This window comes from Mesorhizobium comanense (genome assembly GCF_005503535.1).
Taxonomy (GTDB): domain Bacteria; phylum Pseudomonadota; class Alphaproteobacteria; order Rhizobiales; family Rhizobiaceae; genus Mesorhizobium; species Mesorhizobium comanense.
The window spans coordinates 1-45082 of sequence record NZ_SCNN01000037.1; the positions used below are offsets into that span (position 1 = coordinate 1).

Genomic DNA, 45082 nt, shown 5'->3' on the forward strand with positions numbered 1-45082 from the left:
AGAAATCCATCGCTTCTGCAGAAGCCTGGATATACGTCGCCCACATTCGCCTGCTCACACGCAGGCTCGCAAGAGCTTGATATCAAACCATTCTTTTTGATTCAGGCTCTTAGTCGATGACCCCAGCGAAAGCAGTCCGTTTGACTTTGTTTGCCAATCCGTAGCTCAAGCTTGTTAATTGTCTGCTTCGATCATTCCTCTCCGCGATCACTTCGGCGCCTTTCCGGCGATTGCCTCGGCGTTTCTGTCCGGGATGTTGCACAGTTAGCGATGTTCGATCAGCCTCCATTGCGGATGGTCGCCACGACGGAAGGTACGATATCCGCCAATGCTCCACTATGAATGCTGTTGGCAGCGCTTGAGTCTTGACCCGTCACGCATTCGCCGTAGCGGTTGTCTTGCTTGTTGACCCACTGCACCTAGCCAACAATTTCCCTGAAATCTGGCGCACCATTTTGGCAGGATGTCGCCACGGTGTTACCGCATTTCAACTCCAGTAAGTGATGATTAACCATTAGGATGGATACCGGATGTGACAACAACACATCCGTTTGGGCAAATCCGGGGACAAACGGCAGCCTGCAAGGCCATTTGATTTGAACAGGGTCGAACGACATAAAAACGGGCGGCACTATCACATGAGCGTCTGGCCGAGATGCCTGGCAGCGGTGATTCTTGCCTTTGGTTTCCTCGCTGCGGCTGCGACTGGCGCCAGCGCCGAGACACGTTCGCTGAAACTCTATCATCTACACACGCAGGAAAAGGCGGAGATCGTCTTCAAACGCAATGGCCGTTACGATCCAGAAGGACTCAGGAAGATCAACATCATCCTGCGCGATTGGCGCCGCAACGAGCCGACCAAGATGGATCCGCGTTTGCTGGATCTGGTCTGGGAGACTTATCGCGCCAGCGGCGCCACCGACTACATCCAGGTCGTCTGCGGCTATCGCTCGCCGGCGACGAACTCGATGCTACGCAGCCGCAGTAGAGGTGTGGCCAAAGAAAGCCAGCACATGCTCGGCAAGGCTTTGGATTTCTACATTCCCGGCGTGCCGCTGAAGAAGCTGCGCAACATCGGCCTCAAGATGCAGGGCGGCGGGGTCGGCTACTATCCGTCGTCCGGCTCGCCCTTCGTCCATATGGACGTCGGCAATGTGCGCCATTGGCCCGGCATCAGCCGTCAGGAACTGGTCAGCCTGTTCCCCAACGGCAAGACGCTGCATGTGCCGAGCGACGGCAGGCCGCTGCCTGGCTATGAGTTGGCGCTTGCGGCCTACAAGGCGCGCAAGGGTTCTGGCGCTCCGGCCATAGAAATGGCCAGCGCCGGCGGTAACACCAGAAAATCTGGTGGCCTGCTGGCCGCCTTCTTCGGTGGCGGTTCCGACGAGGCGGACGACAGCGCAGACGTCGCATCCGCTCCCAAACCAAGGAACTTGAAGCTCGCGTCCGCCGCTAAGAGCGGCAACCTGCCGGACATTGCCATCGTGACGCCGCCGGATGCCAAGCGCGCCAAGATTCCCCAGGCTCCCGACGATATGCCTCAGGCAGTCGATGACGTGGCACCGCAGAAGGACACGCCAGAGACGATCATCGCGGCGTTGCCGGCGCGCAGCATTCCGTTGCCCGATTTCGCGCCGCGTCCGAAGGCTGATGTCGGTCCGCAGCCGCCTGAGAATGTGGCTTTCGGCGTGGGGAATGCTACCGCCACAACCGAGCAGACTGTGGCGACGGTGCAAGCACCGGCGAGCGTTCCTTTCGGCATGATGAATCCGTCCGCCGTCTCCGAGCCGGCACAGCAGGTCGCGGATACTAACATGCCGTTGCCGACGTGGCGCCCCGATCGGTCGCCAACGGCCGAACCGGCGCAGCAGAACAGGGATGTGCTGCTGGCACTGGCGGACACGGCACCTCATAGCCATGCCGCTACCGATGCCTCTTGGGTGCTGCCGACAGTGCCGTCTGAGAACGCCAGGACGGACGCGGTTAAGGCTGTTTTCGTCCAGGCCAACGCGAAGCAAGATGAATATCAGGTCGCCTCGCTGTCGGAGCCACAGCCGGTGGTGAACGATCTGTCTGGCGTTGATTCCGCATCGCCGCGCAGAGCTATTGCTACCCGCCCGGCCGGCTCCGATCCGGCTGCAGCGATCGGCGCCGGCGTGAAGACCACGCGCAAGGAAGCCAGGGCTACCGCAGGAGACCCGAAGCATGCTCCCAGATCCCTGGTGGTTGCCGTCGTGCCACAGGCTGCCCGCTGGGCGTTGAACAGCGGCGAAAACATCGCCACCGTTTCCAGCGCAACGACGGCGCCGCGCTATGCCTACAATATCGTGCATAGCCCGCCAAGCGAGGTCTACACTGCAGGCTTCCAAACCGGCAATCAGATAACCGATGCCGATCGGTTCACCGGCAACGCGGTCAAGTTCCTATCGGTCGCCCGCTTCCAGACTAGATAACGCTCCGAACAACGCAAAAAATGGCGTTAGCGACGAGAGTACCGTCGCTCGACTAAGCAGGTCCCTCTACGCCCCCTGCTGCCGCTGGAACCGCTATACTGACGCGCCGGTCGTGGTTGGCTGTTGTTCGACTACCAGTGGCCTATCCTACCGGGAGATGGCGAGAGCATCCTGCCCGAAGGCCGCCACAGCCGAATCTCAACTGCGGCGGCCTTGGTTGTTCAGACAAGATTGTCTGACTTGGATTAGGCCTTCTTGGGGGCCGCCTTCTTCGTGACGTGCTTCTTTGCAACCGGGCATTTATGCGTCTTGGTCACCTTGCAAGCTTTTTTGGCAGCGACCTTCTTCGGGGCCGCCTTCATCGGAGCGGCCGGAGCAGTCGTAGTGGCGGCGGGAGCCGCTGTCGTGGTGGCGGCGGCGTTGCCGAGAGCCGGCATCGAGAAGGCGAGAGCAAAGGCGAGACCAAGGGCGGAGAGAAGGGACTTTTTCATAGCTTCGTTTCCTTTTTGCAGATCGGGTTAAGATTCACGGGTATAGGTCAGTCGGGGTTACTCCAAGCAGTTTCAAAGCATTTGCGAGCATCCGGATGCCCTGGGCCTGTTTGTTGTTGGCGCAGTACCGGTTTCCCCTCCTTTGAAGTGTCTTTGCCGCAGTAACCTGCGTTGCCGTGGCGTGGGTTTTTAGTGCGTCATCAAATTGGTGGCTGAGATTGGTGCAATGCTCGATCCGGGTGATCGCCACTTTTGCGTTCGCTTCTCCACTCGCAACCGTGACGAGCGCTATGCCAAGCAATGCACCCACCAAGTTGATCGAAACCCTTTGCATGGTTTGCCCCATATCCAGGAGACTTGGGTCGCAACCGATAACCTGACCTTGACGACACCACTTTGCCTTGGAATTTTTTCGGAAGTTTTTCTGGTTTGTAGAGTTTTGTTTCTGAATTGTTTCTGAGAACTCCGCCCCTTGGCGCGTGACCATTCGGTCAAAGGAGTTCCCCCGGGGCAAAGGCCGCGTCAACTTTGATCGGGAAGGGAGCGTTGAAGGGCCCGGAACGGTCATAGGGGTGAACCGGTTGCCGCGCCCTGACCCAAGGCAACAAGCCGGATCAAATTTTTCGTTAACCCTACTGACGCACAGTGCTGCTGCTGCTATCAACTCACCTGCGACATCGAGCACATCTTGGGTCGACATCGGAAGCCGGATGGTAAGGAAACGAAATACGTTGCTTCAGAAGCTGTTCCGATTTTCGACTGTCTCCGCGCTTGCCATTTTCATGTCAGGGTGCGTGTCTACCGTCCTGGACGTGCCTGTGGCTGACAACAAAGCAAACCAGCCAATCAAGGCAAGCCTGATCAGCGATATGAGTCGCCGGAAAATGGCGCCGGCCGATCCAATTCTGATCCGGATATTCAAAGATGAGAGTGAATTAGAGATCTGGAAACGTGATCGATCCGGGCGCTACGCGCTCCTGAAGACGTTTCCGATGTGCCGTTGGTCAGGCAAACTTGGACCTAAGACCAGGAATGGCGACCGGCAAGCTCCAGAAGGATTTTACACGGTCTCCGCAGGCATGTTGAATCCAAATTCGCAGTATTACCTCTCCTTCAATCTTGGTTACCCGAACAAGCTGGAAAGCGCCCTTGGTTACAGCGGTGAAGCCTTGATGGTCCACGGCGCCTGCTCATCGTCTGGTTGCTTCGCACTGACGGATGCCGGTGTTGCGGAAATCTATTCGGTTATTCGAGAGGCCATAAAGGGTGGCCAATCGTCGTTTCAAGTACAGGCTTTTCCCTTCAGGATGACCCCTGAAAACATGGCAAAGAACCGAAGTGATCCCAATTATGACTTTTGGACAAACCTAAAGCAGGGCTACGACAATTTCGAGGTAACCAGCCGTCCGTCGAAGGTCTCCTACTGCGGTAGACGGTATGTTTTCGACGCGGAATTCGAAGGCGGTGATCCACGCGATCCGCTTGCGGCATGTCCGCCGCTGCTAAATTCGGGAAATGCTGCTGTGGCCGCTCGAGACGATGCCGATGCACGCAAGACACAGGCGCTCCTGGCCGCCGGCACGCCGATCGAAGCTCATGCCTATTCAGATGGGGGCATGCACCCAAGCTTCCGGAAACTTCTCCAGAGCCGCGGTGCAGCGGCGCTTGCCAAGAAAACGTCATTGGACGACGTACCGATCAGCCGGCCGGAGGCCGCGTTGGCGGATCCGCATAGCCCGGGCGAATGAAACTTGTGGCGGCGTCCCGTTCGCCCCACTACCGAACCTGCGGAGTCACAAGCAGGCTGATGGCGTCAATGCCAGGCAGTCCTCTGGATTGGCGCTCACGCGATTTTGATCGAGACGCAAGGTATCGATCAGACTTCTCTCGCAGAATATCTGGGTCATGAGATATTTGCTGATCCGAACCGGCCTCCTAGCCGTTCTCTCGCTGATCCTGGTTTTGCATTTTAGTGCAATGTCAGACTTGGCTCGCGCGTGTACGCTCGGTGTTGCGCATGTGCCGTCCAGTGCAGCCAGCTTTCCGGTAAGCGCCTTTTCTGGTCGTGATGCTCAAGACAGCAACCAGGTTCGGCCATCCACGGATCTACACTGTCAGTTCGACACCGATGCTGTGGCTCAAGCAAGCTTGAACGGTACGGTTCCCTTCAAGCGAACCGCATATGTCCCAGCCGAAATATGCCTTGTCGGCTCGACGGTCGATGTCTCCGATAAGCCGCCCCGGCGTCGAAGAGCGTAGCTGAGAACTGCCACCAATTCAGTTGTGCCTCCGATGAGGGAAAAATGTTCGATCGTCGTTCCGTGATAGTCGGTTTGACCGCCGTCATCCTAGCTCCGCAGGCGGCCCTTGCCGCGAAGGTCAAGAACAAATTTGTGCTCGACGTCAAATTCATGCCGCAACTCGTAGACTTTCCAGGCGTCTACGCGATCGGATCCGTGGTCGTGGATCCCAAAAATCGCTTCCTGTACCTTGTTGAAGCTACTGGAGTGGCGAGGCGCTACGGTGTCGGCGTCGGCCGGGCAGGTCTGGCTTGGTCAGGGACAGCGCAGGTCGCCCGAAAGGCAAAATGGCCAAGCTGGACCCCAACGAAGAATATGATCAAGCGTGCCCCACAGAAATACGGAAAGTACGCCGGGGGCGTCCCAGGGGGTCCGAACAACCCGCTTGGTGCGCGAGCCCTTTACCTCTATCGGAACGGTCGCGACACCTACTATCGGATTCATGGCACGACGGAGCCGTGGACGATTGGGCGTGCAGTGTCCAACGGTTGCATTCGAATGCTCAACGAGCACGTTGCCGATCTCTACGAACGCGTCCCGGTCGGAACGACAGTTGTTGTTCTGTGACAGAGGGAAATGTCGATCATCCGTGATGATGCGGCTGAGCAGACCGTGACGCCTCAGGGGCGGAGTGCAAAGAGAAATCCTTGCGCGCATGCGCTAGATTGGTGTGCGCGCCCCGAGGTTCCGCACCGGGCCTACGGAACCGTCAGGAATATGGAGACAGCGAAATGGAACCGGAAAAAAGTGTAATCAGTCGACGGACCGTCATTGTGATCGCGATAGCGGCAGCGCTCACGATGGCCAGCGGCCCGACCGAGGCGGAGGAGGCAAAGTTCACGACCCTGACGAGTTTTCAGTTGGCCGAGATGCTGAAGAAAAAGGACTTCTTCTTTGTGAACGTGCACACACCATATGAGGGCGAGATCAGCAATACGGACGCCTTTATTGTCTTCGACAAAATTGCAGATAATTTAGACAAGCTTCCAAAGGATCGATCGGCAAAGATCGTGCTGTATTGTCGAAGCGGGCGAATGAGCGAAATAGCGGCGCGGGAGTTAACGCAACTCGGTTTCAGCCAAGTGTCACATTTGTCGGGCGGAATGATCGATTGGAAGAAGAGCGGCTACGATATTCTCGAAAAGTAGCTTGCATTCGGGCCCCACATTCCACGCCCGCCCGCAGCATGAAAAAATGTCCGCCTCAAGCGAGACGCGCGTTCCTATTGGACCGAGCCAACCAGCACGGGTTGGCCTTCGCGGATCGAGACCCACCGTCCGGTGTTGTCGATCGCCTGACGCTTTAAGAAACGATAGTCTGTCTCGTCCCACTGGCGAACCTTGTCGGTCAGGTTGTCCAGTAGATAGTCGCCCTTGTCGGTGCGCACCGTCAGCACCGCATGGCCTTCGCCGTCCGGCTTGCGCAGGACAGTGATCAGGAGATCGGCAAGCGACATTCCCATGCGGTTCAACTCACGGCGCTTCTCAAGCACATAATCCTCGCAGTCGCCGACGCCTTTGTCCGGGTAGGCCCAGAGCTCATCCTTGCCATAGATGTCTGAGTCGCTCATCGGCGTGACCGCAGCGTTGACCTTTGCGGTGACGCTGGTCAGTTCCCGCCACAGCGCTTCGGTCATGGTGGCAGGTGCAAGGTTGCGTGGGCGGATTGAGCACTCGCCCGGATTCGTCTTGCAGAAATCGTAGTGTCCGATCGGCTGTGAGGTGAGGCCGCCCGTTGCCATCGGATGGGCTGCAACCGCTGGCGCCGAAACCCATACCGAAACCGCCAGTGCGGCCACAATTCCGGCACCCCTGCGCACGATCCGCGCTATCGAAAAGGAAATCATTGTCCCCGCTCGTCCCTAGTTGTTAACGAAATGTTAACGACCATTTACAGTGCGTGTCAATGATGCAGGCTGCTCGATAAGCGGTATGGTTACTGGCCTGTGGCGATTGCGACAAATGGGCACAGAACACTTAGAGGCGCTCAGGCCGCTTTCTTCTCGGCGCCGCCGGAGTTCATCGTGCTCTGCTCGACGGCGTCGATCGTCGGCCGTTCATAGGACGAGATGGTCTTGCGGCCGAACTCGATCGCCACCTGCGGCAGTGCGCCGTTCATGTAGGCCAGCAGCGTCTGCTTGACGATGACGTAGAGGCGGTTCTTCTTCTCGCGCACCGTCTTGACTTTGGTGGCGATGGGCCCGACCACCGCATAGGACAGGAAGATGCCGAGGAAGGTGCCGACCAGCGCGGCACCAATCAGGCCGCCGAGGATTTCCGGCGACTGGTCGAGCGCGCCCATCGCCTTGACCACGCCGAGCACGGCGGCGACGATGCCGAGCGCCGGCAGGCCATCGCCCACTGCCACCAGTGCGTGATAGGCCTTCATCTTGTCGGATTTGATGGTCTGGATCTCTTCGTCCATCAGCGCCTCGATCTCGTGCGAGCGGGCATTGCCGATGATGATGATGCGGCAGTAGTCGCAGATGAAGGCCATCAGATCATGGTTCTTGAGCACGGTCGGAAAGGCCTGGAAGATCGCCGATGCCTCGGGATTGTCGATATGCGCCTCGACCTCGCTGCGCGACTTCGAGCGCAACTCACGCATCAGGCTGTGCAGCACACCGAGCGTTTCGAGGTAGTTCTGTTCCTTCGGCACCGCCTGCTTGAACGCCTCAAGGATGGCCTTGCCAGTATCCTTGACCGTCTTCATCGGATTGGCGACCAGGAAGGTGCCGAGCGCGGCGCCGCAGATGACCACCGCTTCCCATGGCTGGATCAGCACATAAAGATGGCCGCCCATGGCCATGAAGCCGCCAAGGACGCAGCCAAGCGTCACCACAAGTCCGATCAGAATGCCCACGACAGGTCCTTCCGCATGTCACGTCAGGACCAATCGATAACCACCCTGTCTTGTGTGGGGCTTGTTGAACTGTACCGGGTCAACCGTGCTCGTCGGAGAGTTCTACCAACGGGCGATGAGGTTCGCACTGGCGGCTCCGAGCACCGCTAGGCCCGCGATGGCGATGGTATACCAGGTGGCGACGAAGAGCGGCGAGTCGTCCGTGCACTGGGCCGCGTAGAGCGTGGCAGCAATGGCCCCCGCAAATATCCCACAAACCGCGCCTGCGAGGGTTGGCCGCGTCGGTGCGCCATGCCGCAAGACTAGCTGGAAGATGGCCAGAGGACCGATGCCAATCAGCGGGATGTAGGTCAGGCAAACCATGCTGTTCTTGCCTATCATCCGAGCCGACCAGATATCCGGAGGAAGAACAAACAGTTCGACAAGCACCGCGATGACGATGAGAATGGGAGCGATCGCCATGTAGGGAAGTGCTTTTCGCCAGGTGCCGTCCGGGCGTGAAAGTGCGCGAGCAGGACCAAACGCGCTCGCAGCGAGCGATATCGTCACAACGAACTTGAACAGAAAGCGCGGCGTCCGAGCGGCTTCGACGAAGTCCGGTCGCAGGCCGAGCGTCGCAAAGAAGACAACTATGGCAATCAGAATCGCTAGGCCTAGTGCTGCCAACCAAATGGAGGAGAACGGCATCACCGGCCGGTGGTCATCCAATGCCAACGCGTTGATAAGATCGTTTGTGTTCATGCCATTTCAGCCACGAATTGTCATTTTGAGGCTGCTTCTCTCAAATTCGTTCAAGGGCTGGTCATTGTTACACTCACTTCGCAATCCGTCTACGTACGGCACCGCCCGCCATGTCGGCTACGCAATGGCGCGTTCGTATTCAACTTGGTTGCATGGGCGCAAATCACGCGCGGCGCCATGGCGCCGACGGTCGACTCACTTTCTGGCGACTTGGCCGGTGGAGTTTGGGGAAACGCGACAACAAACACGGCGGCTCCAAACCCGATTGGTTCGAATTGGGTCGCCACATTTGGACCCAACTCCCGTCGCAATGCCAAAGGACACCAATCTGTGCGGTGCGACGGCAAACCCTGCTCCGCCCCGCCGCTTCGTTGACATTATCGGCTGTGACGGGCAACTGTTCGGCTCAAAATGGCGACAAGCCATTCCGCCCTGGGGAAGAAGCAGCCTTTCTGGATGCCAGATACGGAAGATATCATAGCCGCGCTCGGCAACGAGCCTCCGCTAATCGCAGACGGCCGCAGCCGCCCGCCAGACCGGCGCGAGGTTTCGGCGCGCTGGCTGTCGGGCACATTTCTCACGGGGGTGACCTCGAGCGTGCTGATGGGCGTGGCGCTGTTTGCGGCGCTCGACGGCCGCCAGCAACTTGCGACGCCGCCCGAGATCGCCGAGCTGACCAGCCTTGCCAGCGGCGGCGATTCCGGCGAGATCGCCAAGACGACCAGGCTGGTGGCACCGCGCCAGATCGCCAAGGCCAAGGACCGCCGGCGCATGGAAGTGTCGATGGTGACCAAGGTCGGCGACCGCGACGTCATCCACACGATGCCCTTTGAGCAGATCAAGATGGCCCTGGCCGCCGGCCACACGACCAGCCGCCCTTATCCGCCTTTCGACCCGCTGCAGGTGTTCGGCGACGACGGCGACGACAATGCCGGCCAGCCGGCGAATCCGGCCGCCACCGCCGGCCAGATCTACGGTGCCAAGGTCGAAAGCGAGATGAGCCTCAAGACCGTCGATTTCCCGATCGAGACGGCATCCTTCGATGAAAAGAGTGACTTGTCCGCCGACGAGGTGGAAAAGGTGGTGCGCGGGGCAGGCTCGGGCCTGAGCGACGGCGCCGTGCAGGTCGCTTCACTTCACTATGTCGACCCGCAGCGATTCGGCGAAGCCTTTGCCGAGAGCATGGCAGGCTCCTACGACGTCAAGGTCGTGCCGGAAAACGTCTCGGTATCGCAGCGCGGCATTGCTGACGACCATATGCCGGCTTTCGCTGAGGAAATCATTCCCTTTACCAAGGATCTCGACATCACCGAGGCCTTCGCTGATTCGGGCTATGCGGGCGAAGACGCCACCGGCATGGCCGAAGCGATTGGGAAATTATTGAACGCGCCGGCGCTCAAGGCAGGCACCGTGCTGCGTGTCGGTCTCGAGGTGCATGGCGATGCCGCCAAGGTGGTCCGCACCAGCGTCTACGACAAGACCCAGCACATCGTCACCATCGCGCTCGACGACCACGGCCAGTATGTGCCGGCGCAGGAGCCGGAGCCCAATCCCGAATTGCTGACCGCGTTCAACGATTCGACGCCAGTGGTGGTGCGCGGCAATCTGCCCAACATCTATGACGGCATCTATCGCGCCGCTTATTCCTACGGCATGTCGAAGAAGCTGACGCAGCAACTGGTCAAGCTGCTGGCATCCGACGTTGACTTCCAGTCGCGGCTCGGCCCGTCGGATCGTCTCGACGTGCTGTTCTCCCAGCCCGACGGCGACGACCAGGCGTCCGACGAATCCGAACTGCTCTATGTCTCATCAATTTTTGGCGGGCAGACGCGCAATTTCTATCGCTTCCAGATGCAGGACGGCAGCACCGACTATTTCGACGAGAACGGCAGCAGCGCCCGGCAGTTCTTGCTGCGCAAACCGGTTCCAAACGGTCGCTTTACGTCCGGTTTCGGTGGAAGGGTGCATCCCGTTCTCGGCTACTTCAAGATGCACACAGGCGTGGATTGGGCCGCGCCCTCCGGCACGCCCATCATTGCCGCCGGTAATGGCGTCGTCGTGAAAGCGGGCTGGGCCGGCGGCTACGGCAAGCAGACGGTCATCCAGCACGCCAACGGCTACCAAACGACCTACAATCACCAGAGCAGAATTGCTGACGCAATGAAGCCGGGCGTCAAAATAAGACAAGGCCAGGTCATTGGCTATGTTGGATCGACCGGCCTCTCGACGGGCAATCATTTGCATTTCGAAATCGCCGTCAATGGCGCCAAAGTCGATCCGATGCGCGTCCGCCTGCCCGTCGGCAAAGTGCTGAAGGATGATGACCTAGTCGCCTTCAAGCGCGAGCGCGAGCGCATCGATGCCTTGCTCAAGCAGGAAGACAGCGACCAGTTCAAGGTCGCGAGTACAAAAGTCGAAGACTGTGCAACAATTTGCTAAATTGTTGCACAGTCTTGAAGCGATATCTCGGGCATAGCTCCGAGCCAGTCGCTGTCATTGCGGTGGAGAAGTGCCTATGAACGGCAATACGATATTTGCAGCTGCATCAATGGCGCAGATGATCGCTTTTTCGTTGCCTGTCCAAGCGAACGCGCATCCTCACGTCTTTGCCGAAGCACAGCTCCGTGTCATACTCTCTGCGGATCAATCGTCCGTCACTTCCCTGCAACATTTGTGGCGCTTCGACGAGATATTTTCCAGCACGGTGATGATGGAGTTCGATAAGAATCTTGACCTCCAGCTCGATCAATCGGAAATGAAGCTTGTTTCCGAGACAGTCTACGCGTCGCTGGCAGATTATAACTATTTTCAGATCGTGACCGTTGACGGAAAAGACATCTTGATGAATTCTCCACCTGCGCTTACGACAAAATTTGAGAATGACCAGCTCATTGTCTCGTTTGAATCAAAGCCCAACAAGCCCTTGAGGCTTGCCGGAAGAATTGATCTCGGAGTTTACGATCCGACCTTCTACACAGCCATCGATTTTCTGACGGATGACAATCTGGTAGTTGATCAATTGCCCGCTGCGTGCACTCGCGCGGTCATCCGACCCAACGCCGATGAAGCCATTTCACAGAACCAGAAAACCCTCACGGATGCGTTTTTCAACGATCCCACCGGGACTGATATGAGCAAGATATTTGCGACGAAACTTGAATTGTCCTGTGGCGCAAAGGGTTAACAGGCTGACGATTGCGACTCTGGCGCCAGCGTCGCCTCTTCCCGGTGGTGCTTGTCCTCCAGTGCCAGAAAATCCTTGGTCGGATGACTTCGTTGTCGAACTTCGCCTGGGGAACTCGCCGTCGATCCGCGCCCTGATCTCCCGCAGGGCGGAGCGCCGTGTGTGCCGTTCGTCGGGGCACGGATAAACCGTCAGCCCACGTGCGGCCGCGTCAATAGCGAGGCGGCCGAGACCGATGCCTCGGCTATGGAAAATAGTGCCGGTCGCGCAGCATGGCGATGGCGTTGATTTGGCGGAAAGCTTTGCGGGCCTGGCTTCGATCCGGCTCGGATTACCATCTATCTATTTCGCCTTTGTACCGTTTCCGATCCTTTCATCTGTCTGCTTTTTGCAGATACCGGAAGGCCGCATCCACCAATCCTAACGGCAACAAGCGTGAAAACTCCGGGGCTAGCGGGACAACATCGTATGCCACGAGGCGAGGGGCCAACGATCAATGAAGGCGCGCAAACGCGCTGGGTATCCGCCAAGGGCGTGAGGCATATCTATCTAACACCTACTAACCCGGTGGGCCAAATTGGGAACCGACCGCGCTGTCATCTGATCGGACGCGACCCGCGCTTTCATCTGACCGGACGCGACGGTGGGCTCTTTCAACGCGTGACAAGCGAGGCAATCGTTCCGTCTGTTTGTTTCCCCGGAACAAACATCGACAGATGCTCGTTAGCCCACAAAATGAAGGCTATCAGTTCCGTGAGCGATCGGCGGCCAAACACCCTCATCCAAATAACGATCTGCATCGCGGTAATGGTGATGTTTGGGGCCGCTATGTCGGCGCACGCAGCTCATTCGTTTATGCACAGGGCTCCCCTGGGAGGCGCAGCGATGTCTGGACCAAGCGGGGTGCCCGATTGCGATAAAGTTTTCAAGAGTGGGAATTGTTGTATGGCTTTGCATTGCGCGGTCGGCGTTGCCACCGGGGCGGCAAGGCCGGCATTTCGTCCGTTTAGTTCGGGAGCTGTTGCAGAGGCGCCGAACGAATTTCCGTCTCAGGCTAAAGGCCGGCTGGAGCGACCGCCCAAGCAATCCTCTTGAGCGAAATTGCGTTGGTTCATCGGATAGACGCAGCGTAGCTGCCTAGCCGTCTACTTAGAACGACAGGAGAATGATCATGCGTAACGTCATCGCCACCCTTACGATCGCCACTTTACTCGCAGGCACAAGTTCGGTGGCCTTCAGCCAAGAGAACCCCCTCCCAGAGCAATGCCGTCAAGCCGGCACTGAACAAATGTCTGGCATGGAAACGCCCAAGATGGACGCATCCGGCATGGACGAGGCCCACCAAGCATACATGGCGTCAATGACGAAAATGGAGCCAGCCATGATGGAAGGTATCAGAGCCAAGGATGCCGACGTGGCCTTTATCTGCGGGATGATCGCCCATCACCAGGGCGCTATCGATATGGCGGAGGTCGAGCTCAAATACGGCGACAACGCCGACGCTAAGAAAAAGGCGCGGATGGTCATTGATGCTCAGAAGAAGGAAATCAAGGACTACACGAAGTGGCTCAAGACCAATGCAAAATAGTCAAGCGCACCCGCGTTCGATACGAGCATTTAAAGGAGAATTTCCATGTACCAACTGAGTCCAAAAATGAGGGCCTGCATCGAGGAATGCTTGCGCTGCTATTCAACATGCCTTTCGACTGCGATGGGTCACTGTCTGGAAATGGGCGGAGAGCACACCGAGAGGAAGCATTTCACCTTGATGATGGCCTGCGCCGAAATCTGCCGAACATCGGCACATTTCATGTTGCTCGGCTCCGAGCACCACAAGCATGTTTGCCGTGAGTGCGCCGAAATCTGCAGCCAATGCGCAAACGACTGCGAACGCCTCGGCGACATGCAAGAATGCGTTGACGTCTGCCGCCAGTGTGCCGAATGCTGCGCCAGGATGGCCGCATAGTCAAAAATCAAAATGGGGCGCTGGATCTCAGCGTCCCGTTTTCTGTTGGAGCGCCGATAGCGGGACGGCGGCACGCCGCTCAGACTGCCTCGGTTGCCACTGGGCGTACTCCAGTCTTTGGTAGGAAATTCGCTCTCGCAGGCTGTTGAAAACTGTTTTGTTCACGGAACGTATTAGAATCGAAAGGGGCACAAATGCGACTCAAGGCGCGTGCCTCTCGGACTTTTCATCAAACTGCTCGCCGATACCGGCGGACGAAATGGCTCGCTCAGCTCCGCCGCGACGCTTGCACCTGAGGCGGCTCGCCGTCCGAGCGGCGGATTTTGACTTCAACCGACATCAGGGCTTGGCGCGCATTTTCTTAAGGTTAGACGCGGAGTGTGGTTTGGGACAGCATTCAACTCGGACGTTCCATGCCAAAGTCTCCGTCAGCACCGGTTGCTTCCTAGTCAATTGCTTTGCGGCAAAGCCAACAAAGCGGACTCTTTGGCCGATGCCCTGAGGAGCGCTCGTGCAATGGCACCCCCGGCAGATGGCGAGAGGTGCCGCCGGACGTGCGGAATGTAGGGCGAAACTCGTCACACTCGATTGTCGGCGGGAAGCCGTACATCCGTCTAGAGCGCCACGGCTCAAACGAGTTCCGACTCCTGCAAAGACGCGCCAGCACGACGGGGTGAGTGCCGAAAACGATCAGTGGCACCGCATAAGGCGGAGCCCCGCCCCGTACATTGCCATCGGCATTCATTTCGCGCACATCCCCGCCGTCACCGCAGGGGCTATTGGAAACCTTCGCCGGGGGCGACTGACGCGAAGCCACCTTTGATCTCGGCCACCTGCGCTGCACCAGATTTTGCGCCGTGGATCCAGGCCCGGTTTGTGCTGACTGAATAGAGCGGCTGATAGTCCGGGAGATCGCTGTCCCGCAGAACAAGGTTACTGAGGTTGTCCAGAATGAAGGTGCCACTGCCAGTGCTCACAGACAGCACGGCGTGGAAGAAATTTCTCCTGCGGTCCTGGAGAACAACGAGCGACATGCTCTGCGCCGGAATGCCGGCCCGAAGCAAAGCCGTCATCTTGAGGATGGCGAAATCCTCGCAGTCGCCGGCTCGGTGATCGAGAATCTCCAAAGGCTTCGCCCAATAGTCGAATTTCCCGTAGACTGCGCCGTCTTTCTTGTAGGCGATCAGGCGGTTTACGCTGCTGTTGACGAAGGACAGCTTGTCGCTGAACGCTTTGCCCCGAACCACGTCGATGATGGCGGCAAAAGCGGCGCTCTTGCGCTCGCAGGCGCTGCCCGCGGAGCAGCCGACGATCGCCTCGTAGACTGGCGCCCAGCGCGCCGACGCGGGAAAGTTGCGCATCGACAAGGCGACCGATCCGAACACGCCCGGGATTATCGCCGCCGTCTGCATGGAATCTATCCCGATATTGCTCTGCGGCGTCGAAGGGCCGGCCTCGCGCTCCGCGGTGGTCGGGCCGTAGCCGCGGGAAAGCATACCAAGCTGGTAGGCTGCGGCAGGTTGCCAAGACCGTTGCCTCTCCAGCGACACGCCACCGAGATAGGACGGCGCCCGGAGCTGTTCCAGCGGCGCGCCACCAGGGACGGGTTTGTCGAAATTGTCGCTCGCGAGCGAAGGCTGCGCCGTACTTGCAAGGCCGATTGCCAGCAACAGGACCTTGAGTCTGCCCAGAGCAGTTTGTTGTTGTTTCATAGCGCCCACCTTTGATTGTGGACGCTATCAATCTTGTCTCAAGTTATTGGAAAGGAAGGTGGATAACGTTGCCGAAAATAGCTTTGTCTATTTTGTGTAAAATTGTATTCAGATGATTTTACGTACGGCCCATTCCACCGCAGCTTGAATCGATGCTCGCAGCTGGTCGTTCGGCTGCGAACGCCCAATCAATTTGTTGAGCTCTAGGCGGTTGCCGGAGGCTGATCGCGGAAGGGCGACGACTGGAGAGACGATACGGCCCGGTAGTTGCGCCACCGGATGAGGACGGCGACCATTGTGACGAGCGCTCCGCCAGCCGCCAAATACAGCCGCACGGGTTCCAGATAGGTCAGCAACGCGTTTGCGCCGAACATAAAGAGCAGCAGCTTGTTACAGATCGGGCAAGCGATGCCGATATAATTGGCAATCCCGCCAACGCTCGCGAGCTTGAGCGCGCATGCGGGCACCGGGATGGCCACATAGACGCCAAGCAAAAGCGCCTGAAGGGCGAGCAACGCGACTTCGAAGCCGCTTGTCGGCGTCATTCGGATAAAAAACGGATTGGCCCATAGGGCTGCCACCGTCCCAAGCATTGCGAAAGAAGCAATCGCGACCAAAACTCCCTTTGCATACGAGCCAACCGTCATTTCGATCTCCTTATTTGGTGTCTTGGCAGGTGCTGGTAGCTCGATCGCAAAAAGACCAAGCCCGTCCGCAGATGCTACTAGGTTGCGCAAGAAACAGCTGAATATGGGGCAGAGTCGCACATGAACGCCTGAAGCCCGTCGTGTTCTTTGGACTTTCTCATTCTGCTGCGGCCTTGCTCGGGGCGGCAACTGTTTGTAGGGCCGGAAGGGTCGGCTCCGGCGGTATTGGCTGAAAACGCTCGGAACCCCAAGCCGCAATCCTTACCATCGTGGGAAACGGATTGGCCGGCCGCTCCTTTTGTGGTGCGATCGGCAGAAAGGGTAGAACCCGCGCCATGATAGTGCCAGTCACAGGAACCGCGTTCCACCCTGAAGTTCTGAACCCGCTGGTTTCCGGCAACCCTTTTGGCTCATCGAGAATTGTCAGGAAAAGATAGCGGGGCTTGTCCGCAGGGACTATGCCCATGAAAGCCGTCAGCACCCGGTCTCCCGAATAGGCGCCATTTACGACTTTTTCGGAAGTGCCCGTCTTGCCTCCGATGAAATATCCCGCGACATCGGCTTTTTTTGCGGATCCAACCTCGGCGTTCAAGCGCATAAGAAACCGCACCGATTCTCCTGTTTGCGGCGTCACCACATCTGTCGCCAAAATGCGCTTCTCGACCGGGGTGGATTTGATGAAGGTCGGCCGGATCAGGCGTCCGCCATTCACGATGGCGCCGATCGCCATGCTGGCCTGAAGTGGCGTGACGGCCATACCATGCCCAAAGGCGATGGTGGCGGTGCTGAGCTCACTCCAGTTCGAGGGAATGATCGGCTGCGCGTTCTCCGGCAGTTCGGTCACCAGACGATCGAACTGGCCCAAGCTTCGTAGAAACGCCTTGTGTTTTTCGACGCCCACCCCCATCGCCATCCGAGCCATCGCGATGTTCGAAGAGTAGATGAACGCTTCAGGAACGAACAAGGGGCGGCCTTGCCCGCGGTAGTCGTTGATCGAGAACCGGCCGAAGCGCAACGGTTGGCTGGCGTCGAGGACGGAGTGGATATTAAATACTCCCGAATCCAGGGCCATGGCCGTGGTCATGGCCTTGAAGGTTGAGCCCATTTCGTATGTACCGACGCTGACACGATTGATGCGATCCGGCTTTAGTGCATCGGCGGGAATGTTGGGATCAAAATCCGGCAGCGACACGAGCGCGAGAACTTCCCCGTTCGTAACATCCATCACCAGCCCTGCTCCGGCGATGGCATCGAACCGGGTGACCGCCTTTCTCAACTCATCGCTTAAGGCGTACTGCACCCGCAAATCCAGGCTGAGAACAATCGGCTCGAGATTTCGCCGGCTAAGGTTCAAACCGGCAGACCTGAGATCCTGCAGTCCCTGCTGGTCGACCCAGCGTTCGATGCCGGCAATTCCGGCATTGTCTATGTTGACCGACCCCAGGACATGCGCGGCAGCAGGCCCATTGGGATAAAGGCGCCGGGTTTCGTCCCGGATGCCGACGCCAGGGATGCCAAACCCCCAAAGGCGGTCCTTTTCTGCAAGCGTTATGCCACGCTTGATCCAGGTAAATCCGCTGTCGCTGGCCAGGCGCTTGTGAATATCCACCATGTCGAGGTCGGGAAAAACGCTCGTCAGGCCTTCAGCCGCCTCGTCGACATCGATAATTCGGCGAGGCTCGGCGTAAACTGAACGACTCTCAACATCCATCGCAAGGGTAATGTTATTGCGATCGACGATATCCGGTCGGGCTACTGATGGCGGAACCGCCGCGTTAGTTTTATTCGGCCGTTCCATGTTTCCAAGCATCACCAGACGCACGCCTATCGCGACATAGACAGCGGCAAACATCGCCATAACCATGTAGATCCGCACGCGAAACTTGGTGGACAGCCGGTCAGTTTTCGAAAACGAGCCACCCATGACGTTACCCTTTGACGGAATTTTCGCCTGCGCGTAATTGATCGGTCCAGGCGTTGAAAGCGCGGTTGAAGGCCAATGTGCGGCTGCGTTCCGGCCATCTGATCCCGAAATGTGCGTAAAGATCGGTTCCCGCCTTAAAATCCCCTTGCCGAATGGCAACGTTCGCGCGGGGAGCAATCGCCGGCGTTGGTTCAATGCCGTCCCAGTTTGCGAGAAAGGGAAATCCTGCCTTGCCAAGCACCGGATCCCAGGTCGGGTCGACCAGGGTCATCTTGCCATTGATCCGGACTTCGACCGTATCATGAAAGCCGCGGGTTTCGGCCAAGGGTGCAAGCACGGCTTTCGGTATTGGCAGGTCGGCCCAATCGAATACCAACTGGATGGGCCGGGCGTCGAACCTCCAGGCTCTCATCAGTCGAAGCAACGCGGCTGACTTGTGACGGCAATCTCCGCGACCATTCGCGAAAAGGCTGTCGGGATCACCAGTCCACGCCGTGAGCCTATAGGGTATATTCTGAATGATTCTGAACGCCGCGACCCGCCGGTCACGATCGGTCAGACCGGTTTCCAGCCTGCTGGCAATCCGACCGCTGGGAATCGGTTTGCCCGCGGCGCGCAGAGTTGACAGTTCGCGCTCCAACTCGGCAACGCTTGTTTCAAGTGCGTCCGGCGTCTGGTTTTGCGCCACGGCATAAGCGGGCGGCGCAAACGCAGCGACACCGGTTCCGATCAAGAACATTCGTCTGTTCATCGAAGTCCCTCCAAAAGCGCTGCCGTGCTCGGCTGGCTGTGCCTCGCCCGTTGCGGTTCCGGAATTTCGACCGTCGGGGCCGCCATGACAAAGATCCGCCTTCGTGCCGTGGCGAATTGTCTAACGCTGGTTGCTCGCATATGGGCGCTCCTTTTCAGCCTGATATTGCTTCGCGCGGAGCGGCTTGAGGCTGGTCATGTCGAGGACGGCCGCGCCACCTTTCTTCAGGGAAGGCTGCTTTTCGAAGGCAACAACGACCCCGTTCATGCCACCGAGATCGCATGATTTGCGCATGGTCAGACCACCGGCGGGGGCATAGTCTGAAACCAATCCGATATATTCCTGACGAAAGTTGACTATGAGCAGTCCGCCAGGACAAAGCAGGGCCGCGGCGGCTGCGAGAAACGATTTTACATCTGTTTCGAAATAGGCCGCTGCTTGCGAGTAGAGGATGCTGACCGTCCCCGACGCAATTCCCTGAGTGTCAAGCACGGGCAGGCCTGCAGCCGTGACATAAGGGTGCTCGAAGACCCCCGTTGGCAGTTCGGTGTGCCACTGCGTCAGATTTGTGAAGTGGAGAAAGACGCTGTGGCCAAGGTCGCGTTCAAAATACTTGGCGAGGCCTGCAATATCGCGAGAGCTGCCTGAAGCGGGGCTTTTCAATCCAGCCCAACCGCCGCCGACTTCCAGATACCGCAGGGTTCCGTCCGTTTGCAGACGGCGATTCGCTTCATGAACCAGATCGAAGCCAAGTTGTTCGGCAAGTCGAAATGAGCCGCCGCTTGAGGTCCATGTTCCGTCATGAAGAAAGGAAACAAGAGTATTGTAGATCGACCCAGTCTCGCGAAACATCGCTTTCAGGTACCTGATCGGGTTCCGCCGCGATGGTATCGGCACGTTAGGGCGCAGCTTACGAGCCTGGAGATCTCGCTTGACGCCCATTTTTATCGAGCGCCATGTGGCCTCGTCCGGTTCATATCCGATAGTTTCAAAGTTGCGCAGAATCGATCTGCGCGCACGCGCTGCTGCGATGAACATTGTAAAATTTCCGCTATAGCTTGAAATGCCGCCTGCAGTGCAGGCGGCGGGTGGGCACTGAGCGGAAAGAGAGCAGGCGCCTCGGCGCCAGCCGAATTACACTCAGTGCATCAGCACCAAGCGGCCCGTGGAGGGCGATCGAAAGCTATCTGAACGGTGCGCTCGTCATCTTGTTCGACGACGAAGCTTGGCCGGTCTTTGGTCCCCGCAATGTCATTCGCCTGATGACTGATCATCTCAAAATGATGATCATGATGCAGTACCTGGTGCGACAAGGTTCCGATATCCTTGGACCCTTGGTCGTGAACGTGGGTGAGTTGCGCGACTGGGAGATCCACCGATTCAAACGCTGGCGGATGGGCAGCAAATGCCAACAGCAGCATCACCAAAGTGATGGCTGCAGCAAGAAGCCGACGAGCCGGCCAAGCTGAGCGAGAGATCCGCATCGTTCCAGTTTGCATCACATCGTTAAGGTCTGGTTAAGCCCAGGCAGCTCCGCCGAATCGTGAAGCGTTGCCGAAAGCAGGGATAAACCCAGGCACCTGACGTGTCCATGCCCTTGCGGGGAACCTGCACTATGTCCCCGCCCATGCCGGCCCTTTTTTCTCGGCACCAAGCTCGGCATCGCGCCGCTGACAGGCCCAATACGGTTGGCCTTTTGATCGGGTGGTCGCCGGAGCAGCGCGCAGGCTCACGCAAGAATGCGTGAAGTGGGAACCGCCCTGTGCGACGGGAAGATCGGGTTGCGGTGAATCCTCGTTGCTGGTCTACACCGAGCAGGCGACGACGATGCGGGGCTTGTCCTGAAAACCGGAAATGTTTGGGCCCATTTTGCTGGCCGCGCTCTTGCAGCCGGGCACGAACACACGCCAATGTGCTTTAGCGGTCGCAGTTCACAAGCGAGCGCAGCTTGGGGAGGTCGGCTTGTCAGAAGCAATGACGGCGTTGTTGAATCGCTGGCGCAGCGATCCCAACGGAACCTATCGATCATGGTTCTTGTGGGAAGAGCGCATCAAGAACTTTCGATCGATACGCCGTGGCATTCAGCAAGTGGTGAGCGAGATCGGCGCGGGTGCATTCGGCAATTCCTACAGAGGGTCCTCATTGGAAGTTGTCGTCCATTCGATCGCCGAGCAAAGGCAGATTTTCAAGGGAGCCGATCACGCCTTTCTTTGGAAACCCAAGCTGCGAATCCCGGACATCTACGAGGATCCCGATAACCAGCGCGCATTCGGACGAATGCTCGACACCTGCGTATGCTGCAACGCGGAGTCGGAGATGCTTGCCGCGATACAGGAAATTGACGCGCGGGCGATCAAGGGGCTAGGCCCAGCCGTCGCAAATCTTCTTTACTTCCTGCATCCGACGTTGGCGCCACCCTTCAATACCGCGATCGTCAACGGCTACAACGCGCTCACTGGAGCCAAGGTAAAGCTCGGCCGGTGGGAGCAATATCTGGCGATGCGAAAGGGCATCCTTGTTCTGAACGCGAAGCATCGCGCGTTGCTTTCGAACGATCTTGGAGCGATTGGCGGCTTGCTGTTCGATATTGGCAGCGGCCGGTACAGTGCGCCGCCGCTCGAGGACAGTCCCGAAGCGATGGCCGCTTGGCGCGACGACCTCGCGCGTGTTCGGGAGGAGGCGAGCGCCGACCGACTGATCAATGCTGCGCGGGAGAGCGACCACACGCACACCGAGATCCAAGGTTGGTTGCGCGATCTCGGTCTCGCTATGGGCTACGATGTTTGGGTGGCATCCAATGACCGCAATCGTGCTTTTGGCGGTGGAAAGCTCAGCGATTTTTGCCTTGAAGCTCTTCCTTTTCCCGAAGGTGCGGCAGGCGCTGACGCCGTTCGGCTCATCGATGTGCTGTGGCTTGATAAGGCCACGCGGCGGATTATAGCCGCCTACGAGGTGGAGCACACCACATCGATCTATTCCGGAATCGTGCGCATGTTGGATCTTGCATTGGGCGAGGAAGCGCATGGGCTGGAGGGGCTTTTCCTGGTGGCTCCCGACGCGCGCGAGCGAGACGTCCGCAATCAGCTTAACAGGCCAGCATTCAGCCGAATTGCGGACCTGAAGGTGCGGTATCTGGCCTACGGCGAACTCAAGCATAATCGCGAGGCTATCGCCAAATTCGGCCAAAGCATGAAGCCTATCCACGCGATTTCGCGGACGCTCAGCTGAGACATCAATCGAACGCGCCCCGCGGCTGTGCGGATCGAAAAAGAAGAAGCCAGTCGCCAACATCGCGCCAAGAGTCGTCGGCGTTCCGCAGGATGATCCCGGGCAACCTTCTGGAAACGGCAGACACGATCGCAAGAGCACTGCTCGCAGAGGTCGAGCAGAGGGTCCAAACCCTGACCGCCTTGAAGCCGAGCTTGAACTGATGGTTGAGGGATGCCGGCCTGGCCAAGTCAGGCGGTGTCGAAGATCGAGGTGCGGGCCAACCCCAGCGAACAAAAGTTGGAGCGGCCGCGTGCCGGCGGCCGCTCCATATCGCCCGTGGCCTTGAAATGAAAGGAACACGCGCGACGGCCCCATCACCCTACATCCTCTAGCCACTAGGGCAGCAAGACCAATCGGGCAGGTCACAAGAATGTGTGACTAAACTATCGATCGGCTTCGGCCGCAGTGTTCGTTTTGTGCGAACTTTTCGGCCGCCCGAAGACCTGCCTTCTTTGGAGTGCGGTTGTTCCTCTGCACAAGCGAAAGGCCCGCTGCCGGGGGGTGGCAGCGGGCCTAGCTTTGCCAAGGCAACTTGGCGGCTGGCGCCGTCGATGGCAAGCGCTTAGAGCAGCCCGGCAGCTGTCATGAGGTCGGTGACCTTCTTGCTGTTCAAATTCGACGGCTCGACTTTCGGCGCCTGCAGATCCTTCAGCGGGACCAACGCTGGATTGCTGTCGGCACCGACGCTGACGGCATATTCGAACGACGTGCCGGTCTTAAGGACGTCCTGGCCACCCCTGCCGGTGATCCACCTCAGGAAGGCCTGCGCCTCTTTGGGGTGCTTGCTTGAAGCAAGCACGCCGCCCCCAGAGATGCTGACGAACGCGCCCGGATCCTGATTCTTGAAATAGAGGAGCCCGACGTTCTTGCTGTTTTCACCAGTTTTGGCCTGATCTCCATAGTAATAGTAGTGGAAGATCACCGCACCTTCGGTTTCGCCAGCATTGACCGCCTTCATGGCGGCGCTGTTGCTTCGGTAGGCGGTGACACCGGCCTTTGTCGCGTTCAGCCACTCCACCGTATCGGCTTCGCCTTTTATCTCGAGCAGGGCCCCCACGATCGACTGAAAATCGGCACCCGACGGAGAAGCAGCCCAACGGCCCTTCCAACTCGGGTCAGCCAGATCCAGCAGCGATTTGGGAAGCTTGTCGGCGGTCAGCTTGATCTTGTCGTAAGCAAAGACGGTGCTGCGCGCGGCAATACCGACCCAATGCCCATTGGCAGGCCGGAATTCTTCGGGCACCTGAGCCAGCGTGTCTGCATCGACCGGCGCGAACAGGCCCGCCGCGTCGACCAGTGCCATGGCGGGCGAATTCTCTGTCAGGAATACATCGGCCGGCGTGGCGGCGCTTTCGGTGACGATCTGGTTAGCGAATTCAGGGTCTTCGCCGTTGCGCACTGTAACCTTGATGCCTGTGTCCCTAGTGAAGCCTTTTACCCATTCGTTGGCCAGGCTCTCGTGCTGGGCATTGTAGACGACAATCCCATCGTTCGCATCCTGGGCCATCGCGTGTCCAGCGACAAAGTTTGAGCATAGCGCCATGGCGCTCGCGAAAATCGAAAGGGCGGATCTCATTCGGGTGCTCCAGGCTACTGTTTGACGTGCTGGCCAGCCCTAGCGATACTGGAGTATCGTTGTCAACATATCTGCTCAGAGAGTTGTAGCAATTGAGGTCGGAAAATATGGCCTCGGGCGCAAGAAGCGTGCCGCCGCTTGGTCATCCAGAATGGCTGTTGGATGTGTATTTGATGTTCCGTAGCGGCCACCGGCGGGAGGTGCTCGGAAATCGGAATTACGCCGGAAGCGCTCTGGCGCGAACTCGCCGGTGGCGGAGATCGTCTCCGCTGAAGGATCCGGCAACCTACGCGCCATCGGAGCAACACCTTCACCCGGCGCATGATGCCTAGTGCAACGAAGGAGACACCTCTGCCGTCAGCCCAGCAGTCCGGTAAGTCAGCAATCTAAACCATTCATGCGCTGCGAGATCGGTTGCGGCGAGACCGATGGCAATCGAGCCGATCGGGCAGATCGCGCTCCGGCTTCAATGCCGCGCCGAGTTTGGCGAGATCGAAACGTCCGAGTTCCGGATCGATCAGCTCGGCCTCGATTCCGGTGGCAATGAAGGCTGGAAAATAGGAAGCGTAGCGCTCGCTCATCTCGGCCTGGGGCGCCCGTTCGATAAGGTCCGAGATGAAGGACAGCGATTCGCGGCGTAGAGGGTCAAGCAGCAGACGGGCGGAGACAAAGGCATAGTTCGGCTCCTGCTCGCAGCGTGCGCGCCGCCAGGATCGGCGCCAGCGACAGTTCATCTAGCGTGATGCCGTTATTGAGATTGCGCCAGGCCTCGGCGAGGATCGGCAGGGGTGATACTGCGTCAAGGCCTGCACAGGCCTCATCGACGATCCGGGAGAAGCGTGCATCGTCCAGTGGCACAAGGCTGCCATCCTCGGCCTTCACCTAAAGCCCGGGCGCGGCCTTTAACTCCTCGGAACTCGCCTTGACCGCCGCTCACTCGCGCGCTCGTCCCGATACAACACATAGGCGCGGGCTATCCTGTGATGCTCGCCGCGCATTAGCGCCAATTCCACCTGGTCCTGGATTTCCTTGATGGAATGTCCGCGCCGCGTCCGCTCGCCGCGTCAGCGCGGAAAACACCCGCGCGGTCAAATCTTCCACAACGTCATGCACACGGCGCGAGCAAGCGGCTGTCGAACCCTCGACCGCGAGAAAAGCCTTGGTCAGCGCTACCGTGATCTTGGTCGCGCCGAGCGGCGGTAAGAGCCTGGCAACCGCGATCGGTGGTGACAAAGAGCAAGTTGGCGCAGCCGGTGCGCGCCGACGCTCGCTTCATGGTCTACGCCTGTGTCCGCCATGGCGAACAAAGCAACCTTTCGGAGCGGTCGCGTGCCGGCGACCGCTCCAGGTCGCATCTGGAACCGTGGAGGAAACACACGCGACGACGAATTTTAGCATCAACTACTGCAATGTCCGCTTTTTTGGGCAAGGAGCGTGGGGATACACGCGGTCGCTCGGCGTTGGCCACGGGCGCCGGTCGGAGTCACATCATCCCCACGACCCATTTCGCGAAGACCGCATTGGCGGCAACGGCCACGCATTCGCGAAGTGCCAGAGGTGAATGCCAGCACCATCGCGCAAAGCTCGTCGACCGCGACGATCGCGAAATAATCTAGCGTCACTTAACGATGGGTATTCCGCTCGCAAACCCGCCAAGATCGCACCCAGTCCTTAAGAATCGGCGCGTAGAAAGTCACGTCGCAAACTAAGCCATTGCTATATTTATCAGCCTATACTAACCTTTAAGGAATGAGGGCGTTTTTAGGACAATTGGAATGGTCGATGTAGGGACGTGGCTGCGCGAACGGATAAGCCGACGTTCCATCTTGACGGCAAGTCTTGCCGCAGCAGGCGGCACTGCCATCGCCGCACGGAACACGCTCGGCCAGGCGGCTCCGCAGGCCAGTCACGATATGACGGCCATGGCCTCCGCCGATGCAATGCCTCGACACATGAACGCCCATGGTGCAATGGTCACCGTCGGTGCTGTGGACAATTCCGCCAACGGCTTTGATCCGACCGCGATACTGACGGATTGGGAGCGAGGGACTGTCTCAGTTCTTCCTGACGGGCGGACGCTCAGGACATTCGCCATTACTGCCCAGGACAAGACCCTCGAAATCGCGCCTGGCGTGTCCTTCCCGGCGTGGACGTATAACGGCCGCGTGCCCGGCCCCGCGCTCCGCGCCAAGGAGGGCGAGCGCATTCGCGTCGTCTTCCAGAACGACGGCTCGCATCCGCACTCGATGCATTTCCACGGCATCCATGCCGCTCGTATGGATGGCATTCCGGGCGCCGGGCTGGTCGATCCGGGTGGCGAGTTCGTCTATGAATTCGACGCCAGGCCGTTCGGCTGCCACCTCTATCACTGCCACGCCTTGCCGCTGAAAAGGCACATCCACAAAGGTATGTACGGTGCCTTCGTCGTCGACCCGGACCCCGATCGCCACCCCGACCAGGAGCAGATCGCCCGGTCACGCCTTCTCGACACGCCGGAGAATGCACGCTGGCAGGAACTGGTGATGGTCATGAACGGGTTCGACACCAATTTCGACGAAGAGAACGAATTCTACGCCGCCAACACCATCGCCCATGCCTATGCGAAGACGCCGATCCGTATCGTGCGCAGCAAGCCGGTGCGCATCTATCTCATCAATGTTCTTGAATTCGATCTCATCAACTCGTTTCACCTGCACGGAAATTTCTTCGACTATTTCGATCAGGGAACGACGCTGGCGCCGACCTTGAAAACTGTCGATCTCATAATGCAGTGCCAAGGCCAGCGCGGCATCCTGGAATTTACCTACGCCGAGCACGAACCGGGTCTTTATATGTTCCACGCGCATCAGAGCGAGTTCACAGAGCTCGGCTGGATGGGAATGTTCGACGTCATCGAGGCGCTGGCATGAGCAAGGTCGTTGCAACCGGTTCGCAGTCTAGGTGGCGCGCCCATTGGCTGTGGATCGCCCTGCCTGTCGCAGTGTTCGCCGTTGCCGTGGCGTGGATCATCACTGTCAATCCGCTACAAGGATTGTCAAACGGAGCGCCGCCTGTCGAGAAGCTGACGTTCGAGCGTACCGTGCTCAACACGTCCGGTCTTCACCTGCTTGTGCGGGCTGGCGGCTCTGAGCCTATGAAGATAGCCCAAGTCCAGGTTGACGGCGCCTACTGGCAATTCACCCAGGATCCGCCGGGCGAAATCGCACGCGCCTCCACAGCGTGGATCAACCTGCCTTTCCCATGGATTCTGGGCGAAACGCACAAAGTCGACGTCGTAACCAATACCGGGCTGACCTTCGGACATGAGATCGCGGTCGCCGTTCCGACACCGACCGTCACTGCGGGACAGCTCAAGCTGCAGGGGTTGGTAGGCGTCATCGTCGGCATGCTGCCCGTCGCCATTGGCCTCATGTTCTATCCGGCGCTGCGCGGTGTCGGGCGAAGCGGCATGAACTTTCTGCTTGCGCTCACCATCGGACTGCTCGCCTTTCTGCTGGTCGATGCGATCGAGGAATCCTTCGACCTTGTTGGAGCCGCAGCCGCTATATTCCAGGGACCGGTCATGGTCGTGCTTGCAAGCCTGGCCAGCTTTATGGTCCTGATGGCGATCGGACGGCGGCGCGGCACGCCGACAGGGCTGGCGCTGGCCACCTATATCGCGCTCGGCATCGGCCTTCACAATCTCGGTGAAGGCCTTGCCATCGGCGCCGCCTTCGCGGCAGGCTCGGCAAGCCTCGGAACCTTCCTGGTGCTCGGCTTCACCCTACACAATATTACCGAGGGCATCGGCATTGCCGCTCCTATCCTGAAGGAGCGACCGCCGCTATGGGCATTCGTAGGCCTGACCTTGCTCGCCGGCGGGCCAGCCGTCCTCGGCATGTGGCTCGGCAGCTTGGCCTATGCGCCGCAATGGTCGGCCCTTGCGCTTGCCATCGGTGCGGGCGCGATCCTTCAGGTCATCGTCGAGGTCGGCGCCTATCTGATGCGAAGCAGCAAAAAGGGCCTCGATGCTTTGTTCACTTCGCCCGTCATGGGCGGGCTGGCAGCCGGCGTCGCCTTCATGTACGCGACGGCCGCGTTGGTGAAGGTCTGACTGGAGAGGGTCTCCGGCCGTCCGCCCTTGCGGCCCGCGCTTATTAGCGCTGGACGGAAACAAGGCTGGGAACAGCCCCTCACGCGCGACGCGTGAGGGCCGCGGCGGGAACACGCCGGATCGGCTTCCGTCTCTCTCATAATTGACAGCATCTCAACACACCGGCCGATGCCGTTGCTCAAGAGGATTGAGATGGGGCAACCTGCTCCCAAGGAAGTTCGTGGAGTTTTTGCAATGAGCCGAACTGGAGGTTTCCTGCTGGCCATGTTCATTGCCATAGCGGCTGCAGCCGGTGTGGCTTTCTTGCTTTACAAGAACGAGCTTGGCCGCATGCGCGACGCCGTCGGTCGGGGCAGTATGGTCGTCAACGTCGACATCGGCCCGATCGAATACGCCGACAGCGGTGCGGGCATTCCGCTTCTGTCGATCCACGGCGCCGGCGGCGGTTTTGACCAAGGCCTTGCCAACGCTGCCGATCTTGTGGGTGAGGGTTTTCGGATCATCGCGCCGTCGCGCTTCGGCTATCTGCGCACGCCCGTTCCGCAGGACTACTCTCCAACCGCGCAGGCTGATGCGCACGCGGCGTTGCTTTCCAAGCTGAACGTTCCCAAAGTGGTGGTCGTGGGCGTTTCGTCAGGCGCGCGTTCCGCTGTCGAGCTGACACTCCGGTACCCGGACAAGGTCGCCGCCCTAATTCTGGTCGTCCCAGCCCTTTATTCGCCCACCAGTCCGATCTCCATGAACGCGGGCCGTGGCAACAATTTCGGCTCCTGGGCCATCAATGCTGGTGGCGATTTCGCCTGGTGGGCTGCCGTGAAGATTGCGCCTTCAGTGCTCATTCGCTTCCTCGGTGTTCGGCCGGCGTTGGTAGCGGCTGCGCCTCAGGCCGAGCGAGACCGCGTCATGAGGATCGTCAAGAGCGTTGAGCCTTTGTCGCTGCGTCTCCCCGGAATCGATATCGATAGCACCCCAGAGTTACACAGACCGCCGTTGGAAGACATTACTGCGCCGACACTGATCATCTCTGCGCGCGACGATTTGTTTAATACGCTGCCGGCAGCCGAGTTCGCGGCGGGCAAGATTCCCGGTGCCAAGCTGGTCGTCTACGACACCGGCGGACATTTCTTGGTTGGACATGTGCAGGAGGTTCGCATGGCAGTTCGCACGGTTTTGGCTAACGCGGGCCTGATCCCGTCATCCGATGCCCCGAGACAGTGATACAACGTCGCGTACGCTCCTAGTGTTGTGACTCTAACGCCTGTCGCCCGCGGGCGACCTTTTCAAGAATGTCGGTAGCGGATTTGGTCCAAACGAAGGGCTTTGGATCGGCGTTGTGATGATCGAGATAGTCTTGAATTGCACCTTCGAGCTCGGCGACACTCTTGAATACGCCACACCGGATGCGATCGCCCGTGATCAAGCCGAAGAAGCGTTCGACCTGATTGAGCCAGGACGCCGAAGTGGGGGTGAAATGCATATGCAAGCGAGGGTGTTTGGCCAGCCAGGCTTTGACCGCCGGGTGTTTGTGGGTGGCATAGTTGTCGGCGATCAGGTGCAGGTCGAAGCCCTTGGGCGTGCTACGGTCGATGAGCCGAAGGAATTTGAGCCATTCCTAGTGACGACATGTCGATTCACTTCCCGCTGGTATCATCCATCGCCCCCGCCCTTCCAACGTTGGCGGTGACCTCGACCGCACCAGCCTTTTCGAAGTTGAGGGTGAGCAGGAAGGCTTCACCCAGCTTGAGCTGTCGTTTGAGTTGCATCATCAAGTGAACGCCGCTCGGCTTGAGCCTCACCGTTGCGCCAGGCGGCACTTCAATCGCCTCCAACTGGTGCATCTTCGCTATGCCATTTTCGGTTCTCTCCTCATGAAACTGGATATTTTCGGCAACCGTGCTCGACGCCTTAATCAGCCGATCACTGTCCGTCCCGTTGTTGACGATCGTCAGATAGGCGGCTCCATTGGGCGCGTCCTTTGGGCTGGCCCTCGCCCATGCGCGTTCGACGACGATGCTGCCCGACGCTTCAGCGGCGACCGATGCCCATGCGCTGATGACCACCACTATTGCCGCAATAAGGTACTTCATCAGATCCTTCCTTTCACGCCGTACCGCCATGGATCTCCGTAGCCATTGGCCCAATTAGGTCGGGGCGGGCGCACTACGTGGTGAAGAAACGTTCATAAACATTTTTGGCAGCAATTGCGGCTCCGGCGAGTTCGTCATCGGCCTTGGCGTCCGAAAAGGCGGCATCTTCCTCGACTGCAAATTACTATTCTGCCCGGTGGCCAGCCAATCACTCATTCGTATGTGCCCGGAAGCTCGTGGCCTATTCCTCGACGGCCGTTGCTAGGGACCACCGCAAGCGTGCCGGCCACCGCTTAGGCATCGCAATTTCGAACGGCCGTTGGCGGGAGTTGGCTTCTGGATCGGCACTACCCCTGAGGCGCTCTATCGCGAACTCGCCAAGCGGAGATCATCCCCGCCAGCCGGCACAAATAGGCCGGCCCCCTGCATTTGAAACGACCTCTTCATGGGTAGGCCGATGCCTACCGTGCCGAAGGAAACAACTCTGCCGTCAATCCTGCGATCCGGTACGTCAGCAATCCAAACCATTCATGTGCGGCGAGATCCGTCTCGGCGAGACCAACGGCAATCGTATCGACGCGCCGCTTGAGATCTTCTCCGCCGCGCGTCCGGTAGTCGACAGGATAAGGTGTCACGTCGAAGCCGGCCGCGCGAAAGCATCCGACCGCTCTGGGCATATGGCTCGCGGATGTCACCAGAAGCCAGAGTTCGCCGGGCTTCGGGCGAAGCGATGCGGCGCTTTCGGTTCCGTTTTCGCACGTGTTTCGGGATCGCTCTTCCATCTCTATGCGCTGAGACGATACGCCAAGGGACACGAGAATGTCGCGCGCGACCTGCGACTCTGTCATTTTGGCGTTTCCGCCCAGGATATGGCTTGCTCCGCCGGAGAGGAAAATCCTTGCATCCGGATAGCGTCTGCTGAGATCGACTGTTGCCGTCAGCCGTTCTCCCGCCTCATTCATTGCCAAAGTACCGCGGTCGCTGCTGATATGCGTGTCGACCGCGCCACCAAGAAGGATAATGCCCGTGACAGGCCTGTCGATTACCGGCTGCGCAAAGCGGTTCTCGAGTGCCATTAGGGCAGCCGGGCCAAGCGGACTCCAGCCACATATAGCAAGCAACAGGATAGACGCCACAATGCATGCCCGTCCCAGGCGCGGTCTGGCAACGATGATGGCCAGCAGCCCGACCAGCCCGAGGAGAGCGATCAGGTTTGAAGGTATCAGAAAGACTTCTATGACTTTTGAGATGAAGAAAAACATAAAGACCTCGTGCTCGCCAGCAACCGGAACCTGTCAGATATGAGCGAGAATATTCCTCACCCGCGCTGGGCCTTGGGTATTCGTCTGCTGCATTGGCTGACCGTGCTCGCCCTCGCGTTTCAGCTTGTGGTCGCCTTCGGACCGATGAAGGGTCCGGGAATGGCCTCAATGAATTGGCTACCTATCCACATGTCGGCCGGGGTGACGATCTTTGCCATCATTATCCTCAGGCTTGGCTGGCGCGCCTTCACCAAAGCCCCTGTTCAGCCCATTTCGCGATCCTCGCAACGCGCAAGAACCGTCTTTCACATGTCTATTTACGCTTTGATTCTTGCCGTCTTGATAACGGGATGGCTGGGATATCGACCGATGCCTTTCATGCCCCCGGCGCGGCTTTTCGGAGACTTGCCTGTGCCGCTGGCGCCGTCGGTAGGTCCCCTATCCGCACGGGCTTTCGCCTTCATTCACGCAAAGCTGGTTTGGATATTGCTTGGATTTGTCGGCATTCACGTTGCAGCCGCATTTGTGCATTTCGTATTTTTTCGCGACGGCGTCATGCGTGGCATGTCCTTTGGGCGAGCGATAACGCGCGGCGCTTCCAAGGAATAGGTCGCCGCTCAGCTCATCGCCCACAGACTTCCCGCAACGATTGCCGCATACCTCGCCGCCTTTCCCAGCCCGACTAGCACGACAAATAAGCCGAGGGGGACTCGCGCCGCACCTGCGACGACAGTGAAAGCATCTCCGACGACTGGCAGCCAGGCGAACAGGAGTGTCCACGCACCATAGCGGCGAAACATGCGGCCCGCCTGCTCATACTGCCTGGGAGTGACCGGAAACCAGCGTCTGGACCGGAGCGTGTCGATGCCACGCCCCAGGATCCAGTTCACTACCGAGCCAAGCGTGTTGCCGATCGTGGCGACCGCAAGGAGCAGCGCCGGATCGCCACGGCCCGCAGCCAGCAGGCCCAGAAGCACCACCTCGGACGAGACCGGCAGCACGGTCGCGGCGAGGAACGCGCTGGCAAACAGTGAGCCGTAGATGGCAAGTTCAGCCACGCTGAATAACGACTATACCTGCACGTCGACGATACCCATCATGCCGAGTTGTTCGTGCTCGAGGATGTGGCAGTGATACATGCGCGGCCCCGGCCGCTCCTGGCGGAGCAAGAGCCGCACCGTCTCGCCACGTGCGACATTGACGGTGTCCTTCCAAGCGAGATAGGTCGGTTTCGAGACTTTGCCGTCGCGTTCGTGCTCGATCACCTGGAACTGCGTCCCATGGACATGAAACGGATGGTCCATGTCGGCCTTGTTGGCGATTTCCCAGAGCTCGGTCTGGCCGGCTTTCGCGACGATGTCGACGCGCGCCATGTCGAAGGCCTTGCCGTTGATCAGGAAACCCATTTGCATATCGGTGGCGGTCATGGTCATCGTTTCGGTGAACACGAGGCGCCGGCTGACGGCAGGGGCAGATAGCGGCTCGATAGGCCGCAGCCGGTCCGGTAGCGGCGGCAGAGGCTCGGCGGGAATTTCCGAGACATCGACCGTCAGCAGCGTCAGCCCGGCATCGGCCGGGCGGCCGGCGCCCATCCAGCCGCGATCATAGTCTAGCGTGTATAATGTGATTGGGCCGGGTTTCTCGAAAGATACGATAAGTTCAAGACGCTCCGCCGGGCTGAGCAGGATCTCCTCCGCCGCCACTGGCACCTCCAGCAAACCGCCGTCGCTGCCGATGATCGTCATCGGCGCGCCATCGAAGGCGAGCTTCAGGAAGCGTGCATTGGTGGCGTTGTAGAGGCGCAGGCGCCGTTTCGCGCCCACCCCGACCGAAAGCTTTGGGTTCTTCTGGCCGTTGACCAGCACATGGTCGCCGACGCGGCCGTTCATCAGGTCGGTCATGGTGTTTTCGGGCATTGAGCCGTCGGCGGCAAGCCGGAGATCGGTGAAGACCAACACGGTGTCGCCATACTCAGCCGGAATCGGATCGGCCTTCGCCTTAACCACGAACGCGCCGGCAAGGCCGCGATAGACCTGCTCGGCCGTCTTGCCGTGCGGATGTGGGTGATACCAGTAGGAACCGGCCGAGCCTTCCGGCAACTCGAAGGCGTAGACGCGGTTCGAGCCGGACGCGACGGGGTCCATCGGATTGCCGTCCTGGTCGGCCGGCACCGGCATACCGTGCCAGTGGATAGTGCTTGCCTCGTCGGCAATGCGATTGGCAAAGGTGATCTCGACGCGGTCGCCCTCGAAGGCCTCGATCAGCGGGCCGGGGCTCGTCCCGTTATAGGCGAGGATCGGCGTGTCCTTATCCTCGGCGAAGCGCGCGACGGCGGGTTCCGCCGTCAGCCTTGCTTTGAACTGACCGGGCGAGGTGGCCTCATTGGCAAGCAGCGGCAATTCGCGCAGCGCCTCGCCTTCAGGCAAGGCGACAGCGCTTTGCGACATGGCGCCCATGTCGTGCCCGGCGCCCATATCCATGCCCGGCATGGAGTCCATGTTGGACATGTCATCCATTTTCATCTGCGCAAGCGCCCTGGAACTCGCCAGCGTAGCCAGTCCTGCCACCAGAAATTCGCGTCGATGCATGTGTTGGCTCCTAGGTCAAAGACTCGCGTGTTAGGCGCGAATTGTTTCAGAAGGCGTGACGATTTCGGATACCATCGCCGACGCCGGGTTGCGACGCTTCCGAGGCTTGGCTGGTCCAGCATCGTGACCGTTCGAAAGATCCTCTATGATCGGGCAATGCGGCCGACCGTCCCCCTGGCAGTGCTCAGCCAAATGACGCAGCGTCTTCGACATATCGCGGAGTTCGCGCATCTTCCGCTCGAGTTCCGCAACATGTTCCATGGCGATGCGTTTGACATCGGCACTGGCGCGTGAGCGATCGCCCCAAAGCGCGAGCAGATTAGCCATCTGGTTCACTGAAAAGCCAAGATCCCGGGCACGCCTAATGAAGCGTAGGGCATGAACGTCGCTTTCCGAATAGACCCGATAGCCGACGTCGGTTCGGGCAACGTTCAAGATCAGGTCAATCGATTCGTAGTAGCGGATCATCTTGGCCGAAACGCCTGACGCCGCTGCGGCTTCACCAATGTTCACGAGCGAACCCCTGTCGGTTTGAGAGGCTCTACGCCTCCTGGAACTGGACCCTTGGATAAATACGTCTGCATCAGTTCCGTCATGCCGGTAAGGCCCTCTCGGAAAGTTGCTTGGCTTGTGGTCGATCGTCAATCGGTGCCCGAAAGCGCCTGAGACGCAACGCGTTGGTCAGCACAAAGACGCTGGAAAGAGCCATGGCGCCGGCGGCGAGCATCGGAGACAGGAGCGTCCCGTAAGCTGGGTAGAGCACGCCAGCGGCAACCGGTATGAGCGCAATGTTATAGGCAAAGGCCCAGAACAGATTCTCGCGAATGTTGCGGATCGTTGCCTTGGAGAGCGCAATCGCATTGGCCACGCCGCGAAGGTCGCCCGACATCAGGACGACGTCGGCGCTTTCGATGGCGATGTCGGTGCCCGTGCCGATCGCGACACCGACATCCGCAGCAGCAAGTGCCGGCGCGTCATTGATGCCGTCGCCGACGAAGGCAACGCGAGCGCCGTGCTGGCCAAGCTGTTTGACGGCCTCGACCTTGCCGTCGGGCAGCACCTCGGCGACGATTTCGTCGATGCCAATACGCCGTCCGATCGCCTCGGCCGTGCGGCGATTGTCGCCGGTCACCATAGCTATCCGAAGGCCTAGCGAATGCAGTGCCGCAATTGCCATTGGCGTCGATGCCTTGATGGGATCGGCGACGGCGATGATTGCGGCAAGCTTGCCATCGATGGCAGCATAAAGTGGCGTCTTGCCCTCGTCGGCGAGCCGCACTGACGCTGGCGCAAAGGTTGAGATGTCCAGGCCGAGCCGGATCATCAGGCGGTCAGCACCGATCTCGACATTGCGCCTTTCGACCACAGCGCTCACCCCAAAGCCAGGAATGGCTTCAAAGTTCTCGATATCGGAAGACACCAGGCCGCGCCGTTCTGCCGCCCGCACAATCGCCTCGGCGACGGGATGCTCGGAGCGGGCCTCGACAGAACTGACGAGCCTGAGCACGTCGGCTTCGACAAAACCGTCCGCCACGACGAAGTCTGTCAGTTCGGGATGGCCCTCGGTTAGCGTGCCGGTCTTATCGAGCGCAATGATGGTGGCGTCCCGCAGCGTCTGCAGCGCGTCGCCCTTGCGGAAGAGCACGCCCAGTTCGGCTGCACGGCCCGTACCGACCATGATCGAAGTCGGCGTGGCGAGGCCCATGGCGCACGGGCAAGCGATGATCAGCACGGCAACGGCGTTGACCAGCGCGAAGGACAGCGCCGGCTCCGGCCCCAGCACAAGCCAGGCTCCGAAAGTGAGCAAGGCGGCCGCGATGACGGCCGGTACGAACCAGGCAGTCACCTTGTCCACCAACGCCTGGATCGGCAACTTCGACCCTTGAGCGGCCTCGACCATGCGGATGATCTGGGCCAGCAGCGTTGCCGAGCCAACCTTTGTGGCACGGAAGTAAAAACTGCCGGCCTTGTTGATGGTGCCGCCAACCACTTCTGCGCCAATACCCTTGGCTACCGGTAGCGGTTCGCCGGTCATCATGGATTCGTCGACAAAGGATGATCCTCCGACTATCTCGCCATCGACCGCGATCTTTTCGCCGGGCCGAACCATTACCATGTCACCGACGCGTACCTCAGCGAGAGGGACCTCTACCGTGATACCGTTCTTGACGATGCGCGCCGTCTTGGGCTGCAGTCCGACGAGCTTCTTGATCGCCTCGCTGGTCCGGCCCTTGGCCCGTGCCTCAAGATACCGGCCGAGCAGGATCAGCGTCACGATCACGGCAGCTGCTTCGTAGTAGACATTGGCGGTACCCGCCGGCAGGATACTGGGGAGGAAGGTCGCCACAAGAGAGTAGGCCCAAGCCGCACCCGAGCCCAGCGCCACCAGTGCGTTCATGTCCGGCGCGCCCCTGAGCAGCGCCGGCATTCCCTTCCTGAAGAAACGCAGGCCGGGGCCAAACAGAACCATCGTGGTCAGGACGAATTGCAGGCGCCAGTTCCAGTCGCCGAGCGCCATCATCACCCAGTGATGGAAGGCGGGCACGAGATGAGAGCCCATTTCGAGCGTGAAAACCGGCAGCGTCAGAACTGCGGCCAGCGCGAGCAAACGACGGAGCGTCCGAATCTCAGCCTCCCGCCCATCACGCTCACGGTCCTTGTCTGTGTCCGGCAGGATCTGGCGCGCCTCGTAGCCGACTGCCGCCACCGCTCTTTCAAGCGCGGCGGCCTCGATAGTGCCCGCGACGATGCGGACCGTGGCACGCTCCGTTGCAAGATTGACACTGGCATCGGTCACACCCGGCACAGCCTTCAGCGCCTTTTCGATGCGTGCGACACACGAGGCGCAGGTCATTCCTTCGATGGCGAGTTCAATTGTGTCCGCGCGGGTCTCGTAGCCAACGGCCGACACTGCAGCGATAACGGGAGCAAGGTCCGGCTTACCCGAGAAAGTCACCTCGGCACGTTCGGTCGCCAGATTGACCGAAGTCCCGACCACGCCCGGCGCGGAGGCAATGGCCTTTTCAACGCGTCGCACGCACGAGGCGCACGTCATGCCCTCGATGCCAATCTGAATTGTGGAACCAGGAACCGAAACGGACCCGGCTGGCGTGTGTGGGGTAACGGCGTTCATGGGTCTGCAACTCCATTTTGGGTGGCTGCCACATCATATAAAGGTTCCCATCATAGGAAGGTCAAGGGACAAAATTCGATCAATATCCTAGCCGGCTATGACGATTGATCCCATTCCAAAGAGGCTCTTGACCTTGCAACCGTGGGAAGCCTCATAACCTCTGCAGCACCCCTTTTCTGCAGCAGCCCTTTTCTGCAGCAAGAACTGCGGGTCGCAATCGCTCGGCCATCCCGAGACGGCCAGGGAGAAGGATGCCCCGATGCCAACCGTGTTCATTCCGCAGGCTGGTCGCAGTATCTTCGTCAGCGGCGGCGAGACAATTCTCGCTGCCGCGCTCGCTGCGGGCATTCCATATCCGCACGGATGCAGGTCTGGACGATGCGGTTCGTGCAAGTCGCATCTCATCGGCGGAGCCGTCGACTTCTTGCCCCACACGCCCTTTGCACTCTCGCCCAAGGAGCGGGCGGACGGACTGATCCTCGCCTGCCGGGCGCAGCCGCTTACCGACGCAACCATCGCCTGGCTCGCCGGCGAGGACGAGATAGCGGGCATCCCGGTCCGCCGGTTCGAGGGAACCATCGCAGCGGTGGAAGACGCAACCCACGACATCAAGCTGATCAGGATCACACTCGACGATCGCGCCGGCTTCACCTTCAAGGCAGGGCAGTATGCGCGCCTATCCTATCCGGGAGCGCCTTCCCGTGACTATTCGCTGGCGAGCCGGCCAGGCGAGGAGCTAGTAGAGTTCCATGTCCGACGCGTGCCCGCGGGCGCGGCAAGCCAGAGAATCTGGACCTGCGCAACGATTGGCGACCGCGTTTCAATAGAGGGCCCGCTAGGGTCCGCCTTCTTGCGCGAGAAGCATTCCGGACCGATTCTCGGTATTGCCGGCGGCTCGGGTCTCGCGCCAGTCAAAGCGATGGCCGAGACCGCGCTTGACAAGGGGATGGGACAGCCTATCCGCATCTATTTCGGGGCACGTTCGGAGCGCGACCTCTATCTGGTCGATCGCTTCACCGCGCTGATGGGAGACCACTCGAACCTGAGTTTTGTACCTGTCCTCTCAGAAAATCCAGGTTTCGGTTTCCGGGCCGGCTACGTCTCGGACGCGGTGGCGGCTGATCTCGACGATCTGGACGGCTGGAAAGCTTATCTTGCCGGCCCACCCGCAATGGTGGAGGCCGTGGGACTGGTACTTCTGGAACGCGGCATAGGCGCTGCGGACATTCATGCCGACGTTTTCTTCACTCCCGAGCATGCTCCTGAATGGCGCTCGTGAGCCCCGCGCCGACGCCGCGCCGCGGCAGATCGAAAGCTGCTTGAAATGGATGCCGCGAGCCCGGCCGCATATTATCCTGGCAGCGGCATAATTTCATCTTGACCTTCCAACGGTGGTAAGGTGCAGATTGAAGGGACTGTAGAGCTTCCAGGAGAAATGACCTATGTGCAGCTGTCACGAACATACAGCCGATACCGCGGGCCAGAAGGTCGAAGGGACGACGTTTAAAGTCGACGACATGTCTTGCGGCCATTGCGCCGGAACGATCCGCAAAGCGTTCGATCAGTTGATGCCCGGCGTCGCCGTTGGAATCGATCTGGACAAACGGGAAGTCACTGTCGCGGGCAATCCGCTCGTCGCGGCCAAGACAATCAGCGCCGCAGGGTATGAAGCGCGGCCATTGTCTCACTGATCCCTGTCCGAACGGGCCCGCAGAGCGGCCCGTTCGGACTCAAGCGACACCGAAAAGGGGCGCGGACGTATCCGCGCCTCTCCCGCGTTGGCGACTTTCTCCCGGTGTCCGGCCAAGCCCAGCCTATTCTCGTTCCTGGACCCGGTGATGATGTGAATTCATCGTGCAGCACGTGATGGCGGATGGCCGCCCTTGGCAAGCTCCGGGGCGTGCGCCACGAGCCTGACCAACGCTTCCCGGAGGTCCGCGATCAGATCGTCCGCGGTCTCCAGCCCTGCGTGGACACGCAGCAGCGCGCCATCGTCTTGCCCTGGACCGGAAGCGCGTTTCGAGCCCGCTTCAACGGGCACAATCAGGCTTTCGTATCCACCCCAGCTCGAGCCCATCTTGAAGAGCTTCATACCCTCAAGCGCAGCGGCGACGGCCGACCTCGGGACAGGATGCAGCAGCACGCCAAACAGACCTGAGGCGCCAGTGAAATCCCGCCGCCATGCCGAGTGTCCGGGATGTTGGGGGAAGGCGGGATGCAGGACCTGTTTCACCTCGGGCCGCGCGGCGAGCCATTCGGCTAGGCGCAACGCAGTTTCCTGATGCCGCTGCATTCGAAGAGGGAGCGTGCGAAGGCCGCGGAGCGCCATATAGCAATCCTCTCCGCCGAGCCTGTGCCCGAAGCGGCCGGAGATGTCCTTGAGCCTACGGAAGAGGGTCTCATCGCGGACCGCCACGGTCCCAAATATGATGTCCGAATGCCCGCATAGATATTTGGTCCCGGACTGAATCGAGATATCGACGCCGAGCGCGAGCGGCCGCAGGAATACCGGTGAGGCCCAGCTTGCGTCGATCGCCGTCGGCACCCCATACCGGCGCGCAACCTCCGTGATGGCGGGTATGTCCTGCACCTCGAACGTCATCGATCCCGGGCTCTCGAGATAGACGAGCGTCGTTGCGGGCGTGATGAGATCGGCAATCGCCGCGCCGAGCATCGGGTCATAATAGGTGATGTCGATGCCGAGAGGCCGCAGTATCTCCTCGCAAAAGTTGCGTGTCGTCCGGTATGCCGTTTCGACCACGAGGAGGTGCGCGCCCGACGAGGCGAATGCCATTAGGGTAGTTGCAATTGCGGCGGTTCCTGATTGCACCGGCAGGCAGTGCGAAGCGTCTTCGAGTTCGGCTACCGCTTCCGCGAGCGCCAGCGTGGTCGGTGTATTGTAGAGGCCGTAGCCGACGCCGTCGTAGAAGCGATCGCGCCGGTTCTCGTAGTCCTCCATCCGATCGAAGAGAATCGTCGAGGCGTGATAGACTGGCGGATTGACGCTGCCTGCGTGGGCCGCGGGGTTGCGGCCGGCATGTGTGGCGATGGTGTCGAGCCCGAACTGCGGCTTATGAGAACTCATCAATGTATCACCTGCTGAATGAACTGGCGCGCTCTGTCTGTACAGGGCGCAGTGAAGAAGTCATCAGGTCTGGCCTGTTCGACGATGCGGCCGCCGCACATAAACACGACACGGTCGGCAACAGCCTTGGCGAAGCCCATTTCGTGAGTGACGCAGACCATAGTCATGCCGGTCTCCGCCAGTTCGATCATGACATCCAAAACCTCTTTGACCATTTCCGGATCAAGCGCCGACGTTGGTTCGTCGAACAGCATCACTCGCGGCGCCATCGCAAGTGCGCGGGCGATTGCGACGCGCTGTTGCTGACCTCCGGAGAGCTCGTCAGGCAGCCTCCCGGCATATTCCTCCAGATGCACGCGCCGCAGTAGCGACATGGCGAGATCCTCAGCATCCGACCGTGCCATCCTCTTCAGCTTCATCGGTGCGAGGGTCAGGTTTCGCAGCACCGTCAAGTGCGGAAACAGATTAAAGGACTGGAACACCATTCCGACACTGCGCCGGATCTCCTCGATCTCCTGCCCCTTGTCCGATACCGATTGGCCGGCGACCGTTATGGTTCCGCGCTCGTGACGCTCCAGGCCGTTGATGCACCGTATCATGGTCGATTTGCCGGACCCCGAGGGGCCACAGACCACCACCTTCTCGCCTTGGGCGACGGTCAGGTTGACGTCCTCCAAGGCCTTGAAGGCGCCGAACGATTTGTGGACTCCTGTTAATCTTATCATTGGATTTCCCTACGATACACCGCCGAGTCGTTGGCGGCGGCTGCGAAGCGAATGTTCCAACCGATGGCTGTATCGGGACATTGCGAAACACAGCGTCCAGAACACCAGACCAACGAATATATATCCCTCGGTCGCCGAGCCCAACCACCGCGGATCGGATGATCCGGCGGCGACAATGTTGAGGAGATCGAAGAGCCCGACCACCATCACCAGGGTCGTGTCTTTCAGGAGCGCGATCGAGTTGTTCACGAGGCCGGGAATTACGATGCGGATCGCCTGCGGCAGCACGATGTAGACGCTTGTTCGCCAGTACCCGAAACCCAGCGCCTTGGCGGCTTCGTATTGACCCTTGGGCACGGCTTGCAGCCCGCCCTTAACGATCTCGGCCAAACAAGCGCTTTGAAACATCACAATTCCGGCGATGGCGAGACCCAGGCTGTCGAGCTTCATGCCGGCCGGCAGAAAATAGGGAAGCATTACGATGGCCATGAAGAGCACCGTGACCATCGGCAACCCGCGCCACAATTCGATGAAAAGAACGCTGAGTCCGTGAAAAACAGGCAGATCGCTGCGTCGGCCGAGCGCCAGGGCAACACCGATCGGAAACGACAGGACGATGCCTGACACGCCGACGACTAGCGTCAGCATCAAGCCACCCCACCGATCCGTCTGAACTCCAGTGAGGCCCAGGAAGCCGCCTTTCAATAGCCAGAAGGCAAAGGGCGGGTATACGAGGAGCATCAGCAGTCCGGTGACGCGCTTGCCGGGCACGGCCCGAATGAGCAGCGCCGCCAAGCCGAGAATGAGCACAGTACCGGCCAGGTTCACGCGCCAGCGCTCTGCGGCCGGGTAGAACCCATAGATGAACTGGTCAAGCCGGCTGAGCACGAAAGCCCAGCATGCGCCGGTTCCCGTGCAGTCGGCCCGGCTGCCACCACTCCATGTCGCGTCGAGCAGCGCCCAGGGAAGCATCGACGCAACGAGCCACGCGAACAGCGCGACGATCACGAGGTTGAGCGCGGCATCGAACGGCGTCGGGAAAAGATTGCCCCGCGCCCACGCCATCAAACGGCGGAACCAGGCATGCTGCGGAGCGGCTTGAAACGGCTGGCCCGCCGTAGAAATCCGCGTGCTCATTGCTCGACAATCCGCGTGAGGTGATTGAAGATGCCACTAGCCAGAGCTATGGCCGCGCTGATCGCCAGATAGACCGCCATCGTCATCAACATGATTTCGACAGCGCGGCCGGTCTGGTTTAGCGCGGTGCCAGCAAAGACGTTCATCAGATCCGGATAGCCGATGACTGTCGCCAGCGAAGATGCCTTGAGCAATTGCAGGTACTGGTTGGACAGCGGCGGGATGAGCACGCGCAACGCCTGCGGGATGATCACGAGACGAAGCATCTGACCGCGACGCAAGCCCAGCGCCGCCGCCGCGTCGCGCTGACCGCGGTTGACCGACTCGATGCTGGCGCGAACCAGCTCGGCAATGAAGGATGCGTTGTAGATTGCAAGTGCGACGACGAGCGCCACAAGTTCGGGGGCCACCGAGTAGCCACCGATAAAATTGAAACCGTGCAGCTTAGGTACCTCAATGCGGAACCTGGCGCCGAAGGTTAGTGCCGTGAGAAGCGGAAGCCCGACCAGGATCACCGCCGACACTGCTGCGACCGGCCGTTGCCGGCCCGTTCGATACTGATGCACCCGTCCAGCGTAGACCCAAAAGAGCGTGACCACGACGGCGACAACAAGCGCCGCAAAAACCACTCCCCCGTTCGACGCCGACGCAGCTGGTAGGTAGAGGCCGCGATTGGTTAGAAAGGCAACGTTCGCGACCGAAATGCCTTCGCGAGGCGGCGGCATTGCGCGAACCAGCAAATTATACCAGACGAGGACATGGAGAAGTAGCGGCAGGTTGCGGACCAGTTCGACATAGACAAGCGCCAGGCGCGACACCGACCAATTGGGCGCAAGCCGCGCAATTCCTATCGCGAAGCCGAGAACCGTGGCGAAGACGATGCCGAGCCCGGCTGCTACAAGGGTGTTGGTGACGCCGACGGCGAACACACGCCAGTAGGTGTCGGTCTCGGTGAACGAGATGATGCTGAAACCAATTCCGAAGCCGGCTTGTTGCCAGAGGAATCCGAAGCCGAGCGAGAGACCGCGCATTGCCAGATTGTCGCTCAGGTTTTGAGTGGCAACGACCGCGCCGAGCCCAAGCAGCAACAAAACGCTCGCCTGCGAGAGCCAGCCCCGCAGCCACCGCCAGTTCGGGCTAACCCAAGTTCTGATCTCCGAGCGCCCGTTCATCGTTGATTCAATTGCCATAGCGGTTCACAGCATTTCAAGATGTTGGATGGGGCGAGCGGCAGCCGCTCGCACGCCCATGTCAGCGGAACGGGGGCGCGTACAGCAATCCACCATCGGTCCATAGCCGGTTCAGCCCACGCGCCAGCTTGACGGGACTGCCTTGTCCGAGGTTGCGGTCAAAGATCTCGCCATAGTTCCCGGTCGCTTCGATCATCCGTACAGCCCAGTCCTTGCTGAGGCCCAGCATGGCGCCAAATTCGCCTGTGGTGCCGAGGATACGTTTGACCTCGGGGTTGTCAGAGCTGGACGCCATTTCGCGCACATTTGCCTGCTTGATCCCCAATTCTTCCGCAGCGATCAGAGTTGCGAGTGTCCAGTAGACAATATCGCGGAAGCGTGGGTCGTCCTGCCGGACGACGGGGCCGGTCGGCTCTTTTGAAATGACCTCGGGGAGCAGCACCCAGTCGTCGGGGTTCTTCATTGCCGTGCGGCTGGAGGCAAGCCCCCCGAGTTCGTTGGTGTAGACGTCGCAACGCCCTGCCTCCAGGTTCTGTTGATTCTGCTCCCGGGCGTTCCCCACGATGGGCGTATAGCTCATGCCGTTCGTGCGGAAGTAGTCCGCCAGGTTGAGTTCCGTGGTGCTGCCGCCCGTGAGACAGATCGTGGCGCCGTCGAGTTCTTTTGCGCTCGACACGTTGAGTTTCTTGGCAACCATGAAACCTTGGCCGTCATAAATGTAGATGCCCGCCCAATCCAGGTTCAGCTCCGCGTCGCGACTGAAGGTCCAGGTAGCGGTGCGTGCGAGCAGGTCAACCGCGCCAGACTGCAGCGAGGCGAATGCCACCTTGAATTCAAGAGGAGCGAATTTCACCTTTGTCGCGTCGCCGAGCAAGGCGGCGGCCAATGCCCGGCAGAAGTCGACTTCAAAGCCCTGCCAATCGCCCTTATTGTCGAGTGTGCTCATCCCTGTCGATTGCCCGGTTGAGACGCCGCATACGACCTCGCCTCGCTTTTTGATCGCATCGACTGTCCCGTTCGATCCCGCCGCGGCGGGCACTGCCAGCAGTGCCGCCATCGCCGCCGCGCAAACGATTTCACCAACTCTGTGTCGCATATCCGCCGTCTCCTTGCCCCCGGGGCTCGATGATCTCGTGCTTACGCCTAGGATGCCACGACACATTCCAACGGCATCGCGGCCTTGCATTCAAATGCTAAGTTGAGTGAATGTTATGCACTTGCGTTATATCTTGAGGAGTTTTCATGAACTTTCGCCAGATCGAGGCTTTCAGGGCCGTCATGGCATGCGGGACAACCACTCGCGCGGCCGAGGTTCTACGCGTTGCACAACCGGCGATCAGCCGCCTCCTGTCGGACCTCGAACGGAGCACGAAGCTCAAGCTATTCGATCGTGGCAAGGGCCGAATTCGGCCCACGACCGAAGCACATGCCTTCTATGATGAGGTCCAGCGGAGCTTCATAGGCCTTGAGCGGCTACGCTTTGCCGCCGACAATATTCGCAGCTTTTCCTCGGGGACACTAAGGGTGGCAAGTCTCCCGGTTCTGGGCAATGCCTTCTTACCGCGCGCAGTCGGATCCTTCAGCCGCGACTTCCCCGACGTCTCGATCCTCCTGCACATCCGAAGTTCAGAGGCCGTCAAGCATCTGGTCGCTTCGGGTCAGTTCGAGATTGGCTTTGCGGCGGACGAAATCGACCGTGCAGGCGTACACGCCAGGGTGATCGTTGCGCCCGAGGCAGTATGCATCATGCCGCACGGGCATCCCCTGGCAGCGCGCCTGATGGTCGGCCCAACAGATCTTGCCGACGCCCGGTTTGTTTCTCTGGCCGCCGAAGACGCCGCGCGGGCGCGAATAGATCGCGTGTTCGTGGACGCGGGTGTCAGCCGCCGGATCGTCGTGGAAACC

39 protein-coding genes and 2 pseudogenes are annotated in these 45082 nt (G+C 59.7%); 17 read left to right on the forward strand and 24 right to left on the reverse strand.

The window, feature by feature from the left end:
* Positions 1 to 638 precede the first annotated feature (638 nt).
* Positions 639 to 2453: a DUF882 domain-containing protein gene (locus FFS37_RS33195; RefSeq protein WP_137935155.1), complete on the forward strand. Its 1815-nt coding sequence runs from the start codon at positions 639 to 641 to the stop codon at positions 2451 to 2453.
* Positions 2454 to 2698: 245 nt separating this feature from the next.
* Here FFS37_RS33195 and FFS37_RS33200 read toward each other — a convergent pair whose 3' ends face one another.
* Complete coding sequence (locus FFS37_RS33200; RefSeq protein WP_137935156.1) at positions 2699 to 2944, reverse strand: hypothetical protein; 246 nt, start codon at positions 2942 to 2944, stop codon at positions 2699 to 2701.
* Positions 2945 to 2978: 34 nt separating this feature from the next.
* Positions 2979 to 3278 (reverse strand): hypothetical protein, encoded by a 300-nt coding sequence (locus FFS37_RS33205; RefSeq protein ID WP_137935192.1) that lies wholly within the window; start codon positions 3276 to 3278, stop codon positions 2979 to 2981.
* Between the two features lie 376 nt (positions 3279 to 3654).
* Here FFS37_RS33205 and FFS37_RS33210 point away from each other — a divergent pair, with 376 nt between their 5' ends.
* The 3 genes from FFS37_RS33210 to FFS37_RS33220 all read left to right on the forward strand — a co-directional run bounded on the left by FFS37_RS33210 (position 3655) and on the right by FFS37_RS33220 (position 6392).
* Positions 3655 to 4692 (forward strand): L,D-transpeptidase family protein, encoded by a 1038-nt coding sequence (locus FFS37_RS33210; RefSeq protein WP_137935157.1) that lies wholly within the window; start codon positions 3655 to 3657, stop codon positions 4690 to 4692.
* 555 nt (positions 4693 to 5247) lie between these two features.
* A complete protein-coding gene (locus FFS37_RS33215; RefSeq protein WP_137935158.1) occupies positions 5248 to 5811 on the forward strand; it encodes a L,D-transpeptidase in 564 nt (187 codons plus the stop codon).
* Between the two features lie 164 nt (positions 5812 to 5975).
* The gene (locus tag FFS37_RS33220; protein WP_137935159.1) at positions 5976 to 6392 is read left to right on the forward strand and encodes a rhodanese-like domain-containing protein; all 417 of its coding nucleotides are present in this window, start codon (positions 5976 to 5978) and stop codon (positions 6390 to 6392) included.
* 74 nt (positions 6393 to 6466) lie between these two features.
* On the opposite strand, the gene FFS37_RS33225 is transcribed toward FFS37_RS33220, so the two are convergent.
* The 3 genes from FFS37_RS33225 to FFS37_RS33235 form a co-directional block, all read right to left on the reverse strand.
* Positions 6467 to 7090 carry a transglutaminase-like cysteine peptidase gene (locus FFS37_RS33225; protein ID WP_137935160.1) on the reverse strand — a complete coding sequence of 208 codons (624 nt, stop codon included), beginning with the start codon at positions 7088 to 7090 and terminating at the stop codon, positions 6467 to 6469.
* A 140-nt stretch (positions 7091 to 7230) separates the two neighbouring features.
* The gene (gene motA, locus FFS37_RS33230; protein ID WP_137935161.1) at positions 7231 to 8106 is read right to left on the reverse strand and encodes a flagellar motor stator protein MotA; all 876 of its coding nucleotides are present in this window, start codon (positions 8104 to 8106) and stop codon (positions 7231 to 7233) included.
* 102 nt (positions 8107 to 8208) lie between these two features.
* Positions 8209 to 8847 (reverse strand): NrsF family protein, encoded by a 639-nt coding sequence (locus FFS37_RS33235; protein WP_137935162.1) that lies wholly within the window; start codon positions 8845 to 8847, stop codon positions 8209 to 8211.
* 456 nt (positions 8848 to 9303) lie between these two features.
* On the opposite strand from FFS37_RS33235, the gene FFS37_RS33240 reads away from it, so the two are divergent.
* From FFS37_RS33240 to FFS37_RS36325, 4 genes are all read left to right on the forward strand, one after another.
* Positions 9304 to 11286 carry a M23 family metallopeptidase gene (locus tag FFS37_RS33240; RefSeq protein WP_137935163.1) on the forward strand — a complete coding sequence of 661 codons (1983 nt, stop codon included), beginning with the start codon at positions 9304 to 9306 and terminating at the stop codon, positions 11284 to 11286.
* Between the two features lie 70 nt (positions 11287 to 11356).
* On the forward strand, positions 11357 to 12031 hold the full coding sequence (locus FFS37_RS33245; protein ID WP_408631468.1) for a DUF1007 family protein: 675 nt from the start codon (positions 11357 to 11359) through the stop codon (positions 12029 to 12031).
* Positions 12032 to 13202: 1171 nt separating this feature from the next.
* Positions 13203 to 13619 (forward strand): CopM family metallochaperone, encoded by a 417-nt coding sequence (gene copM, locus FFS37_RS33250; RefSeq protein WP_137935165.1) that lies wholly within the window; start codon positions 13203 to 13205, stop codon positions 13617 to 13619.
* Positions 13620 to 13664: 45 nt separating this feature from the next.
* Positions 13665 to 13997 carry a four-helix bundle copper-binding protein gene (locus FFS37_RS36325; protein WP_137935166.1) on the forward strand — a complete coding sequence of 111 codons (333 nt, stop codon included), beginning with the start codon at positions 13665 to 13667 and terminating at the stop codon, positions 13995 to 13997.
* 776 nt (positions 13998 to 14773) lie between these two features.
* Here FFS37_RS36325 and FFS37_RS33260 read toward each other — a convergent pair.
* The 5 genes from FFS37_RS33260 to FFS37_RS33280 form a co-directional block, all read right to left on the reverse strand.
* Positions 14774 to 15709, reverse strand: coding sequence for a transglutaminase-like cysteine peptidase (locus FFS37_RS33260; RefSeq protein WP_137935167.1), 936 nt, complete (start codon positions 15707 to 15709; stop codon positions 14774 to 14776).
* Between the two features lie 203 nt (positions 15710 to 15912).
* The gene (locus tag FFS37_RS33265) at positions 15913 to 16356 is read right to left on the reverse strand and encodes a hypothetical protein (protein WP_137935168.1); all 444 of its coding nucleotides are present in this window, start codon (positions 16354 to 16356) and stop codon (positions 15913 to 15915) included.
* A 157-nt stretch (positions 16357 to 16513) separates the two neighbouring features.
* Entirely contained in the window at positions 16514 to 18280 is a 1767-nt protein-coding gene (locus FFS37_RS33270; RefSeq protein ID WP_137935169.1) for a peptidoglycan D,D-transpeptidase FtsI family protein, read from the reverse strand.
* A gap of 4 nt (positions 18281 to 18284) precedes the next feature.
* Positions 18285 to 19031 carry a transglutaminase-like domain-containing protein gene (locus FFS37_RS33275; RefSeq protein WP_137935170.1) on the reverse strand — a complete coding sequence of 249 codons (747 nt, stop codon included), beginning with the start codon at positions 19029 to 19031 and terminating at the stop codon, positions 18285 to 18287.
* A gap of 120 nt (positions 19032 to 19151) precedes the next feature.
* Positions 19152 to 20069 carry a hypothetical protein gene (locus FFS37_RS33280; RefSeq protein WP_137935171.1) on the reverse strand — a complete coding sequence of 306 codons (918 nt, stop codon included), beginning with the start codon at positions 20067 to 20069 and terminating at the stop codon, positions 19152 to 19154.
* A 170-nt stretch (positions 20070 to 20239) separates the two neighbouring features.
* On the opposite strand from FFS37_RS33280, the gene FFS37_RS33285 reads away from it, so the two are divergent.
* Positions 20240 to 20500, forward strand: a complete 261-nt coding sequence (locus FFS37_RS33285) for a hypothetical protein (protein ID WP_171026524.1) — start codon at positions 20240 to 20242, stop codon at positions 20498 to 20500.
* A gap of 505 nt (positions 20501 to 21005) precedes the next feature.
* Positions 21006 to 22259 (forward strand): type II restriction endonuclease, encoded by a 1254-nt coding sequence (locus tag FFS37_RS33290; protein ID WP_210240510.1) that lies wholly within the window; start codon positions 21006 to 21008, stop codon positions 22257 to 22259.
* A 604-nt stretch (positions 22260 to 22863) separates the two neighbouring features.
* Here FFS37_RS33290 and FFS37_RS33295 read toward each other — a convergent pair.
* Positions 22864 to 23877, reverse strand: coding sequence for an iron ABC transporter substrate-binding protein (locus FFS37_RS33295; protein ID WP_137935174.1), 1014 nt, complete (start codon positions 23875 to 23877; stop codon positions 22864 to 22866).
* 449 nt (positions 23878 to 24326) lie between these two features.
* A pseudogene (locus tag FFS37_RS33300) lies at positions 24327 to 25110 on the reverse strand (ATP cone domain-containing protein); the annotation flags it as partial.
* 542 nt (positions 25111 to 25652) lie between these two features.
* Here FFS37_RS33300 and FFS37_RS33305 point away from each other — a divergent pair.
* The 3 genes from FFS37_RS33305 to FFS37_RS33315 all read left to right on the forward strand — a co-directional run bounded on the left by FFS37_RS33305 (position 25653) and on the right by FFS37_RS33315 (position 29188).
* Positions 25653 to 26786 carry a multicopper oxidase domain-containing protein gene (locus tag FFS37_RS33305; RefSeq protein ID WP_171026525.1) on the forward strand — a complete coding sequence of 378 codons (1134 nt, stop codon included), beginning with the start codon at positions 25653 to 25655 and terminating at the stop codon, positions 26784 to 26786.
* Positions 26783 to 27970: a ZIP family metal transporter gene (locus FFS37_RS33310; RefSeq protein ID WP_137935175.1), complete on the forward strand. Its 1188-nt coding sequence runs from the start codon at positions 26783 to 26785 to the stop codon at positions 27968 to 27970. Before FFS37_RS33305 ends, FFS37_RS33310 begins: the two co-directional genes overlap by 4 nt.
* A gap of 234 nt (positions 27971 to 28204) precedes the next feature.
* Positions 28205 to 29188, forward strand: a complete 984-nt coding sequence (locus FFS37_RS33315; RefSeq protein ID WP_137935176.1) for an alpha/beta fold hydrolase — start codon at positions 28205 to 28207, stop codon at positions 29186 to 29188.
* A gap of 19 nt (positions 29189 to 29207) precedes the next feature.
* Here the strand turns inward: FFS37_RS33315 and FFS37_RS33320 are convergent.
* The 3 genes and pseudogenes from FFS37_RS33320 to FFS37_RS33330 form a co-directional block, all read right to left on the reverse strand.
* A pseudogene (locus tag FFS37_RS33320) lies at positions 29208 to 29582 on the reverse strand (transposase); the annotation flags it as partial.
* A gap of 19 nt (positions 29583 to 29601) precedes the next feature.
* Positions 29602 to 30057: a copper chaperone PCu(A)C gene (locus tag FFS37_RS33325; RefSeq protein ID WP_171026526.1), complete on the reverse strand. Its 456-nt coding sequence runs from the start codon at positions 30055 to 30057 to the stop codon at positions 29602 to 29604.
* A 461-nt stretch (positions 30058 to 30518) separates the two neighbouring features.
* Positions 30519 to 31319 (reverse strand): YdcF family protein, encoded by an 801-nt coding sequence (locus tag FFS37_RS33330; RefSeq protein WP_137935178.1) that lies wholly within the window; start codon positions 31317 to 31319, stop codon positions 30519 to 30521.
* 39 nt (positions 31320 to 31358) lie between these two features.
* Here FFS37_RS33330 and FFS37_RS33335 point away from each other — a divergent pair, with 39 nt between their 5' ends.
* The gene (locus FFS37_RS33335) at positions 31359 to 31928 is read left to right on the forward strand and encodes a cytochrome b (RefSeq protein WP_137935179.1); all 570 of its coding nucleotides are present in this window, start codon (positions 31359 to 31361) and stop codon (positions 31926 to 31928) included.
* 8 nt (positions 31929 to 31936) lie between these two features.
* On the opposite strand, the gene FFS37_RS33340 is transcribed toward FFS37_RS33335, so the two are convergent.
* The 4 genes from FFS37_RS33340 to FFS37_RS33355 all read right to left on the reverse strand — a co-directional run bounded on the left by FFS37_RS33340 (position 31937) and on the right by FFS37_RS33355 (position 37040).
* The gene (locus tag FFS37_RS33340) at positions 31937 to 32377 is read right to left on the reverse strand and encodes a YqaA family protein (protein WP_137935180.1); all 441 of its coding nucleotides are present in this window, start codon (positions 32375 to 32377) and stop codon (positions 31937 to 31939) included.
* Between the two features lie 12 nt (positions 32378 to 32389).
* Positions 32390 to 33907 carry a multicopper oxidase family protein gene (locus FFS37_RS33345; RefSeq protein WP_137935181.1) on the reverse strand — a complete coding sequence of 506 codons (1518 nt, stop codon included), beginning with the start codon at positions 33905 to 33907 and terminating at the stop codon, positions 32390 to 32392.
* A gap of 30 nt (positions 33908 to 33937) precedes the next feature.
* Positions 33938 to 34420 (reverse strand): Cu(I)-responsive transcriptional regulator, encoded by a 483-nt coding sequence (gene cueR, locus FFS37_RS33350; RefSeq protein ID WP_137935182.1) that lies wholly within the window; start codon positions 34418 to 34420, stop codon positions 33938 to 33940.
* 79 nt (positions 34421 to 34499) lie between these two features.
* Complete coding sequence (locus FFS37_RS33355) at positions 34500 to 37040, reverse strand: heavy metal translocating P-type ATPase (protein ID WP_137935183.1); 2541 nt, start codon at positions 37038 to 37040, stop codon at positions 34500 to 34502.
* A gap of 259 nt (positions 37041 to 37299) precedes the next feature.
* Between FFS37_RS33355 and FFS37_RS33360 the strand changes: the two genes are divergently transcribed.
* Complete coding sequence (locus FFS37_RS33360; protein WP_137935184.1) at positions 37300 to 38319, forward strand: 2Fe-2S iron-sulfur cluster-binding protein; 1020 nt, start codon at positions 37300 to 37302, stop codon at positions 38317 to 38319.
* 163 nt (positions 38320 to 38482) lie between these two features.
* Positions 38483 to 38731: a heavy-metal-associated domain-containing protein gene (locus FFS37_RS33365; RefSeq protein WP_137935185.1), complete on the forward strand. Its 249-nt coding sequence runs from the start codon at positions 38483 to 38485 to the stop codon at positions 38729 to 38731.
* Positions 38732 to 38889: 158 nt separating this feature from the next.
* Here FFS37_RS33365 and metC read toward each other — a convergent pair whose 3' ends face one another.
* The 5 genes from metC to FFS37_RS33390 all read right to left on the reverse strand — a co-directional run bounded on the left by metC (position 38890) and on the right by FFS37_RS33390 (position 44273).
* The gene (gene metC / locus FFS37_RS33370) at positions 38890 to 40125 is read right to left on the reverse strand and encodes a cystathionine beta-lyase (RefSeq protein ID WP_137935186.1); all 1236 of its coding nucleotides are present in this window, start codon (positions 40123 to 40125) and stop codon (positions 38890 to 38892) included.
* Positions 40125 to 40850, reverse strand: a complete 726-nt coding sequence (locus FFS37_RS33375; protein ID WP_137935187.1) for an amino acid ABC transporter ATP-binding protein — start codon at positions 40848 to 40850, stop codon at positions 40125 to 40127. The genes metC and FFS37_RS33375 overlap by 1 nt, the downstream gene beginning before the upstream one ends.
* 9 nt (positions 40851 to 40859) lie before the next feature.
* Complete coding sequence (locus FFS37_RS33380; protein WP_137935188.1) at positions 40860 to 41987, reverse strand: amino acid ABC transporter permease; 1128 nt, start codon at positions 41985 to 41987, stop codon at positions 40860 to 40862.
* Positions 41984 to 43177, reverse strand: coding sequence for an amino acid ABC transporter permease (locus FFS37_RS33385; RefSeq protein WP_137935189.1), 1194 nt, complete (start codon positions 43175 to 43177; stop codon positions 41984 to 41986). Before FFS37_RS33385 ends, FFS37_RS33380 begins: the two co-directional genes overlap by 4 nt.
* A gap of 61 nt (positions 43178 to 43238) precedes the next feature.
* Positions 43239 to 44273, reverse strand: coding sequence for an amino acid ABC transporter substrate-binding protein (locus FFS37_RS33390; RefSeq protein WP_137935190.1), 1035 nt, complete (start codon positions 44271 to 44273; stop codon positions 43239 to 43241).
* A gap of 146 nt (positions 44274 to 44419) precedes the next feature.
* Between FFS37_RS33390 and FFS37_RS33395 the strand changes: the two genes are divergently transcribed.
* Positions 44420 to 45082, forward strand: a 663-nt coding sequence (locus tag FFS37_RS33395) for a LysR substrate-binding domain-containing protein (RefSeq protein ID WP_137935191.1), incomplete at its 3' end; no start/stop codon positions are given.

Bases quoted from the DNA above. Each gene is read 5' to 3' on its own strand.
- FFS37_RS33200 (WP_137935156.1), bottom strand. From the start codon at position 2,944: ATGAAAAAGTCCCTTCTCTCCGCCCTTGGTCTCGCCTTTGCTCTCGCC.
- FFS37_RS33235 (WP_137935162.1), bottom strand. From the start codon at position 8,847: ATGAACACAAACGATCTTATCAACGCGTTGGCATTGGATGACCACCGG.
- FFS37_RS33270 (WP_137935169.1), bottom strand. From the start codon at position 18,280: ATGGGTGGCTCGTTTTCGAAAACTGACCGGCTGTCCACCAAGTTTCGC.
- FFS37_RS33295 (WP_137935174.1), bottom strand. From the start codon at position 23,877: ATGAGATCCGCCCTTTCGATTTTCGCGAGCGCCATGGCGCTATGCTCA.
- FFS37_RS33265 (WP_137935168.1), bottom strand. From the start codon at position 16,356: ATGACGGTTGGCTCGTATGCAAAGGGAGTTTTGGTCGCGATTGCTTCT.
- FFS37_RS33345 (WP_137935181.1), bottom strand. From the start codon at position 33,907: ATGCATCGACGCGAATTTCTGGTGGCAGGACTGGCTACGCTGGCGAGT.
- FFS37_RS33325 (WP_171026526.1), bottom strand. From the start codon at position 30,057: ATGAAGTACCTTATTGCGGCAATAGTGGTGGTCATCAGCGCATGGGCA.
- FFS37_RS33225 (WP_137935160.1), bottom strand. From the start codon at position 7,090: ATGATTTCCTTTTCGATAGCGCGGATCGTGCGCAGGGGTGCCGGAATT.
- FFS37_RS33385 (WP_137935189.1), bottom strand. From the start codon at position 43,177: ATGGCAATTGAATCAACGATGAACGGGCGCTCGGAGATCAGAACTTGG.
- FFS37_RS33305 (WP_171026525.1), top strand. From the start codon at position 25,653: ATGGTCGATGTAGGGACGTGGCTGCGCGAACGGATAAGCCGACGTTCC.
- FFS37_RS33220 (WP_137935159.1), top strand. From the start codon at position 5,976: ATGGAACCGGAAAAAAGTGTAATCAGTCGACGGACCGTCATTGTGATC.
- FFS37_RS33260 (WP_137935167.1), bottom strand. From the start codon at position 15,709: ATGAAACAACAACAAACTGCTCTGGGCAGACTCAAGGTCCTGTTGCTG.
- FFS37_RS33210 (WP_137935157.1), top strand. From the start codon at position 3,655: ATGGTAAGGAAACGAAATACGTTGCTTCAGAAGCTGTTCCGATTTTCG.
- FFS37_RS33310 (WP_137935175.1), top strand. From the start codon at position 26,783: ATGAGCAAGGTCGTTGCAACCGGTTCGCAGTCTAGGTGGCGCGCCCAT.
- FFS37_RS33355 (WP_137935183.1), bottom strand. From the start codon at position 37,040: ATGAACGCCGTTACCCCACACACGCCAGCCGGGTCCGTTTCGGTTCCT.
- FFS37_RS33280 (WP_137935171.1), bottom strand. From the start codon at position 20,069: ATGTTCATCGCAGCAGCGCGTGCGCGCAGATCGATTCTGCGCAACTTT.
- FFS37_RS36325 (WP_137935166.1), top strand. From the start codon at position 13,665: ATGTACCAACTGAGTCCAAAAATGAGGGCCTGCATCGAGGAATGCTTG.
- FFS37_RS33335 (WP_137935179.1), top strand. From the start codon at position 31,359: ATGAGCGAGAATATTCCTCACCCGCGCTGGGCCTTGGGTATTCGTCTG.
- FFS37_RS33375 (WP_137935187.1), bottom strand. From the start codon at position 40,850: ATGATAAGATTAACAGGAGTCCACAAATCGTTCGGCGCCTTCAAGGCC.
- FFS37_RS33330 (WP_137935178.1), bottom strand. From the start codon at position 31,319: ATGTTTTTCTTCATCTCAAAAGTCATAGAAGTCTTTCTGATACCTTCA.
- FFS37_RS33360 (WP_137935184.1), top strand. From the start codon at position 37,300: ATGCCAACCGTGTTCATTCCGCAGGCTGGTCGCAGTATCTTCGTCAGC.
- FFS37_RS33365 (WP_137935185.1), top strand. From the start codon at position 38,483: ATGTGCAGCTGTCACGAACATACAGCCGATACCGCGGGCCAGAAGGTC.
- FFS37_RS33315 (WP_137935176.1), top strand. From the start codon at position 28,205: ATGAGCCGAACTGGAGGTTTCCTGCTGGCCATGTTCATTGCCATAGCG.
- copM (WP_137935165.1), top strand. From the start codon at position 13,203: ATGCGTAACGTCATCGCCACCCTTACGATCGCCACTTTACTCGCAGGC.
- FFS37_RS33275 (WP_137935170.1), bottom strand. From the start codon at position 19,031: ATGAACAGACGAATGTTCTTGATCGGAACCGGTGTCGCTGCGTTTGCG.
- FFS37_RS33215 (WP_137935158.1), top strand. From the start codon at position 5,248: ATGTTCGATCGTCGTTCCGTGATAGTCGGTTTGACCGCCGTCATCCTA.
- metC (WP_137935186.1), bottom strand. From the start codon at position 40,125: ATGAGTTCTCATAAGCCGCAGTTCGGGCTCGACACCATCGCCACACAT.
- FFS37_RS33240 (WP_137935163.1), top strand. From the start codon at position 9,304: ATGCCAGATACGGAAGATATCATAGCCGCGCTCGGCAACGAGCCTCCG.
- FFS37_RS33380 (WP_137935188.1), bottom strand. From the start codon at position 41,987: ATGAGCACGCGGATTTCTACGGCGGGCCAGCCGTTTCAAGCCGCTCCG.
- FFS37_RS33195 (WP_137935155.1), top strand. From the start codon at position 639: ATGAGCGTCTGGCCGAGATGCCTGGCAGCGGTGATTCTTGCCTTTGGT.
- FFS37_RS33390 (WP_137935190.1), bottom strand. From the start codon at position 44,273: ATGCGACACAGAGTTGGTGAAATCGTTTGCGCGGCGGCGATGGCGGCA.
- FFS37_RS33290 (WP_210240510.1), top strand. From the start codon at position 21,006: ATGACGGCGTTGTTGAATCGCTGGCGCAGCGATCCCAACGGAACCTAT.
- FFS37_RS33205 (WP_137935192.1), bottom strand. From the start codon at position 3,278: ATGCAAAGGGTTTCGATCAACTTGGTGGGTGCATTGCTTGGCATAGCG.